Annotated in this window: 37 protein-coding genes and 1 pseudogene (1 of these 38 running past the window's edge); 35 read left to right on the forward strand and 3 right to left on the reverse strand. The window is 52.3% G+C overall.

The genetic code is table 11. The features are described from left to right. The 6 genes from VF399_11650 to VF399_11675 form a co-directional block, all read left to right on the forward strand. On the forward strand, positions 1–1,092 hold the 3' portion of the coding sequence (locus tag VF399_11650; protein HEX7320993.1) for a sensor domain-containing diguanylate cyclase. It extends 81 nt beyond the left edge of the window; 1,092 of the gene's 1,173 nt are visible here — the last part of the coding sequence; its start codon lies off the left edge, out of view; it ends in the stop codon at positions 1,090–1,092. A gap of 85 nt (positions 1,093–1,177) precedes the next feature. After that, entirely contained in the window at positions 1,178–2,227 is a 1,050-nt protein-coding gene (gene hypD / locus VF399_11655) for a hydrogenase formation protein HypD (protein ID HEX7320994.1), read from the forward strand. A gap of 130 nt (positions 2,228–2,357) precedes the next feature. Then, complete coding sequence (locus VF399_11660; GenBank protein ID HEX7320995.1) at positions 2,358–3,233, forward strand: radical SAM protein; 876 nt, start codon at positions 2,358–2,360, stop codon at positions 3,231–3,233. Positions 3,234–3,350: 117 nt separating this feature from the next. Beyond that, positions 3,351–5,555 (forward strand): bifunctional alpha,alpha-trehalose-phosphate synthase (UDP-forming)/trehalose-phosphatase, encoded by a 2,205-nt coding sequence (locus VF399_11665; GenBank protein ID HEX7320996.1) that lies wholly within the window; start codon positions 3,351–3,353, stop codon positions 5,553–5,555. Further along, a complete protein-coding gene (locus tag VF399_11670) occupies positions 5,552–6,196 on the forward strand; it encodes a DUF5752 family protein (GenBank protein HEX7320997.1) in 645 nt (214 codons plus the stop codon). Before VF399_11665 ends, VF399_11670 begins: the two co-directional genes overlap by 4 nt. Then, positions 6,183–7,403, forward strand: a complete 1,221-nt coding sequence (locus VF399_11675; protein ID HEX7320998.1) for a glycosyltransferase — start codon at positions 6,183–6,185, stop codon at positions 7,401–7,403. Before VF399_11670 ends, VF399_11675 begins: the two co-directional genes overlap by 14 nt. On the opposite strand, the gene VF399_11680 is transcribed toward VF399_11675, so the two are convergent. Continuing rightward, entirely contained in the window at positions 7,390–8,277 is an 888-nt protein-coding gene (locus VF399_11680) for a patatin-like phospholipase family protein (protein ID HEX7320999.1), read from the reverse strand. The genes VF399_11675 and VF399_11680 overlap by 14 nt on opposite strands. Positions 8,278–8,370: 93 nt before the next feature. Between VF399_11680 and VF399_11685 the strand changes: the two genes are divergently transcribed. The 3 genes from VF399_11685 to sucD all read left to right on the forward strand — a co-directional run bounded on the left by VF399_11685 (position 8,371) and on the right by sucD (position 11,785). Continuing rightward, positions 8,371–9,705, forward strand: a complete 1,335-nt coding sequence (locus VF399_11685) for an SLC13 family permease (protein HEX7321000.1) — start codon at positions 8,371–8,373, stop codon at positions 9,703–9,705. A gap of 65 nt (positions 9,706–9,770) precedes the next feature. After that, positions 9,771–10,901 carry an ADP-forming succinate--CoA ligase subunit beta gene (gene sucC / locus VF399_11690; GenBank protein ID HEX7321001.1) on the forward strand — a complete coding sequence of 377 codons (1,131 nt, stop codon included), beginning with the start codon at positions 9,771–9,773 and terminating at the stop codon, positions 10,899–10,901. A gap of 14 nt (positions 10,902–10,915) precedes the next feature. Continuing rightward, positions 10,916–11,785, forward strand: coding sequence for a succinate--CoA ligase subunit alpha (gene sucD / locus VF399_11695; protein ID HEX7321002.1), 870 nt, complete (start codon positions 10,916–10,918; stop codon positions 11,783–11,785). 53 nt (positions 11,786–11,838) lie between these two features. Here sucD and VF399_11700 read toward each other — a convergent pair whose 3' ends face one another. Then, positions 11,839–12,429 (reverse strand): hypothetical protein, encoded by a 591-nt coding sequence (locus VF399_11700; GenBank protein ID HEX7321003.1) that lies wholly within the window; start codon positions 12,427–12,429, stop codon positions 11,839–11,841. A 189-nt stretch (positions 12,430–12,618) separates the two neighbouring features. On the opposite strand from VF399_11700, the gene VF399_11705 reads away from it, so the two are divergent. The 4 genes from VF399_11705 to VF399_11720 are packed head-to-tail and all read left to right on the forward strand — an operon-like array spanning position 12,619 to position 16,482. Next, the gene (locus VF399_11705) at positions 12,619–13,695 is read left to right on the forward strand and encodes a family 10 glycosylhydrolase (GenBank protein ID HEX7321004.1); all 1,077 of its coding nucleotides are present in this window, start codon (positions 12,619–12,621) and stop codon (positions 13,693–13,695) included. A gap of 29 nt (positions 13,696–13,724) precedes the next feature. Continuing rightward, on the forward strand, positions 13,725–13,958 hold the full coding sequence (locus tag VF399_11710) for a hypothetical protein (protein ID HEX7321005.1): 234 nt from the start codon (positions 13,725–13,727) through the stop codon (positions 13,956–13,958). A gap of 14 nt (positions 13,959–13,972) precedes the next feature. Next, a complete protein-coding gene (locus VF399_11715) occupies positions 13,973–15,172 on the forward strand; it encodes a hypothetical protein (protein ID HEX7321006.1) in 1,200 nt (399 codons plus the stop codon). Continuing rightward, complete coding sequence (locus VF399_11720; protein HEX7321007.1) at positions 15,169–16,482, forward strand: diguanylate cyclase; 1,314 nt, start codon at positions 15,169–15,171, stop codon at positions 16,480–16,482. The genes VF399_11715 and VF399_11720 overlap by 4 nt, the downstream gene beginning before the upstream one ends. 47 nt (positions 16,483–16,529) lie before the next feature. Here VF399_11720 and VF399_11725 read toward each other — a convergent pair whose 3' ends face one another. After that, on the reverse strand, positions 16,530–18,986 hold the full coding sequence (locus VF399_11725) for a TonB-dependent receptor (GenBank protein HEX7321008.1): 2,457 nt from the start codon (positions 18,984–18,986) through the stop codon (positions 16,530–16,532). Positions 18,987–19,245: 259 nt separating this feature from the next. Here VF399_11725 and VF399_11730 point away from each other — a divergent pair, with 259 nt between their 5' ends. The 22 genes and pseudogenes from VF399_11730 (at position 19,246) to VF399_11835 (ending at position 43,044) form a co-directional block, all read left to right on the forward strand. Then, complete coding sequence (locus VF399_11730; protein HEX7321009.1) at positions 19,246–19,740, forward strand: division/cell wall cluster transcriptional repressor MraZ; 495 nt, start codon at positions 19,246–19,248, stop codon at positions 19,738–19,740. Then, a complete protein-coding gene (locus VF399_11735; GenBank protein ID HEX7321010.1) occupies positions 19,706–20,047 on the forward strand; it encodes an STAS domain-containing protein in 342 nt (113 codons plus the stop codon). The genes VF399_11730 and VF399_11735 overlap by 35 nt, the downstream gene beginning before the upstream one ends. A gap of 14 nt (positions 20,048–20,061) precedes the next feature. Continuing rightward, the gene (gene rsmH / locus VF399_11740; GenBank protein HEX7321011.1) at positions 20,062–20,934 is read left to right on the forward strand and encodes a 16S rRNA (cytosine(1402)-N(4))-methyltransferase RsmH; all 873 of its coding nucleotides are present in this window, start codon (positions 20,062–20,064) and stop codon (positions 20,932–20,934) included. Continuing rightward, positions 20,922–21,173, forward strand: a complete 252-nt coding sequence (locus VF399_11745) for a hypothetical protein (protein ID HEX7321012.1) — start codon at positions 20,922–20,924, stop codon at positions 21,171–21,173. Before rsmH ends, VF399_11745 begins: the two co-directional genes overlap by 13 nt. Further along, entirely contained in the window at positions 21,170–22,795 is a 1,626-nt protein-coding gene (locus tag VF399_11750) for a penicillin-binding protein 2 (GenBank protein HEX7321013.1), read from the forward strand. The genes VF399_11745 and VF399_11750 overlap by 4 nt, the downstream gene beginning before the upstream one ends. Beyond that, positions 22,782–24,254 (forward strand): UDP-N-acetylmuramoyl-L-alanyl-D-glutamate--2,6-diaminopimelate ligase, encoded by a 1,473-nt coding sequence (locus tag VF399_11755; GenBank protein ID HEX7321014.1) that lies wholly within the window; start codon positions 22,782–22,784, stop codon positions 24,252–24,254. Before VF399_11750 ends, VF399_11755 begins: the two co-directional genes overlap by 14 nt. Beyond that, positions 24,242–25,519, forward strand: coding sequence for a UDP-N-acetylmuramoyl-tripeptide--D-alanyl-D-alanine ligase (murF, locus tag VF399_11760; GenBank protein HEX7321015.1), 1,278 nt, complete (start codon positions 24,242–24,244; stop codon positions 25,517–25,519). Before VF399_11755 ends, murF begins: the two co-directional genes overlap by 13 nt. Positions 25,520–25,522: 3 nt before the next feature. Further along, positions 25,523–26,608, forward strand: coding sequence for a phospho-N-acetylmuramoyl-pentapeptide-transferase (gene mraY / locus VF399_11765; GenBank protein ID HEX7321016.1), 1,086 nt, complete (start codon positions 25,523–25,525; stop codon positions 26,606–26,608). Positions 26,609–26,612: 4 nt separating this feature from the next. Next, a complete protein-coding gene (murD, locus tag VF399_11770) occupies positions 26,613–27,917 on the forward strand; it encodes a UDP-N-acetylmuramoyl-L-alanine--D-glutamate ligase (protein ID HEX7321017.1) in 1,305 nt (434 codons plus the stop codon). After that, the gene (locus VF399_11775) at positions 27,895–28,962 is read left to right on the forward strand and encodes an FtsW/RodA/SpoVE family cell cycle protein (protein ID HEX7321018.1); all 1,068 of its coding nucleotides are present in this window, start codon (positions 27,895–27,897) and stop codon (positions 28,960–28,962) included. Before murD ends, VF399_11775 begins: the two co-directional genes overlap by 23 nt. 67 nt (positions 28,963–29,029) lie before the next feature. Beyond that, positions 29,030–30,049, forward strand: coding sequence for a glycosyltransferase (locus tag VF399_11780; GenBank protein ID HEX7321019.1), 1,020 nt, complete (start codon positions 29,030–29,032; stop codon positions 30,047–30,049). After that, entirely contained in the window at positions 30,046–31,419 is a 1,374-nt protein-coding gene (gene murC / locus VF399_11785; GenBank protein ID HEX7321020.1) for a UDP-N-acetylmuramate--L-alanine ligase, read from the forward strand. The genes VF399_11780 and murC overlap by 4 nt, the downstream gene beginning before the upstream one ends. Continuing rightward, a complete protein-coding gene (murB, locus tag VF399_11790) occupies positions 31,416–32,306 on the forward strand; it encodes a UDP-N-acetylmuramate dehydrogenase (protein ID HEX7321021.1) in 891 nt (296 codons plus the stop codon). The genes murC and murB overlap by 4 nt, the downstream gene beginning before the upstream one ends. Then, complete coding sequence (locus VF399_11795) at positions 32,303–32,617, forward strand: hypothetical protein (protein ID HEX7321022.1); 315 nt, start codon at positions 32,303–32,305, stop codon at positions 32,615–32,617. Before murB ends, VF399_11795 begins: the two co-directional genes overlap by 4 nt. 10 nt (positions 32,618–32,627) lie before the next feature. Further along, positions 32,628–33,860, forward strand: a complete 1,233-nt coding sequence (gene ftsA / locus VF399_11800; GenBank protein ID HEX7321023.1) for a cell division protein FtsA — start codon at positions 32,628–32,630, stop codon at positions 33,858–33,860. Positions 33,861–33,965: 105 nt separating this feature from the next. Then, positions 33,966–35,081, forward strand: coding sequence for a cell division protein FtsZ (gene ftsZ, locus VF399_11805; protein HEX7321024.1), 1,116 nt, complete (start codon positions 33,966–33,968; stop codon positions 35,079–35,081). Positions 35,082–35,488: 407 nt separating this feature from the next. After that, complete coding sequence (locus VF399_11810) at positions 35,489–37,006, forward strand: hypothetical protein (protein ID HEX7321025.1); 1,518 nt, start codon at positions 35,489–35,491, stop codon at positions 37,004–37,006. Continuing rightward, complete coding sequence (locus VF399_11815) at positions 36,969–39,110, forward strand: hypothetical protein (GenBank protein HEX7321026.1); 2,142 nt, start codon at positions 36,969–36,971, stop codon at positions 39,108–39,110. Before VF399_11810 ends, VF399_11815 begins: the two co-directional genes overlap by 38 nt. Beyond that, entirely contained in the window at positions 39,019–40,767 is a 1,749-nt protein-coding gene (locus VF399_11820; protein ID HEX7321027.1) for an RHS repeat-associated core domain-containing protein, read from the forward strand. Before VF399_11815 ends, VF399_11820 begins: the two co-directional genes overlap by 92 nt. Positions 40,768–40,900: 133 nt before the next feature. Next, on the forward strand, positions 40,901–41,476 hold the full coding sequence (locus VF399_11825; GenBank protein HEX7321028.1) for a hypothetical protein: 576 nt from the start codon (positions 40,901–40,903) through the stop codon (positions 41,474–41,476). A gap of 166 nt (positions 41,477–41,642) precedes the next feature. Further along, positions 41,643–42,587, forward strand: a pseudogene (locus VF399_11830) (RHS repeat-associated core domain-containing protein). Between the two features lie 4 nt (positions 42,588–42,591). Continuing rightward, positions 42,592–43,044: a DUF2948 family protein gene (locus VF399_11835; GenBank protein HEX7321029.1), complete on the forward strand. Its 453-nt coding sequence runs from the start codon at positions 42,592–42,594 to the stop codon at positions 43,042–43,044. The last annotated feature ends 154 nt before the right edge of the window (positions 43,045–43,198 follow it).

Genomic DNA, 43,198 nt, shown 5'->3' on the forward strand with positions numbered 1-43,198 from the left:
TCCAAAACCAGCTTCTTAAACCAGATCGGCATCCTCACGGACGAACTGGACCGTCAAAAAAGAGAGAACATCGCGATACGTTCCGAGATCAAACGCATCAATTCGCAAGACAACCTGTTTTTCGCTTCGATGATCCGGGTGGCGTCCAAGCAGGATCCCGTCGAGATCGCGAGAGAAACCACAGCCCTTGTGGCGAACTTTCTTAACGCGCCCGAAGTCGCGATCTTCATGCGGGATGAGAAAGGGAAACGGCTGAATATCATGGCTCAGCACGGCTTGAACGAGAACTGGCTGCCGAAGCTTGTCTACGAAAAAGGCGAGGGCAAGGTCGGCACGACTCTGGAAAAGAGGATCCCGCTGAGCCCCCGGGAATTCGAAATGCTCAGGATCAAAGAACCTTTTCCGATCTTCGATCCCACATTTTGCCAGCCGATCGTGTATCAGCAAGATATCTATGGCGTGATCGCGATCGTGCGCAACAGCGAGTTCGAAGAAAGGGAGAGGAGCATGCTGGGCGTGGTCGCGTCCATCACCGGGATCGCGCTCAACAATACGCTGAGTTTCGCGTCCCTGCGCGATCTCGCTTCCATGGACCCGCTGACTAAGCTCTACAATATCGGACACTTCCGGGACCGTCTTGCCGAAGAATTGAACCGGGCGCGCCGCTTTCAGCATGATCTATCCATTTCGATCCTGGACCTTGATAATTTTAAATACTATAACGACACGTACGGACACCAGTCCGGCGACCAGCTGCTCATGCAGCTGGCACAGCAAATGACCAAACATTTCCGGGATACCGATGTCGTCGGGCGGTACGGCGGCGATGAATTCATCATCATGTTCCTGGAAACCAAGAAGCCGGAGGCGGCAAAAACCCTCAGTATCCTGCTGAATGAACTGTCTCTCCGTGATTTTGCGCGGGGGCAGGAAGAGCGCCGGATCACTTTTTCGGCCGGTGTCTCTTCATATCCCGAGGATGGCAGCAACCCCGGTGAACTGATAAAATGCGCGGACAAGGCGCTGTATGAGGCAAAGGGGGCGGGACGCAATACGGTCCGCATGCATTTCCATCAGTTGGAAAAGATTTAAGATCACGAATACTGCGAATTACAGCAAATACCACGAATGTTAAATAGATTTGGATTTAGAATTTTGATATTGTTTAGAATTTCCAATGAATAGTCCTGCTCAGTGCATAATCGCCGAGATTAAAAAGCTCTGTGACCGCCAGATAAACCTGATGGAGGTCTGCGGTACCCATACAATGGCGATCGCGGCTGCCGGCATCAGGAATATGATGCCCGGGAACCTGAAACTGCTATCAGGCCCGGGCTGCCCGGTTTGCGTCACGCCGCTGTCCGTTATTGATCACGCGATCGAACTCGCAAGGCAGTCGGACATGATCATCACGACCTTCGGCGACATGGTGCGCGTGCCTGGCTCACGGTCCAGCCTGGAGATATATCATCCGCGCATTGTCTATTCAGCCCGGGATGCCCTGGTGCTTGCCGAACAGAACCCCGGCCAGGAGATAATTTTTATCGGCATCGGGTTCGAGACGACTTCGCCTTCGATCGCCGCGACTATCATGGAAGCATCGAAAAAAAAGGTAAAGAATTTTTCGGTCCTGCCCGCCGTCAAATCGATCCCGCCCGCGCTTGATCTCATCGCCCGGTCCCGCCGGATCAATGTTCATGGTCTTATCCTGCCCGGCCACGTTTCGACCATCATCGGCACGCACCCCTATCAGTTCCTTGCCGGGGTCCATCATATACCGGGCTGCGTGACTGGATTTGAGCCGATCGACATCCTGCAGGGTATTCTTGACCTGGTGCGGCAGATCGTGAAAAATGAAGCGCGGATCGATAATGAATACGCGCGGGTCGTCAAGCCTGAGGGTAACCAGACCGCACTCACCATGCTGGCGCGTGTTTTTGTGCCGGCTGACAGCGAATGGCGCGGGATCGGTGTCATTCCCGGGTCCGGGCTAGCCATACGCGCCGAGTACCGGGATCATGACGCGAGCAGGAAATTCAAACTGAAGACACCGATAAGCGCGGAACCAAAAGGATGCATATGCGGCAAGGTTCTGCTGGGTTTGAAGACACCCGCTCAATGCGCGCTGTTCGGCAAGAAATGCACGCCGGCTTCGCCGGTCGGCGCTTGCATGGTCTCCAGCGAAGGTTCATGCGCGGCGTATTATAGATACGGCTTGAAAAAATAATGAAGTTGGGAAGGTGAGAGGTTAGGAAGATAAGAAGTTGGGAGAAAACAGAAAATTATAAAGGGGAGCAAAAGATACACGCTTAGGCTGTAAACACGCTTTGCTGAAAAAAGCGAAATTAAGAGATAAGATGAAAAAAATTACACAAGAATTAATCAGCGAACTATATGACCTGTTATCGCCCTGCCGGCTCTGCCCTAATGACTGCCGGGCGGAGCGTATAAAAGGGGAGACCGGGTCATGCCGCGCCGGGTCCGATCCGAAGGTTTCCTCCTATCACCAGCATTTCGGCGAAGAGCCACAGCTGATCGGCACCAGCGGCTCAGGCACGATATTTTTTGCGCATTGCAACATGCACTGCGTGTTCTGTCAGAACTACGATGTCAGCCAATCCGGTATCGGAAAGCAGATTGGCGTCAGGCGTTTGTGCGAGATGATGCTCGAACTTCAGGAACTGGGCAGCCACAACATCAACCTGGTAACGCCGACGCCCTGGGTACCGCAGATCGTGGATGCCCTGATGCTGGCGCAGGCCGGCGGTCTGACCATCCCCGTGGTCTATAACTGCGGCGGTTATGAATCGACTCGAACGCTGAAATTACTGGACGGCGTGATCGATATCTATATGCCGGACATTAAGTATAGTGATAATGCCTTGGCTTTCAAATATTCAGGGGTAAAAGACTACTGGGATACCGCGCGGCCGGCGCTTGTGGAAATGCATAGGCAGGTTGGGGATATGGTGACCGGCCAAGGAGGGATAGTGCAAAAGGGGCTATTGATCCGCCATCTGGTTTTACCCGGAGATCTGGCCGGTACTGCCGCCTGCCTGGAGTTTATCGGCATGAAGATCTCGCGCAAAGCAGCGGTGAACATCATGGCTCAGTACCATCCGGCGTTTCGGGCAAATGAGTTTCCGGAACTAAGCCGCCGGATCACGCCGGGGGAATACCAGAGGGCACTCAAGATCGCCGACGAATTCGGATTGGCCGATACACTTATTTGAACGCGCATGGTCTTCCATAAATAAAATATAAAATAAATGAACGATCATAATTCTCGCCGGCATTGACCATATGAAAGGCATGCTTGACTGAATGCTATTTTCTATTATAGTAATATAATGAAAATGATCATCGTGTCCAACCGACTGCCGGTCACTGTGGTCCAGGAGGGCGATGCCATGACGTTCAAAGAAAGCTCCGGTGGTTTGGTCTCAGGTCTGAGCGCTTATCTGGATTCGCTCAAGAGCTCGTCTTTTGCAAAGTCCGATTACACATGGCTGGGGTGGCCCGGTACTTCAATAGATAAAAAATTCAACAACAAGGTAAGGTCTGAACTGCTCGCTAAATTCCAGGCTTACCCGGTTTTTCTTACCGAGCAAGAGATGGATAAATTCTACCTGGGATTCTGCAATAAGACGATCTGGCCGCTTTTCCATTATTTTCCCTCCTATGTCACGTACGATGATGATTACTGGATCCGATACAGATCGGTCAACGAGATGTTCTGCAACGCCGTGTTGGAAATTACAAAACCCGATGACGTTATATGGGTGCACGATTATCATCTTATGTTGTTACCTGGGCTTTTACGGGATAAAATGCCGGGATTGTCGATCGGATATTTCCATCACATTCCGTTTCCGTCCTTCGAATTATTCCGGCAGCTGCCGGGAAAGTGCCGGTTTGAACTTCTCAACGGCCTGCTGGGTGCCGATTTGATAGGTTTCCATACCCAGGAATACACACAGTATTTTTTAAGATGCGTCTTGAGGATTTTGGGCTATGAACATGACATGGGTCTTATTAACATGACGAACCATGTCGCCAAGGCAGATACGTTTCCCATGGGCATAGACTACGCAAAATTCAACGAGGCCGGCACCGCGCCCGGCGTAAAAGAACAGGAAGAGGAACTCAAAAGCGAATTGGCCAAATACCGCGTTGTTCTTTCGATCGACCGTCTTGATTATACGAAGGGCGTGGTGAACCGGCTGCGCGGTTATGAACTTTTTCTCGAAAAAAATCCCGATTATCGAAAAAAAGTCGTGCTGGTTCTGATCCTCGTACCTTCCCGTATCGGCGTGGATAGTTATCAGAATATGAAAAAACAGATCGATGAATTGGTAGGGAAGATCAATGGCAAGTTCGGTGATATTGATTGGACGCCCATAATTTATCAGTATAAATTCCTGCCTTTCGAGCCACTGCTAGCTCTGTACAGGACTGGTGACATCTGCCTGGTGACGCCCTTGAGGGACGGCATGAACCTGGTGGCAAAAGAGTACGTCGCTTCTCGATCCGACCTTAAAGGCATACTTATCCTCAGCGAAATGGCCGGGGCGGCAAAGGAAATGGGTGAAGCGATCATAATCAACCCTAATAGCGTTGAGGAATTGACCGCGGCGCTGAAGCAGGCACTGGATATGACCGAGGAAGAGCAAACGCATCGGAACCAAGCGATGCAGAACCGGCTGCAGCGTTATGATGTCGTGCGGTGGGCCACCGATTTCATCGATGAACTTCGATCGATCAAAAAGATGCAGGCGGAAAGATTCTATGCTAAACTCATAAATCCTGAAATAAAAAATCACCTGCTCGACGATTTTAAAAAGGCGCAGAGGAAACTGATCTTCCTGGACTATGACGGCACTATCGTTCCATTCACCGTCGATCCGCGCAAGGCTAAACCTACCAATGAGATCCTGACGACCCTCGGGCAGATCTCATCCAAGGAGGACATAGATCTGATCATTGTGAGCGGCCGTGACCGGGCAACTCTCACCGATTGGCTTGGCAAATTGAATATCGGATTGGTGGCTGAACACGGCGTATGGATAAAAGAGCCGGAAAATGACTGGCAAATGATCAAGCCGATGCTGGGTGACTGGAAAGCGAAGATCCTGCCGATCCTCATAACGTATGCGGACCGTTTACCTGGATCCTTCGTCGAAGAAAAGGAATTTTCGGTCGTGTGGCACTATCGCGGGGCCGATCCTGAACTTGGCGCCCTGCGCGCCAAGGAGCTGATGGATGAACTCGTCGAGTACACGGCCAACATGGACGTACAGGTCCTTCAGGGCAGCAAGGTCATTGAGGTAAGAAATGCCGGAGTGAATAAGGGCGTCGCAGCGATGCATTTCTTAACGGCACGGGATCATGATTTCATCATGGCGATCGGGGACGACTGGACCGATGAGGAGCTCTTTAAAGCCTTGCCGCCGAGATCGTATACGATCAGGGTCGGAGTTGTGTCTTCATACGCGCTCTATAATCTTCGCGATTATATGGAAGTCCGCCGGCTGCTTGAACAATTGGCGCGATGAACGAACCCTTTATTTTCTACACGCGGTTCAACCTTGTGCGTCTGCTCGGTATCAAAGTCTGCAGCCCGGCCGAGCTGTTGGTGGGGATAAAGTCGGTCCCACTATCCTCCATATATTACCATACCCACCGGTTCTTGCAGCAGCATAACTGCCTGTCGCCCGAGCCGCCCAATGATTTCGCCTACTGGCTGACAAATACTGTAAACATGAAAGAGCTGGGCGAGGCATTTGCCAGCATTGACACGGTCTCTTACGACACCCTCGAGGGCATCAGGAGCGTATTTGTGAATACCCTGGAGAATTACCTGTCGAAAGGCCGGCAATCACCCCTTTGCGCGCCCGGCGAAGAATTTCATTTTATGAGCTGCACGACATTCGTCATATCTACCGGATCCGAAGCGGCCGGCCTGGCAGAATTGGCCGATAATATAAAGAAGATCAGCGTTGATTCTCTTTATTATCACATGTTCGAAGCCCGCCTGCGGCTGGGCAAGGGCGGAAATGATTTTGCCCGGTGGTGCGACAGTATTAATGAAAAAACCCTGGCAGCGCAGCTGCGAAAGCTGGATCCTTACACGTGCACGCTGGAGACTTTAAGGGCAAGAATTTTGTATTTGATATCAGAATATGCCGAACATTAACGATTATTCCTCGATCTGCGGTCAGAGCGTGGTCGATGAGTTGTTCCTGCTGGCTGAAAAAATCAGAGGCAGAGTGATCCAGAACATCAATTCCACGCCAGTCGGCGGCGGAGTCGCGGAGATCCTCACGAATATGATTCCGTTGCTTAAGCAGCTCGGTGTCGAGGCAAAATGGGACGTCATCAAGGGTAACGAGAGATTTTTCAGCATAACCAAGAATATCCATAATGCCTTACATGGCGTTGATGTCGAACTCTCTTCCGAGGACTTCGAGTATTTCCTGCACGTCAATCACGATAACGCCCGGGAGATGCCGCTCTACGGCGATGTGCTGTTCATCCATGATCCGCAGCCGATCGCGCTGGTGGACATGAAAAGGGAATCAGGAAAAAAATGGATATGGCGCTGCCACATCGATTTCACGGAACCGCGGCCGGCGGTCATGGATTTCTTAAAGACTTATATAGAAATGTATGACCGCGCGGTTTTTTCCGCTCCGGCCTTTGCTCGTAATATTACCATTCCACAGATCCTGATATCTCCTTCGATCGATCCTTTAAGCGATAAGAACAGGGATCTCACCCCTGAGATCATCGGCTCGGTGCTTGAGAAATACGGGATCGACGGGAAGCGGCCGATCGTGACCCAGATCTCCCGGTTCGATTATCTAAAGGATCCCCTGGGCGTGGTCGAAGTTTATAAAAAAGTAAAAAAACATGTTGACTGCCAGCTGATCCTGGCCGGCGGCGGGGCCACGGACGATCCGGAGGCCCAGCAGGTACTGAATGAAGTAAGGCGAGCCGCGGTTGGTGATCAGGATATCCATATTCTTTTCCTGCCGTCGGCCAGCGATATCGCGATCAATGCGCTGGTCAGGGCGTCCACGGTCATACTCCAGAAATCATTGAAAGAGGGCTTCGGTCTGACCGTGGCTGAAGCTTTATGGAAAGCCAAACCCGTTATCGCTTCGGCGGTCGGCGGCATTCCTTTGCAGATAACGCATAAATATTCAGGCATCCTCACCCGTTCCATCGATGGAACGATCCATTATCTGAAGCAGCTGCTGCACGAACCGGCGTACGCCCAAAAACTCGGCGTCAATGGACGGGAACACATCAGGAATAACTTCCTGATAACCAGGCACATCCGCGAGTACCTGTTGCTTTTTCTGTCGTTATATCACGAAGGCGATCTTATTTACTTGTAAAAAAACGCCGGCGCAGGAAGTACAACCAGGATCTCATTTTTTTCAGCTGCCCCAGACTGTTCAATGCCGCCACGCGGCCCCTTTCCACCAGGATATCAAAGGAAGAAAAATCTGCCCAGTGAAAGTCGTCAACATCGGGATTGATGGTAAGATCAGCCCGCTGCAGCAGGTTCTGGTCGAGATGGTATTTGATGAACGACTGCGTGCGCTGGCCTATACGGTATCCGGTATTCGGCTCGCCCGTGAACTTGGGCCGGTCACCCAGGTAAACCGCGATGACCGTCCGGGCACCCGATCCTTTGACGGCTTCGATGGGGATATTAGTCGTGAACCCTCCGTCGACCAGCAGCGCGTCGTCATGAACATACGGCGGAAAGATACCGGGTATGGCGCAGCTTGCCTGCACCGCAGTGCTCAGCGGCCCGGTCCTAAAGACGACCTCATTGCCGGTTTCAATATCCAGGGCACTGCACGAGAACTTAATGCGGCAATCGCCGAATGTTTTATCGCCGAAGATATTGTTAAAGAATTTGCGGGCAATTTCGTTATGCAGATGGGACTGCTTGAACAGGAGCGTGCCGAAATACAGTTTTTCAAACAATTCCTTTTTAAAACGCGCGAGAATATTGGTTTCCCTGGTATAGAATCGATCCAGCCCGAGTTCTTTGAATTCATCAGATCCAATGATCTTTTTGGCGGTCACCCTCAAATTTTCCGCGATTCCGTGAAGGCAATAGACCGCGCCAATGATACTGCCGATCGAAGTGCCCGCGATAGACGATGGTCTGATACCGTGTTCTTCAAGCACCTCCAGGACGCCGATATGAGCCAGACCTTTGGCGCCTCCGCCGCCCAGTGCGATTCCAAGTTTCATGCGTTCAATATCATATGGATTTGCGCGGGCAAGTCAAGGAAGTTTGCAGGTCCTTGATTTTGCGATAAACCTGGTTATAATGAAAAAAATATCATGAACCTTGACCAGATCCTTGCCGTCGCCATATTCCTGGCGATGTTTATCAGCATCATGTTCGATAAATGGCACCGCTACCTGTCGGCTCTGGGTGGCGCAGTACTCACCCTGGTTTTGGTTTTCCGCAATCTAAGCGGCATAAGCTGGGTGCTCAATTTCCAGGAGATCTTTAAGGGGTGTTTCTGGATCATCCGCGGCGCGAAATGCGAGGTATCGCATGGCGTCAACTGGCAGACGATCATCTTTATCGGCGGCATGATGATCATGATCGAGGGCCTGGAAATGGTCGGATTTTTCAGGTGGCTCTGCTTCCTGGTTGCCAAGATCGTCAAGTACAAGGTGCTTCCGGTTTTCGTCGCTTTTTTTCTTCTCTCCGGTTTCCTGGCGATGTTCATCGACAGCATCACGGTCCTGCTATTCCTGTCTTCGGTCACCATCGAACTGGCTCACCTGCTCAAATTCAATCCGATCCCCATGATCATCGCGGAGATCTTCGCCGCTAATACCGGCGGCAGCGCGACTATGTCGGGCGATCCGCCGAATATCATCATCGGCACTTCACTGAATTATTCTTTTTTTGATTTTCTTTTAAACACCGGCGCGATCGCCTGGATCTGTATGATCGTGGCGCTCGTGTACTTCTATCTGGTATTCCGCAAGAAGCTCAGGGCTGAACCGGTTGCCGGCATCAAACATCCTCAGCCCGCATCGGCGATCAAAAATAAACCGCTTTTCTTTGTTTATGCGTGCGTTTTCCTGACCGTGATCGCCCTGCTGGTTACTCATAATAAGACCGGCATCACAGTGGCGTCCATTGGATGCATCGCAGCTTTTTTAATTCTGATCATCGCCTTCAAGAAGAGCATGATAGTCCTGAAGCAATTTGACTGGCGGACGATCTTGTTCTTTGTCGGCCTGTTCATCTGTGTTGGCGGTCTTGAGCATACCGGCGTGCTGAAATTGCTGGCTGATTTCATCGGCCGGGTATCAGGCGAAAACGCCATCCTGGTGGTTTCCCTGATCCTGTGGGTATCGGCGTTCGCTTCATCGGTGGTCGACAATATCCCGTTCGCGGCAACCATGGTCCCGGTCATCGCCGGGCTTGCCAACAACGGCATGCCGCTCGGACCATTGGCCTGGTCCCTGGCCCTGGGTGCGGATATCGGGGGTAACGGCACGCCGATTGGCGCGTCCGCCAATGTCGTGGGTTTAGCACGGGCCGAAGAGGAAGGACACCGCATCGGTTGGCTTGAGTATTGCAAGTACGCAATGCCAGCAATGATACTGGTCGTATTGCTGTGCAACATTTACCTGATAATCAGGTATTTTTAAAAAAAATGCCGTTATCTTGACTTTTAGCCAAAACTGGGTATTATTCCTATCATTGGGAGGACACATTGAAAATACACGAATACCAGGCAAAAGAAATCTTTAAAAAATACGGAATTACGGTACCGAAAGAAAAAGTTTGCTTTTCGGTCGACGAGGTGGTCGCGGCTTCCAAGGAGATCGGCCTGCCCTGCGTGATTAAGGCACAGGTAATGGTAGGCGGCAGAGGCAAAGCCGGCGGCATCCAGGTCGCCAGGAACGATAATGAAGTAAAGGATTATGCGACCAGGATCCTGAGCATGCAGATCAAAGGGATCCCGGTTAAAAAGGTCCTGGTTTCCGAGGCCATCGGGATCGCGCACGAGTCGTACCTTGGGTTCGTTGTCGACCGCAGCGAGAAGAAGACCGTGGTCATGGCGTGCAAAGAAGGCGGCGTGGAGATCGAAGAGGTCGCCCGGCAAAAGCCGGAAGCGATCTACAAGGTCTATGCCGACCCGCTGGTGGGATTGCTCGAGCACAAAGCGCGCGAAGTCGGGTGGTTCCTGTACGATGATGTCAAGACCGCCATGGAATGCGCGGGCATTGTCCAGAAACTGTACCGGTTATTCATTGACCTCGACGCCTCGATCGCCGAGATCAATCCCCTGGTGGTCGATAAAACCGGGCGTCTGATCGCGCTCGACGCTAAGATCAATTTCGACGATAACGGGCTTTTCCGCCATCCTGATGTCGAGGCGATGCGCGACCGCGAAAGCGAGGATGAAAATGAATTGCTCGCGCGGGAACGCGACCTTACTTACATCCGGCTGAACGGATCGATCGGATGCGTGGTCAACGGCGCGGGACTGGCCATGGCGACCATGGACCTGGTGAAACACGTGGGCGGAGAACCGGCGAATTTCCTCGATATCGGCGGTTCCTCATCCCCGGAAAAAGTAAAGAACGCGCTGGAGATCCTGATCAAGGACAAGAACGTAAAAGTGATATTCTTCAATATTTTCGGCGGGATCACTCGGTGCGATGATGTCGCCAATGGCATACTGCAGGCGAAAGAAGCTTTGAAGCTCAAGCAGCCGATCGTTGCCCGGCTGACCGGCACGAATGAAGACAAGGCGATGGAAATCCTCAAAACCGCGAATCTTGTTTTCGCACGGACCATGGAAGAGGGTGCGAAAAAAGCGATTGAGCTTTTAAAATAGGTAAGGGAGCGTTCATGAGCATTTTTATCAATAAGAAAACCAAACTCTGCGTCCAGGGAATCACCGGGCGGGACGGCACATTCCATACCCAGCAGATGATGAAATACGGCACGAACGTGGTCGCCGGAGTGACGCCGGGCAAGGGCGGTTCCAGCGTTGACGGGGTACCGGTCTACAACTCGGTCGCCGAAGCGGTCAATAAGACCGGCGCCAACACGTCGGTCATTTTCGTACCGGCAAAATTCGCCGCCGCCGCCATGTTCGAAGCGATCGATGCCGGAGTCGAACTGATCGTATGCATATCAGAAGGCGTCCCGACCATAGAAATGGTCAGGATCATGGCATATATTAAAGACAAAAAATGCCGCATCGTCGGACCAAATTCGCCGGGTCTCGTATCGGCCGGCGAGGCGAAGGTGGGCATTCTGCCCGGCAATATATTTAAGAAAGGCCCGGTCGGAGTGATATCCCGCAGCGGCACGTTGACCTATGAGATCGTTGATCATATCACTAAATCCGGTATTGGCCAGTCCACCTGCATCGGTATCGGCGGGGACCCCATCATCGGCACAAAGTTCATTGACTGCCTGGAACTTTTCGCCAAAGACAAAAAGACCGAAGCCGTGGTTGTGGTCGGCGAGATCGGCGGACGCGATGAACAAGATGCCGCCGCCTACGTCAAGGCGAACGTTAAGAAACCGGTGTTCGGTTTTATTGCGGGAAAGACCGCGCCCGCCGACAAACGGATGGGTCACGCCGGCGCGATCATTTCCGGGACTTCAGGCACGGCTGCGGAAAAAATAAAGATCTTTGAAGAATGCGGGATAAAGGTGGGAGAGACGCCGGCCGAGGTCGGTCAACTGGTACGCGGCGCTTTCAAATAGTCAACCGAAAGAAAAAAACATTTAGTTCCACCAATACCAACCGGTATGCGGTATCAGCTCTGCGCCGTTTCCTGCTGCCGGCTGTCTATTTTTTGCAGAGTTTCGGAGGTTATATCCAGCGCCTTGGCGATGCGATTAGAGATGCGCTGGAGCGCGTCGTAAACTTCGCGGTCTGACAATTCCTTGTTGTGGATCTTGTCCAGCACCGTCTCAAGATCGGTGAAGATCCGAGCCAGCTCTTTGTAGTCGTACGTGAGATTTCGTTCCAGCGAGTGGCTCAGCTCATTAAAAATCTCCGTAATGCCGTCGAGCGCATCGCCCTTGCGGAACTTGATCTCACCGGTTCTCTCGCCGCGGCACAAACGCTGGATGTAGTTTCCCAACCGGTGGACCGGACCATAGATGCGGTTCGACCATAGGATCATCATCCATAAGCTCAAGGCGTACAGGACCAGCGTGATCCCCGTGAAGATGATCACCGAGAAGGTCGGCGAGATCGTGCCGGCGAAATTGTTTTTCAGGATAACCAACGCGGCGATGGCGATGACCGTCGACACGATAATGAGCAGCGCCATCACGCCGATGATCAACCGGTACTGCACATGACTGACGAACAAGATGCGGCGACGATTGCTTTTCGGCATATGCAAACATACTACATAATAATGCCAGTATTGTCAAGATGATAACAAAAACACAATGGTTAAAAGGTTAAATAGTTAAAAGTCAAAAAGCTAAATAGTTGAATATTTAACCATTCACCAGTTACCATTTAACCAATAACTGCAAGTAACGGGATTGACTTTTTTATCGGCGTGAATAAAGTATGGTGCATGCTGTTCATTCTTCTCTTATCAGCTAATCTCGATTTCCGGGGCGTTTGGATCCCGCGCTGGTCATTGGGAGATCAGCAAAAGATCTTCAAAGTCCTGGATGGACGGTTCAACCATATTTTCCTGCAGATCTTCGCGAATGGCGAGGCTTACTATCCTTCGGTCTATACCCCGAGCAGGAACGTCTCGGGTTCGTGGTTGACCGATTTCATCGCGGCAGCTCACGAGCGGGATATCAAGGTCTCGGCGTGGGTCAATGTTTTCTATTCCTGGGGGTATGCGCCGCCGCCTTCGGACGCGAAGCACCCAATCGTGTCGCACCCGGAGTGGTATGTCGTTGACCGGGATAAAAATTCGATATTAGAACACAGCGCTGACGATCTGAGAGCCATGGTGCTGGAGGGATATTATATATCGCCAGCCAATCCCTCGGTAAGGAACTATCTTATATCCGTGATCATGGAGATCATCAATACCTATGATTTCGACGGCGTCCATCTTGATTATGTCCGGTATCCAAAGTCCACATACAAATATGACGATGCGCTGAGGACGAAGTTCATGCGCGAGTATTATATCGATCCGCTCTCGGTCGAGGGCGAGAGCAGCCCGCAGGAGCGGTTCGGCCTGTGGGGATGCAGCGACATCAGTGCGCTTTACGGTTCGTACATCCAGAATGACCTTACGCTGCTGATCAGAGACATAAGCAGCGCCATCAGGAATACCGGCAAGGGTGTGTACCTTTCAGCGGCGGTCAAACCTGATTACGCCGCGGCGCGCGACGAATATTATCAGGATTGGCCCGCCTGGCTCAACGCGGGTTATCTGGATTTCGCGTGCCTGATGGCATATCAGCGGAATATTGATCCCCTTCTGGATAAAGTAAGAAATGCGGTGCAGGAACCTGAACGGGTCATGGTTGGCCTTGGTCTGTACAACCAGCCGCTGGAGGTCATCGACCGCCAGGTATCAACGGTGTCCCGGGACGATTTCGGGGGCGTGGTTTTCTTCTCTTACGAAGAGCTTAAAAAAAACAGAGCATTCTTAAGCACGCTGCACCGGTCCTTGTCGCCTTGACAGCCGGTGTGTTATGAATATAATTGTCGATGGTTGAAGGACTGATAACAGTACTGGTGCTTTCTTTCGTCGCGCTGGTCATCGCCTTGATCGCCAAGGCGGGTTGGTTCGTGGTCATCCCTCAGTTGCTCAGCGCGCTGGTCGTTGTGTACCTGTTGATACGGGTAAGGGTCAAGATCGCAAAGGCTGAGAAAGAAAAGCTGAAATCCAAGATCGACGAGCTTGTACAGAAGATAGAAAGCCTGGCTAAAAAGGAAAACTAATAACGGCGGCCCGCATGAATATAGGGCTGCAACTCCGGACCCGGGTGACAACGCTGGCTGTTGTCTGCTGGGTCCTGTCGTTTCTGCATGACCGATCCCCGTTTTTGCATGCTGAGCAAACAGAAATACCGAATATCAACGGCGTCTTTACGTTATCGTACCAGCAGGTGTCACCACGGGCACTCGCGGTCTGGGATTCGGTTTTTTCCTGTCGGCACGTCGACCGCAATCCGATCGGCATGCTGCTGTTGATCATCGCCCACTTTTCCAGGTTTGACCGGTTGGCGCCGGAACAGCTTTTATCGCTGGAAGAAATTATCGCCCACGAAAAAACCAATAAGCTCAGCAGCACCGCGGCCACGGCAGCTTTGATGCAAAGACTGGGGTGGGATGTGCAGGTCTTTTGCAATAGTGACGAGTGTTATCTGGGGTTGTGTCTCAGCGACGACTGGTGGGTGCGCAAAGGCACCTGGATCGAAAAAGACGGCCGCAGGTATTATCTTAAAGAATTCGATGATAAAACACCGGTCGGAGAGCTGGTATCCGATGATCCCCGCTCCACGTACGCGAGCCCGCAAAGCAGGGGCGCCAACCTGCAGCCGTTCCCGGTCTGCGAAGACCTGCCCCGGTTCGGCGGCGGGAAAATCAGGAAACTCCGGCTGGCATGGGACTGCGAAGGCACTGCTTATGCGATAACCGCGCTGATCCCGGATGAGCTGCTGGAATGGACGCGCAACCTGCCACCGAGCCTTTACGGTGCGGCCCGCTGCGGCGTGCAAGAGCTGGCCGCGATCGGCATCGCAGACACGCTGAAGGCGCTGACGCGGGATCTGGGCGAGTATGACCGCGTCAATTTCCTGTACAAATTCTGCCAGTCGAAACAGATCTTTACGTATGACAGCGGCCTGCCCATTCGCAGCATTGCCAGGCAGTTCATGGACAAAAAAAATGACTGCGACGGCCGCAGCGTGTTACTTTACAGCCTGCTAAAGGCAGTTCTTGGATATGCCGATGAAGATATCGTCTTCGTGAGCTGGCCGAACCATCTAGCCCTGGCCTTAAGACCCAAGACCGACGAGGCCCGCAAGATATTAAGTACGGATGGATCTCTCGTGAGCGGAGGTTACTACATCCTGGATGCCGCCTATGCCGGGAATACGCATTGGGGAGATCGAATGATGAACCTCCCGGATGCCTGCGGGATCATCGATTGAGTGAAAAAAGCGCCATGGGCAATAATAACGCAAATTTCTTAGCGGCGCACACGGATATCCAGAACTTGATCCTGAACAGCATGCGTGATGCGGTGACGATCATCGATGTCAATAGTTTTACCATCGTCGGTTTCAATCAGGCGTTTCTCGATCAAGTCGGGCTCACCGCCGAACAGGTGCAGGGTAAACACTGCTACGAGATCACGCACCAGCGCGATTCAGCCTGTAATGAATTTGATCACTCCTGTCCCCTTCTTGGTTCACTTAAGGACCACAAGCAAGCGACCTTTGACCATGTCCACTTTTGCCGGGACGGCAGGAAGCTGGTCGTTGAAGTTTCAGCCACGCCCCTGACCGGTGAAAACGGCAGGGTCACTTACATGGTCCATGTTTCGCGCGATGTCACCGAGCGCCGGAAAGCGGAGGACGATCTGATAAAAATGAAAAAAGCGGTTGAAGCGTCCGGTGAGATTATGTTCCTGACCGACCGGCAGGGGATGATCACGTTCATCAATCCTGAATTCACCAGGATCTACGGCTATACGGTTAATGAAGTTGTCGGCAAGACGACACCGCGGATCCTCAAGAGCATGATGATGAAGAAGGAGGATTACGAACAGTTCTGGAAAACGCTGTTGAGCAAGCAGATCGTGCGCGGGACGATCGTCAACAAGACAAAAAGCGAAAGGCTCGTCCATATGGAAAGTTCAGCGAATCCCATCATTGATAAGGATGGCAACATCATTGGGTTCCTGGCGATCCAGCGGGATATAACGGATCGCCTAAAAGCCGAGGAGCGGCTGAACTATCTGGCATACCATGATGCCCTGACCGGTCTGCCCAACCGGCAGTTGTTCAATGATCGCGTGAATGTCATGCTGGGCCGGGCCAGCCGGTTCCGGCTGCTGATCGCGATCATGATGCTCGATGTTGACAATTTCAAGGATGTCAATGATACCCTTGGTCATGATGCGGGTGACCAGTTGCTGCAACTGATCGCCCGGCGGATGGCCAGCGTCGTGCGGGAGATCGACACGGTAGCCCGCATGGGTGGAGACGAATTCATTTTCATGGCGCCGGACCTGGGCAACATCGGCGATGCGGAAAAGCTTACGCAGAGGATCCTGGATGCCTTTAAAAAGCCCTTTGAGATAAACGGCAACCCTATATCAACAACCGCGAGTATCGGCATCAGCCTGTACCCGTCGGACGGAGATGATGTGCAGAACCTCATGAAAACAGCTGATATCGCAATGTATCGCGCAAAAGCCGCCGGCAGGAATTCCTACCGCTTTTACAGTCAGAAATAAACCCTGTTAGTGACAAAATTACACTAGAGCGGGATGAATCCCGTTGTTTAATTCTGAAAATTATCTTCCGTTTCGATGTCTTCCTGATTTTCCTCGGGCTGCACACGGTCCGGTTTATAGTTGTTGAAGCTGTAGTTCAACGCGAGCATGAAGACCGGCGACCGGCGCGACATTTCATTGTGAGAGTAAAAGTTATCGCCCTGGCTCGTGAACTCAAAATGACCCGTATTGAAGATATCGCGCACCTGGACCGTGGCCGTCAGCAGTTTACGGAACACGTCTATCTTGAGCGCGCTGTTGGTCATGATAAAACCGCGCCGTTCGCCCTGCGCGGTCACGGTCGGGCTGTTGTAGAAACCGGTGACCTGAATGCGTGCCCGGCTGCTTATCTTTAAAGTCGAATTCAGGCGGGCAGACCAGTTATTGCTTTCCTGCGATATGGAATCTCCTTCGAGCACGCCGTCGAGATGGTACTGGTACAAGTTGCCGGTCAGGTTTAAGTTGAACCACGGAAAGAGGTCATAATCCATCATAAGTTCGGCGCCGTAAGCACGGTCAGAGCCGACATTGTCGACCGAATTGAGCATGACATCGGCGCTGTATACGCTCGAAACATGGTCGATCTTGTTCAGCGTTTGACGGTAATATGTGTCGAGGGACAGGGTATTCCGGCCGATGCGTTTCTGGTATCCAAGTTCGTATGAATTGATGTATTCCGGCAGGAGCGCGGGGTTGCCCTGGCGTACCGTATAGGCATCCATCCAGGTCAGGAAGGGCTCAAGGTCCCAATCATGGGGGCGGTGGATGCGGCGCGTGTAACTGGCCATCGCCTGCTGATCTGCCGGCAGTTTGTATGAAAGATGGGCAGTGGGGAAAACGTCCCACCGGTCAATAAGAAACCGATCTGACGGGTCTATGAGCCTCATGTCGCGATGGGAATATTCGCTCCGCAGCCCGGTCTGGTATCCGATGCTGCCGTATTCGCCTGAGTAGGTGGCGTAAGCCGACTGGAGGTAATGGGCGTAATTCGCTGAATGGCTGTAATCCGCTTGATAAACAAAATCATTGCTGGTCGTGTCGTATTGATAAGTTTCTGTAGTTGTTTCCGATCTATTGATGTTCAATTGATAGCCGCTTTCAAGTTTATCCGCGATCCTGACCGGCATTGAGTACTCAACATTCAGACGCGCCCGGCTGGACGGGCCTTTCTCGATAGAACGCTGTCCATAAGTGATACTGCGGTCGGGCAAGAGAAGCCGGCTGACAGCCTGCTCGTCGCCGTTGTTCTGGCTGTATATCCCCCGCAAAGCCAATCTATGGTCATTGTTATTGAACGTATGATTATAGTCGGTATTTATCGAATATCCATAACCGCCGTGCTTCGAGCTGTCTTCGCTTATATAACTGGTCGTATCCCCCGGTACTGTCCATTCGTCATAATTTAAAACCGATGAATGGATCATATTGCGGCCACGCCATTCGAATTCCACGGCCGCGATGTCATTGGGCGTGGCATTGACGTCAATGCCGCCTTGAATGCCGTAGAATTTCCGGCCGAAGTCGGTTTCGCCTTCCGCGTCTCTATGGAAAGCGGTATCGTTAAGCGTCGTGACATTCTGCCGCCACGATGTTCCGCTGAAAACCGTGTTGTCATAGTTGACGCCGATATGGGTCTGTAATATTGACTTGCGGTAGTTCAGGCGGAAATCGCCGCCGTATTTGTTATCGAGTCCGAGATTCAGGTTCGCGGTGCCGTTGATGCCGGGAAGTTTTTTCTTCTTGGTCACCACGTTGATAATGCCGGCAACGCCTTCCGGGTCATACTTGGCCGACGGGTTGGTGATGATCTCGATGTTCTCGATGGAACTGGCCGGGATCTGCTGCAGCGCATCACTGGGCTCCAGCAGGGTAGGGCGGTTGTCGATCAGTACCGTGAAATTCGTGCTGCCCCGCAGGCTGACATTGCCCTCGATGTCGACGGATACCGACGGCGCGTTTTCCAGAACATCGACGGCGGTACCTGAGGCCGATGTGTAGGTCTTGCTGACGTTGATGACCTTTTTATCGATCTTGAATTCCATCTCCGGTTCATCACCAATTACCTGCACGCCTTCGACCCAGATCACGGAGCGTTCCAGGCGGACCGTTCCCATGTCAACCTTTGACTGTTCGGCGTCCACCACAAGGTCCTTGGTAGCGGCGTTGAACCCCATGTAAGAAAATTCGACCCGGTACATGCCAGGTTTTACACCGGTAATGAAAAAGCTCCCGTCCTTGTTCGTGGCGGCGCCCGAGATCTGTTTTTGCGCATCCGCAGCCAAGAGCATGACATTCGCATACTCCAGGGGATTATTTGATTTTGATTCCAGGACGCGGCCCGTTATGACCGCACCGGCCCGGCTGGCCATCCCCGGTTCGTTTTCTTGAGCGTACGCAAGCGAAAAAGTCATGCATAGACCGACAATCCCCAGAACCACACACAATAAAAAAGTTTTTTTCGTCATTTATGATTTCCTTTCATATGCGTTTTTTCTTGATAGCCCATAACTATATATAATATTAGACGGCAATCAAGGCGATAACGTTTACCCCGGGATCTCTCGTTTTCTATTTATTTTTGTTTATTATATATAAAATTGAGAAGAGGCAGTTAATCCAACACTAAAATATGCTGTAATTTCATAACGTTATTGAATATTTCATGTTCATTTTCCCTCTTGACAAAGTACTAATTATGTATAAAATGGGACTAAATGGGGAAAAATGGGGAATATTAGATTTAGAGGATTTTTTCAACATGCGGTCGACGACCGGAAACGTTTGGCTATTCCGAGCCAATTCCGCAACGTCTTGCTTCACGAATCAGAAGGGAAGCTCGTGCTGACCCCTGGATATGACGGCGAGATCTCCGTCTATGCGCTTAAAACATGGGAAGAGATCGAAGCCAGCGAATTAACGACGCTATCCATGGACAAAGCACAGGCGCGCCGGTACCGCCGTCATTTCACGTTCGGGATCAAGGAAGACCATCTTGATGCGCAGGGCCGGATCTTGTTGCCGGATTTCTTGCTGGAACACTCAGGGATAACCAAGGACGTGATCGTAGTCGGCGAGATCAATTATTTCACGCTGTGGTCACCGGAGAAATACGAGGTTTACAAGAAGAGCGTTGATATGCACTATCAGGATGATGCAGAAACCATCGAAGATTTAAGGAGGCATAATGAAGGTCCAAACCATCGAAGCAATAAAGAATAAGAAGGTCTCGTTCTTCCTGCCGAACGGTGAAATTAACGAAGATGAATTCGGCACCATCGAAGGGAAGATGAAGGGCATGATCGAGAACGGCGAATTCAACATCATCATTGACCTCTCGCGGGTAACCCACATGAACTACAAGGTGGTCGGCGGGTTTATCGACTACCAGAAAAAGTTCAAGGGTTTTGGCGGGGACATCAAGCTGGTGAACGTGTCGCCATACTTGCTAAACATCCTCCGGCTCTACGGATTCTATCCTTTTGAGATCTATCCCTCAAGAAGAGCCGCACTAAAAAGTTTCCAATAACCATTCATGGGCTGATGGAATTCCACCAGCCGGTACTGGAACCGGAAGTGTTGCACTGGATGAACCTCCAGGACAACGGTGTCTATTGCGACTGCACGGTCGGAGGGGGAGGTCATCTTTACGCAATGCTGCAGGCTACTGCAAATGCCCGGTTCATCGGCATCGATTGGGATCCTGAGGCGATCGCGACCGCGCGTGAACGGACCGCGGCATATGCCCAGCGCCTCAGCCTGCACCAGGCAAATTTTATCAATTTAGATTTAATTCTCGAAAGTCATAATATCCGCGCCGTCAACGGCATTCTTTTTGACTTTGGCGTATCGTACCATCAGGTTACGACCCCGGAACGCGGTTTCAGTTTTGAGCGCGAGGGCGGCTTGCTGATGCACATGGCGCCGGAAACGCCGGTCCTGGCACAAAAGCTCAAGGTCGCATCCAAGCATGACCTGGCGCGCGTTCTCAAGGATTATGGCGACGTGCGCAATGCGTGGCGGCTCGCGGAACTCATTTGGGCGAACCGGACCGACTTGCGCACGACCATGGACCTGAGGAACCTGGTGGCCGAGACCGTGCCGCGGCGCTTTTTGAAGAAGAACCTGCACCGGGTTTTCCAGGCGCTGCGGATCTGGGTAAACGACGAAATGACGAACGTGCGCGAGGGCGTGACGCGGGCGCTGAAAGTATTGGCGACCGGCGCGCGCCTGCTCGCGATCTCTTACCATTCGGGTGAGGACCGCATCGTTAAGGTCGTCCTGCGCGAGCAGGAAAACGCGGGCGCAATGGTGCGGCTCAATAAAAAGGTGATCAGACCATCCGTTCTTGAGGCGGCCGGCAATCCGTCGGCGCGTAGTGCTAAGCTGAGAGTGGGGGAGCGATGCGCGGTCTAGCCATCTTTCTGGCGATCGTCGCATACCTGTTCGCGCTCGTCTATATCGAAAGCCAGCTCGTGAAGATCGAGATCCGCAAAGAAGGACTGAAAAACCGTTTGAGCCAGCTTGAGGCGCAGAAAAAGGAATTGAAAGTAAAGCTCATGGAGCAAAGCAATCTGGCGCGGATCGAGACTGAGGCTAAAGCCCGCGGCTTTGTTTTCCCCGAAAAAGAAGATATCCTGGGGATCATCAAATGAAGCGTACCCGTTTTTTTAATTTCGCCCTTTTCGCGATCTCCGCGATCTTCTTCGGCTATCTTTTCTTCATGCAGTGCATAAAGTACCGGCACTACGCCGCCATCGCTAACAAAGAGCATCAGAAAAAGATAATTCTGTGCGGGACCCGCGGCAATATCTACGACCGGAACGGCCTGCCCCTGGCGACTTCGGAGGCCTGTTTTTCCATGTTCTGCACGCCCCGCTATTCGCCGGACAAGAAAAATCTCACGCGCGAGCTGTCGGTCCTGACACGAAAACCGCGCGACACTTTTGCACACCTCGTCGGCGAAGGGAAATTCTTCTGGGTCGAGAAGAAGGTCGACCTGGCGAAAAAGGAAAAATACCTGGCGCTGGATGACCCGAGCCTGGGATTTGCCCATGACCTGAACCGCGAGTACAGCATGCGGGTAATGTTCGAAAGCCTGATTGGCAGCTGCGGCGCCGATAACCAGGGGCTTGAGGGCCTGGAGCTCTATTTCAACGAGTACCTTGCCGGCAAGTCCGGGTTTGTCGTTTATCAAAAGGACCCGACGGGCGAGATCTTCCCCTACTACAATTACCCGGAGAAGAAACCGGAACCGGGCAGCGATATCTATTTGACGATCGACCTGCAGATGCAGACGATCCTGTACACGAACCTGAAGGAATACATGGCTCAGGAGGAAGCGCTGGGAGCCGCGGGATTGATAGTTCAGCCCCGCACGGGCGAGATCCTGGCGCTGGTGAATATCAGGCAGAACGGCAGCCCGCGCAATACCGTGATCTGCGACGAGTTTGAGCCGGGTTCGACCTTCAAACTGACGACCCTGACCTACGCCCTGCTGAAGGGCGCGAAAGAGAATGACGTGATCAACACCGACGGAGGCAAGATCGAGATCAACGGGCACAGGATCAACGACTTCAAGAATTACGGCGTGGTCTCGCTGCGGCAGGCGATCGCTCATTCCAGCAATGTTGCCATGGTAAAGACCGCCAGAGGCTTCGACCGGCGGGATTTTTTCATGCTCATCCAGGATTTCGGATTCACCCAGCCGACCGGACTGGAGTTCCCCGGTGAGATAAAGGGGCGCCTGGCTGACCCGGAAAACATGAGGGACATCGAGTATGCGACGCTGTCCTTTGGCCAGGGCGTCACGTGCAACCTGTTGCAGCTCGCTTTTGCTTATCAGGCGATCGCCAACGGCGGCGTCCTTCAGAAACCATTGATCGTGCGGGAGATCAAGCAGGACAAGCGGAGCCGGTACAGCTCGCGACCGCTGCGCATAAGGCGCGTGGTGGACGAAGACATCGCGTCGCGCATCACAAACATCCTCTGCAGCGTTGTTGATGAAGGCAGCGGTGCGGAAGCGCGGATCGACGGCGTGAAGATCGCCGGAAAAACCGGTACGGCCCAGAAAGTCATCGACGGTATCTATTCCAATAGTCAGATCATAACGACATTCGTTGGTTTTTTCCCGGCCGATGAGCCGGAATACCTGATCGCGGTGATGCTGGATGAGCCGAAAAAAGGCATGTGGGCAAGCACGATCGCGGCACCCATTTTCAAGCGGGTCGCCCAGAGCCTGTGCCAGATGAACGGGGTGGATTATGCGGCTCGCTGAACTTATCAACGGCATCAAGGCTCAGCCGGTCAATTTCCAGGACGTTGAAGTGAAGGCGATGGAATTCGATTCCCGTAAAGTCAAACCGGGTACGCTCTTCATCGCACTCACCGGTATTCATGCCGACGGACATGATTTCGTCGCCAACGCCAAGGCATCGGGTGCCTGCGCAGTGTTGACCCAGCGGAGGGTGGATATTGATCTGCCCCAGGTGATCGTTGAGGACAGCCGGGCGGCAATGGGCGGGCTGGCAAAGAAATATTTCCGTACCGATGAACGGGTGAACTACATCGGCATCACCGGCACCAACGGCAAGACGACCACCGCATTTCTGGTCCATTCGGTCCTGGCCGCCTGCGGCCGACCGGCCGGTCTTATCGGTACGATCTTCTACATGGGCAAGACCGCGGTCAAGGCCGGGCGCACGACACCGGAAAGCCTTGATATCTTCAGGCTCGTTGACCAGTTCTACCGCGAAGGTTCGCGCGACATCGTCATGGAGGTCTCATCTCACGCCCTGAGCTTGCAGCGGGTCGATCAGGTGGTCTTTGACCTTGCCCTATTCACCAACCTTTCTCAGGACCATCTTGATTATCACCGGACGATGGATAACTACAAGCAGGCAAAGCTTCGCCTATTTCAATTGCTCGGCCCGGACGGGTACGCGGTGTACAATGCCGACGATGCCGTCAGCGCCGATATCGCACAGCTTGGTGTGCCCAGATCGCTTACGTTCGGCATGGAGCATGGCGCCGACATGAAAGGCGAACTGGTTGGGCACAGTATCGAGGGTGTCGACGTGAAGGTGACTGATCGGGAGAAAGATCATCTTATTCACTCCCCGCTGATCGGAGTATACAACTGCTATAATATCATTGCTGCGTATGCCGCAGGATGCGCGATGGGACTGCCCGGGGATAGTATTGTCAGGGGACTGGGATCGCTCCAGTCCATCCGGGGCCGCATGGAAAAGGCGGCCGAGAACGTGTTCGTGGATTTTGCCCATACACCAAAGGCGCTTGAGAACGTCCTCAGAACGCTGCGGCCATACACACGGGGAAGGCTCATTGCCGTTTTTGGCTGCGGCGGGGACAGGGATAAGGGCAAAAGACCCCAAATGGGCAAGATCGCCGGACAATATGCTGACCACAGCATTATTACGTCAGATAATCCGCGCAGTGAGGACCCGCGGGCGATCATGAGCGATATTGAGCAGGGGATGAAAAAGGGCAGTTATCAGGCGGTCGCGGACCGGCGGGAGGCGATCGCCCTTGCGCTGAACCAGCAAAAGCCCGGCGATGTCGTGGTCATTGCGGGCAAGGGTCATGAAGAATACCAGACCCTGAAGGATACGACGATCGATTTTGACGATGTGAAGGTGGTAAAGGAGATCCTGGCAGGGACCAGCCGCATGGATTCAAGCCGGGGCAGACAGGGGAAGGACGCATGTACCGGGTAATGACCGTTGACGCGGCAGCAAGGATCATGGACGGCCGGACCCGGCAGGGGAACCTGGAACTGGTGCGCGATATCTGCATTGATTCCCGTTCGGCAAAACCCGGCGATCTTTTCTTCGCCCTGAAAGGTCTTCGGACCGACGGGCACTTGTTTACAAAGGATGCCATCGGCAGGGGTGCCGTAACGGCAGTCGTGGAAAAGGAAAGCGGCAGCATGGCAGAAATAATCGTCCGGGATACACTGGCCGCGCTCGGCGAGCTCGCGCGTTGCTACCGCGGACAGTTCAAGGCACCGCTTATCGGTATCACCGGCACCAACGGCAAGACTACGGTCAAGAACCTGACGACCGCGATACTGGCAAAAAGATGCCGGACCACGAGCACCCGGGGTAACCAGAATTCGCTGATCGGACTACCACTCACGCTGTTCGCCATGAGTGAAAGCACGGAATTCGTCGTGGCTGAAATGGGGACGAGCAGCCCCGGAGAGATCGGGCGCCTGTGCGCGATCAGCCAGCCCCAGTATGGGTTGGTCACCAATATTGGTCCCGGGCACCTGACCGGCCTTGGCACTTGCGAACAGGTCGAGCGCGAGAAAATGACGTTGATCCGCGCGCTCCCGGCTAATGGCTTTGGCGTGGTCGGTGAAACGATCCGCGGACCGGAAAACGGGGTAACGATCCACCGGTTTTCCGAGCGTATGCTGAGCGACGTCGTACTGACCGAGCATGGCTCCGCGTTCACGTTCGAAGGCAGCCGGTTCAACACGCCGCTGCTGGGGGCGGGGAATGTCAGCAACTGCCTGGCCGCGCTCGTGCTGACATCCCGGCTGGACATCGAAGCGGAATATCAGCAGTCGGCGCTTCAGGAAGCCAGGCCCGAACCCGGACGCATGGAGTCCCTATTGAACAATGGCCTATTGATCATCAATGACACTTATAATGCCAATCCCGTTTCCATGCGCATGGCCATCGATTTTGCGAGCCTGATCTCCCGGCGCCGGGTCTTTGTCCTGGGCGACATGCTGGAACTGGGTAACGACACCGAAAAATATCACCGGGAGATCGGTGATCACGCCCGGAAGCACTGCGACTTACTATTGACCTGTGGCCGCGTGGCGCGGCATTTCGGAGGCAGACATTTTACCGACATGATGAACCTGGTCGACTACTTGCTGGAGCGGCTGCAGGGTGATGAGCTGATCCTGGTCAAGGCCTCTCGTGCGCTGAAGTTCGAAGAGATCGTTTCCGAACTGGTAAGGAGTTGAGGAATGCTATACTTATTGTTCTATCCCTTGAAGGATGTATTCGGACCTTTCCGCTTGTTCGGCTATATCACGTTCCGCAGCGCCTACGCGATCATCGTGGCGATCCTGATCGTGATGCTTTTCGGCAACTGGTTCATTTCTTTCCTCAAGTCCCGGTCCATCGTCCAGAGGATCCGGGCCGAGGTGCCGGAGAAACACCGGGTAAAAGAAGGAACACCCTCAATGGGCGGACTGATCGTGCTGATCTCGCTGCTGGTTGCGGTCCTGCTGTTCGCGGACCTGACGAATCATAATATCGTGATCCTGATATGCGCCACGATCTGGTTCGGCATGCTCGGTTTCTGGGATGACTATATAAAAATATTCAAAAAACGCCCGCGGGGGCTGTCGATCAAGGTGAAGCTGCTCTGCCAGGTTATCTTTGGCCTTGGTTTGGGTGCATTCCTGTACTGGTTCGGACCCCAGGATTATGCGACCAAGACCAACTTGATCTTTTTGAAGAATTACGTGATAAGCTTCGGCGTCGTGTACCCGCTGTTCGTCGGGCTGGTCGTGGTCGGCGCTTCCAACGGGGTTAACCTGACTGACGGTCTTGACGGCCTGGCGATCGGGCTGATCGCGATCGGTGCCTTTGCTTATGCCGTGCTTTCCTATGCGGCCGGGCACATGGGGATAAGCAGTTATCTAAATGTCATATTCATCAAGGATGCGGGGGAGATCACCGTTTTCTGCACGGCTCTGCTGGGCGCGTCCATCGGCTTTTTATGGTTCAATTCGTATCCCGCCCAAGTGTTCATGGGCGATACCGGATCGCTGAGCCTGGGTGCGATCGTCGGTACCGTCGCGATCCTTATTAAACAGGAGATCTTGCTTGTGATCGTGGGCGGCGCCTTTGTCATTGAGGTGCTTTCCGTGATCCTGCAGATTTTTTATTTCCGCAGGACCGGTGGCAAACGGCTTTTCCGGATGGCGCCACTCCATCACCATTTTGAACTCAAGGGTCTGAGCGAGCCCAAGATCGTGGTCCGGTTCTGGATCGTGGGACTGATCTTCCTCATGCTGGCGTTGTCAACGCTAAAGGTCCGGTGAGAAGTTGAAGATCCTGCTGCTGGGACTGGGACGCGCCACTCTGGCCATAGCGCGCTATGCGATGCAGCGGGGCGATGAACTCTACCTCTATGAGGAGCACCCCGAGAACCTTTCCGACGCCGCGCGCGATCTGATCAGGACCGGCAAGATCGGGAATCATGAGAACCGCTCCTATGATCTGGTCATCGCTTCGCCCGGCTTCCCGGACTCTAAGCCGATCATCACGAACATGAGGGCAAGCGGCGCGAGGATAATCGATGAAATCGAGTTCACCTACGCTCACCTCGGCGATCCGAGCGTGATCGCTGTCACCGGGACCAATGGCAAGAGCACGACCGTTGCGCTCATCAGTTCCATTTTAAAGCAGGCCGGGATCAAAAATTTCCTGGGCGGCAACATCTCGCCGGGTACACCCTTTTCCCACGCGCTGTTCCAGGACCCTTACGATTACTATGTGCTTGAGGTCTCTTCGTTCCAGCTGATGCGCATAGAAAAATTCCATCCACGCATTGCCGTCCTTACCAATATCGGCATGGACCACCTGAACTGGCACCGGTCGATCGAAGAATATGCCGGGGCCAAGGCGCAGATCTTTAAAAATCAAACCCCGGCTGATTTTGCGGTCCTGTGCAGCGATGACCAGTCCACCAGGAAGTTCATCGGCCGGATCGCGGCCCGGGTCGTTTATTTCGGGAGAACCGCGACCGGCGGCGCGTGGCTGAACCACCGTTTCAATTTCCTGGATGAACCGCTGTTCCCGGCAGAGGATCTTCCCTTGCGTGGCGCTCACAACCGGCTGAACATCATGGCGGCGATCGCGGTCGCCAAGATCTTGAAGGTCGGCAACGATGCTATCGAGCGGGGTATAAGGACTTTCACGACCCTGCCGCACCGTCTGGAAGAAGTGGCCGCCGGCGGCACGGTAAAGTACATTAATAATTCGATGTGTACGAACGAAATGGCGGCGATCGCGTCGTTCAATGCCATGCCGGGTACAAAGATTGTCATCATCGGCGGCCGGACCAAGGGCGATCAAGCTCATGGGTACCTTGATCTCTTGGTGAGGGAGGCCAAGGCATGTGTTCTGCTGGGGGAGAATGCACCTGAGATCGCGCAGTACTTCAGGACCAAAGGCTACACAAGGTTTGCGATCGCGAAAGACATGGATGACGCCGTTATTAAGAGCCGGATGTTCGCCGCGCCCGATGATACCATAATGCTGAACCCTGGATTTGCTTCGTTCGGTCTGTTCCGGGATTTCGCCGACCGAGGGGAGGCCTTCAAAAATGCAGTCGGTAAGAATCGATAAAACGTTCCTGTTCGCGGTGTTTGTCCTGGTCGTTATCGGCGTTGTGTTCGTTTATTCTTCATCGTATTACCAGGCCATGCGCCGGGGCGTGGAGTCGACCTATTACCTGGTCGGGCACGTGCAACGGCTCCTGTTCGCGGTTTTGTTTTTCGTGCTGGGGCTCGTGATTCCGTATGAAAGGATCAAAAAACTTATCTTCCCGCTCTTCCTGTGCCTGACTGCATTGCTCATCATCACGCTGGTGATGGGCAAGTTGCAGTTCGGCGCCCGGCGCAGTCTGCCCCTGGCTTCATTCGGGCTACAGGTTTCCGAGTTTATCAGGATCTGGATCGTTTTCTTTTTCGCCAATTTTTTCGCTTCGCATCCCCGCATCGCATCCACCGGGCAGGGCGCGGTCATGACTATCCTGATCGGGTTGTTCATCATCTTTCTGGTCGCGGTTCAGCCGTCGATATCGGTCGCCCTGATATCGTTCCTGACGCTTGTGGCAATGCTGGTGTACGGCGGAGCCCGCTGGAAGATCCTGACCGGGATCATGGCCACCGGCATCGCCGTGTTCGCCGCCTGCGTCCTGTTCTTTCCCCATGCCCAGGCGCGCGTGGCAAGTTTTCTGTCGCACCCGACATACCAGGTCCAGCAGTCGCTTATCGCGATCGGTTCTGGCGGCTTTTTCGGCCGAGGGCCAGGCGCCGGGATCCAGAAATTTCTTTTCCTGCCCAAGATCCACAATGATTTCATTTTTGCGCATATCGCGGAGGAATTCGGCTTTGTGGGGAGCCTCGTGATATTCGTATTTTTCTGGGAATTATTCCTGCGGGGTGTGTCGATCGCCCAGGGCGTGCAGGATGAATTCCCGCGGCTTGTAGTCTATGGATTGAATGCCACGATCTTTATAATTTTCCTGGTCCATATCGGCGTCAGCCTGGGGTTGTTGCCGCCCACCGGCATTCCCATGCCGTTCATCTCGTACGGCGGCTGGTCTTTGGCGGCAAACCTGTACGCGGTCGGGTTGATCCTGCAGATTTCGAAAGAGAGTGACCGGTGATAAAGAGTCATAAAAGGTTAAAAGGTTAAAAGGTTCAATGGTGAATGGGAATAAAAAAATGAGTCAAATGAAGAAAAAGAAGGTTGTGGTGTGCGGGATTGGGACTGGCGGGCACTATTTCCCCGCGGTAGTCATTGCCTGTGAGCTCTTGAAACGGCAATATCCTGTTGCTTTCCTTGTGCGCACCGGATTTCACGAGGAAAAGATCGCGCGGGCGTACGGACTTGACACTTTCGCGATCAAGGCACGGCCATTTTTCGGGCGAACGATCGTTACCAAGCTTCACTTTTTCATATCCCTGGCATACTCGTCGTACCGTCTGATGCTTTTGACAAAGCACAACATCGGATTTTCCTGCGGCGGATTCGGTTCGTTGCCGCTCATCATTTCATGCATGATAAACCGCAGTCCCTTCTATGTTTTCGAACCCAATTCTGTGCCGGGCCGGGCGACCCGTTTCGTGGCGCGCTATGCGCGCCGGGTCTTCCTTGGCATCCCGATCCGGACAACGCTGCCAGGCAGGCTGCGGCTGACCGGCGTGCCGATCCGGTCCGAGTTCAAAACCTTGCTGCAGCCGGCGGCTAAGGAATGTCCGCGCATTCTTTTCATGGGAGGAAGCGGGGGAGCAAAGAGGATCAATGAATTGGCGCTGGAGCTGTCAAGGATCATGCCCGCCAACATCGAGATCACGATCATCAGCGGACAGCGGGATTACGAATGGGTGAAGAAACGCAGTGATACACGGACCCAGGTGATCCCATTCACCAATGAACCATGGACCGAGATCGGAGCGTCCGATATTATCGTCTCCCGCAGCGGCGCGCTGGCTGGTTACGAGATCATGGCGATGAAGAAAAAAGCGGTGTTCATCCCGTTCCCGTTCGCCATTGACGATCACCAGCATTACAACGGTCTATTCTTTGCCGCCGAAGGCGGCGGCATCGTCATCGAGGAAAAGGGGTTGACCGCAGAAAAACTACTGGACCGGATCAATGAATTGATGGGGCGGCGGATGAACAGCTCGCCCCACGCCCTCATCGACGCGGAGAAGTCGATCGTCGACGAGATCGAAAGGGAGTTTTCATGAAAAAGCTGCTGGGCAAGACGGAACGGCTTCATTTTATCGGCATCGGCGGTATCGGCATGAGCGGTCTTGCAGTCGTGCTCAAAAATTTAAAGTTCGAAGTGTCGGGGTCGGACATAAACCGCACGCATATCACCGAGGCGCTGGTGAAAAAGGGCATCCACGTGGTTTACCGGCATAAGAAGGAAAATGTCACCGGCGCGGACGTCGCGGTCTATTCGACCGCTATTCCGGAGAACAACCCCGAGATCAGCGAGGCAAAACGCCTGGGCATTCCTTTGATCCACCGGGGCGAGCTGCTGGCAGAACTGACCCGGCTGAAGATCTCCGTCTGCATCTCCGGCACGCACGGCAAGACGACCACGACCTCGATCGTCGGTGATGTGCTGCAAAAGGGCGGGCTTGAGCCGACGACGATCGTCGGCGGCATCGTCAAGGGTAAGAGCCAGGCGCACCTGGGGCGGGGCGATTATCTGGTATGCGAAGCGGATGAATCGGACAAGTCCTTTCTGCGCTTACTACCCGCGTACGCGGTCATCACCAATATCGAGGCCGAGCACCTTGACCATTACAAGAACCTGGATGAGATCAAGGACAGTTTCAGCCACTTTGCCAACCACGTGCCGTTCTGGGGATGTATTTTTCTGTGCGCGGACTCCCTGAGCGCCCTGCAGATCCGCAACAAGATATTCCGGAAAGTCATTTTCTACGGGCTTGGTGAATTCGCGCATCTGCGGTCCCGGACGATCGAGCGGACCGAACAGGGCACCACATTTTCCGTGTCGATGCATAACAAGCACGTCGGCAAGTTTATGATCAGGATCCCGGGCCGGCACAATATCACCAACGCGACCGCGGCCATCGGTGTGGGTATGGAATTGGGCATCAGGACCTCGTGTATCCGGGATTCACTGGCCGAATTCAAGGGCGTGCGCCGGCGCATCGAATATCTCGGTGAGGTCAATTCGATAAAGGTCTTTGACGACTACGGTCACCATCCCACCGAGATCGCGGTCACGCTCCAGACCCTGCGGGAGTATTATCCCAAGGAACGGATCATCGCTGTCTTCCAGCCGCACCGTTACAGCAGAACTTATCATCTTTTCGACCAGTTCGCGTTCGCGTTCCTGTACGCGAATATCGTGGTCGTCACCGACATCTACGCGGCCCATGAACTTCCGATCCCCGGCGTCACGGCCGACGCGCTGGCAAAAAGGATCAGCAAGGAACAGGACGGGGTGCATTACATAGCGGACTTTGACCGGATCGTCGATTTTCTCAAAGAAACGACCGCACCCAATGACATCGTGATCCTGCTGGGTGCCGGCAACATCAATGAAGTGAGCGGTCGTTTGTTAAAGGAACTGGCATGAAGAAAGCGTTTCGGATCAGTCCCGCAGCGGGTTTTGAGATCAGGCGTGGCGAACAGTTGGCCGGGCACACGTCGTTGGGGATCGGCGGCAAGGCCGATTATTTTATCCGCGTGCATTCCAGGAAAGGTCTCAGGCAGGTATTGGCGTTCGTTGCCCGGTACCGGCTGAGAGCTATGGTGATCGGCGCCGGCACGAACGTGCTCTTCAGCGACCGGGGATTCAAGGGTGTCGTGATCAAACTGTGCGGTTCTTTTTCGGAGATAAAAATGGGTGGAGAACAATGCGTATGCGGAGCTGGAGTTTATCTCAGGACGCTGGTGAAAAAAGCTCGCGACACTCAGCGCCGCGGCGCTGAGTTCCTTGCCGGTATCCCCGGAACGGTCGGCGGCGCCGTAAAAGGCAATGCTGGTGCCTGGGGACATGCGATCGCAGGGATCACGGAAAACGTAACGGTCATGACCAGGGACGGAAAGGTAAAGGTCCTCGAGGCGGAAGAGATCGGTTTCAAATACCGCAGTTCCAGGATCAGCGATCGTCACACGATCGTGTCGGTCACGCTGCGCCTGGGCAAGGGGCGCCGGTCGGTGATCTCCGGAACGATAAAGAAATATCTCGCCCAGCGGAATGCCCGCCAGCCCAGCGGCCGCAGCGCCGGCTCATTCTTCAAAAATCCGCCGGGGAACCCGGCCGGAAAGTTGATCGAGGAATGCGGCCTTAAGGGCAGCCGGGTGGGACAGGCGATGGTAAGTCTCAGGCACGGCAATTTCATCATGAATTGCGGTCGTGCTACGGCTGACGATGTGCTCGCGCTGGTCCGGAAGATCCAGAATGCTGTGCGCAGGAATAAAGGGATCAAGCTGCAGCCCGAGGTGAGGATAGTGCGATGATGCTGGTTGATGGCATCCAGCGCGCCGGTCTGTGGTTGGGTTTTTTCATCATGATCTTGGTGGTGTCATGCAATTTGCTGAGAAAAAAGGAAGAAAAGATCATTACGATCTATGACGTAATCCCGGAAGCCAAGGTTCTATCCGAAGTGGACGGGATCATCGAGTACCAGGGTGTCAGGTTTTATCTTGGCACCGGACGGCTGAACGAGAAAATGGCATATATTGATTCGCTGAAGCTCTATGAGCTTGGGGACCGGATGGAGGTCGATATGCGGTTCTCAAGGCAGATCATTATCAGAACAAGGCAATAGGAGGAGCTCTATGGCAAAAAAAGAGAAGATCGTGGGCATTGATCTGGGAACGACCAAAGTCGCGGCGATCATAGCGGAGGTTGACAACGGCGAGTTGAAGATCGTTGGTGTGGGTTCAACGCCGTCGTACGGTTTGAAACGGGGAGTGATCGTCAACCTCGAAAAATCGATCGGATCGATCAAGAAAGCGGTCGATGAAGCCAGCCGGATGGCGGGCGTCAAGGTCGATACCTGCTATGCCGGCATTTCCGGATCCCACATTGAGAGCATTAATGCCCACGCGATGATCGCCACGGCCCGGACCGGCGGCGTCATCACCAAACGCGACATCGAACGGGTCATTGAACAGGCACAGGCGATCGCCCTGCCGCTTGACCGGGAGATAATCCATGCCATACCCATCGAGTACATCGTGGACAACGAAAAGGGTATCAAGGACCCGATCGGCATGAGCGGTGTCAAGCTGGAAGCCGAGGTGCATATCGTGACGGCGGCGATCACATCCGCCCAGAATATTTTTTCCGCGCTCCAGCGCGCGGGACTCCGGGTGAAAGACCTGGTGCTGCAACCCCTGGCGTCCTCGTATTCGGTCCTGCAGCCCGACGAGATGGACCTTGGCGTCTGCCTGCTGGACATGGGCGGCGGTACAACGGACCTCGCCATATTCTACGACGGCGCGATCCGTTATACCCAGGTGATCCCGCTGGGCGGCGAGTATATTACGAATGACATCGCGATCGGCATCAGGACGCCACATGTCCAGGCCGAAACGATCAAACGGAAGTACGCCACACTGATGCTCACGCCCGAGGAGAAAAAAGAGGAGATCAAGGTGCCCGGCATCGGCGGTCGCGAAGACCGATTCATCACCAAGGAGACCCTGTACAATATCGTGAGCCCGCGGGTCGAAGAGATCATGATGATCGTCAACAAGGAGATCAAGAAGAGCGGGTTCTTTGACGTGCTGGGTGCCGGCGTGGTGATCACGGGCGGTACGGCCCGGCTTCAGGGCATGGACCGTTTTGCCGAGGAAATATTCAACCTGCCGGTCAAGATCGGAATCCCCAAGAAGATCGGCGGGCTGACCGATATCATCCTCGATCCGATCTACGCGACGGGCGTCGGCCTGATCATCTACGGGTTTGACAAAAAGAACGAATCGCTGATACCCCGGGCAAAGGGAGGCACCATCTTTGATGCGTTGAAAAAGCGGTTCGAGGATCTGTTCGGGAAATATTTTTAAAAACGAATGATGCGAATGAAAATAAACGAATGGTTCGAATTACAGCGACCGTGCATTCGTAAAATTCGCTATCATCCGGAATATTCGTAACTAAGGAGGTAACATATGCTGGAATTAGTGCAGGAGCCGAAATACTGTGCAAAGATAAAACTGATCGGAGTTGGCGGCGGCGGATGCAACACCATCAACTACGCTCAGTCATACGGGATTCAGGGCGTGGAGAGCATCGCGATCAATACCGACGCCCAGGTGCTGCAAATGAGCCAGGCGCCGGAAAAGGTGCAGATCGGTACGAACCTGACGGCCGGCCTGGGCGCGGGCGGCGATCCCGAGATCGGCCGCAAGGCCGCCGAGGAATCGCGTGAGCAGATCAGGGACCTCGTGAAGGACGCGGACATGGTCTTCATTACCTGCGGAGAAGGCGGCGGCACCGGAACCGGCGCGTCGCCCGTAATCGCCGAGGAAGCAAAGAACGCAGGCAGCCTGGTCGTGGCCGTTGTCACCAAGCCCTTTGACTTTGAGGGCGTCTGGCGGAACAAGAACGCCGAGACCGGGATCGACCACCTGAAGGAGATCGTGGATACACTTATCTGCATCCCGAATCAGCGCCTGGTAGCGATATCGCCGAAAGAACAATCGATCGTCGAAGCATTCAAGGTCGGCAATGTCGTGTTGTTCAACGCGATCAAGGGTATCGCCGAGATGATAACCAAGCCCGGACTCATTAACCTTGATTTTGCCGATATCCGGACTGTCATGATCGAGAAGGGTAAGGCCGTCATGGGCATGGGTATTGCTGAAGGCGAAAACCGCGCCGTGCAAGCGGCCCAGCTGGCGATTGCTTCGCCATTACTGGATGACGCGACCATCAAGGGCGCCCGGGGCGTGTTGATCAACGTGACCGGTGGATCCGATCTGACGATGACCGAGTTCAACGAAGCCGGCCTGATGATCCGTAACGAGGTCGGTGGCGACGCAAAGGTCATTGCCGGCGTAGTGATCGACGAGGAACTTGAGAATAAGGTGAAGGTCATGGTCGTTGCGACCGGTATCACGGACAAAGCACCCCAGACCGTGGTGGAATTCCCGGCGGTGAACACGCGGGACGACTTAGGACTGCCGACTTTCGTCCGGCAGAAGGAAAAAAAGGAATCAAAAGAGCGCCTTATCAACGAGAACGACCTGGAAGTACCGACGTTCCTGAGGAGGCAGATCGACTAGCCAGGGTTTATAGTAACTTATTTTACGCTGGTTTGACTTTATGCCTGTTATCCGCATGCGGTTGACTAAGTGGGCATATATAAGAATATTCTTGCGTGAATGACGATATTATGAGCGTGGATAAAATCATAAAATTCTTGAATCATGTAGAATATTTTTTATTTTATTGAGATAGTCACCCAACCATTGACAATTAACTGGAGTGCAGTATAATAAATTATGTGTAACGAGTTGACTCTTTCTTATGTAGGATTTTCAACAAGACAAGACAAGTTCTGTCGGTCTAACCGCGCAAAATCATCGTCATCGTCAATATCATTATTTTCAATCGGTTGGTGCGATCCATTTCCTGAATCTGCAACGGGCGCATATGACCTGAAAACAAGTAGCGTGCAAAGGAGGGAGCAATGCAGGTAAGTAAACATATGGGCAAGATTGTGTCTACATTGATAATAATCGGATATATTTTCCCCTGTAATCTCGAAGCCAACTGGACCACAACCGAATCCCGCCAGCGGCTGGGTTTTATCCAGGCCTGGAACGAAAACATGCAGGACGGCATCAGCCGGTTAAACATGGAGCCCCAGCAAGGCGGGGTCACGCCGGTCAACGGTGCCTTGCTGATCCCGGAAGCCGACCTGTCGTTACCCGGACGGAACGGCGCGGTCCCGATTCTACGGTATTACAATTCCAAGATCTGGGCAGCGGATAGCTCCATGGTTACGGTTGACAGCAACGCTTATTTGTTATCCCGCAATCTCTGGACCGGTACGGGCTGGAACTTCCATTTCGGCAAGGTCTGGGTGGCCGGCGACAGTGGCATGATCTATGAACAGCCCGGCGGTTTGCAGGTATATTTCAAGAAAAAATATCAGAGCGGCGATTATCTTTCGACCGACGGTGCGTTTCAACTCATGCATCTTTTTACCCGTCAGGACACGATTCTGGACAGCGTTGAGATCCGGACCGACAACGGTGGGATCATGAGGTTTGCCCGAAAATTCACCCAATACGACGTCCCGTTTTTCTATTTGACCCGGGTCACGGACAACAACGGCAATATAACCGGCTTTTATTACAGTATCTATTCATCCACGTACCTGCGGTTCGATTCCTTATTGACCTCGACCAAGCGCCGTTTGACCGCGCACTATCACCTGTCGCCTTATAGCGGCGGCGGAGATTATTCATATTATTTATTGGACAGCCTTAAATACAAGGGTTTTAACAATGTCAGTCTCAAGGTTGCTTATCACTACGATACAACGGCCTGGACCTACAACTCACCTTTTGGGTCATTGAACGGTGATGACCGGGGCGCATTATTATTAAAATCCATGGTCTATCCGGACGGCGATTCGGTCTATTACGAATACAACCAGTATTTTGAATTGACCGCGGTGCACACCCGCAATAATGGCGTGATCAACTACGAATACGAGACTTATAATTATTATAAGCCTGGGATCCCGGTCTATCTGCCCACCGATGAAGTGTATACGACCTGGATAAAATGGTATACCCGGGCAATCAAAAAGACCATCACCGACGATCCCTGGTCATCGCCCGATACGACGATCTATACCAGAGTTAACAGCAAGACCGGGAATCCGCCGAACGCATACGAGACCTCGATCACCAACCCGGACTCGGTCATGGTGCGCGATCCCGAGGGCAATTACCAGTGTTCGTTTTTCCGCGCCGGCTGGCGGGAATATGAGGCGCCATCATGGGGCGTGACCAAGGGCCTGGCGACCTACGGCATGCTCGATTCATCGGTAATATATAACCGGGGCGGCCGCAACCTGGGTACCACTATTGCTGGTCCAGCCGGGATCAAAAAAATCACGGCCGATAGTATATCCGTGTCAAAGCGCAGCCTGACCTATGGACCGGATTCGGTACTACGGGGTCAGGTACTATGACTACGACGATTACGGCAACCCCCGGCTGATCAAAAACATGGGTGATACATTAAATGCCAACGATGACTACTGGACCCGTCAGACCTATGCGTGCAGCGATGACAGTGCGACATTCTGGCTGAAAGTCACAGCGCATATCGATGAGCCGCCCATGACCTCGACCGTATCCTTTTACTCATTGCAGGGCGTCGATACTTTAATAATTAAGCGGCAATGGGGTAAATACAATGGTACTTGGCTGGTCACCGATGCGGACACCTTTGTTTACAATCCAGCTTATAAAAAGGCTGTGACTGTTTCCATTAGTTATCCCGACACCGATACCATCTGCATAGTTACGGCCACGGTCAAACAGATTGCCAGTCCTGACACCCTGCAGGTCTATGCCATCTATAACCTTTACAGTAGTAAAATCGTCGACAATGACAGCAGTTACAAAACCCGGGATGAGCATCTGACAAAACGGTTCTTCCGGCTGGTGACCAGCGAAACAATTACCTCAGACTCAGCCGGTACTAATGTCTTGGCTCAAACTTATTATTTCTACGACGACACGGTCAATATCGTAAAAATCTACACAAATCCGGTGCCGGTAAAATGGCAGATCCCCGCCGCGCCTTGCAATATCCGGGGCAACTTAACCCGGATCCAGCAGTGGAAAGGCGGTACCGACTATACCAAAAGTGAGCTGCGGTATGATCAGGTGGGCAATGCGGTCCACGCGATCTCCCATGCATCATCAAGCGCCGCTGAAACTACCTTTACCCATTATAACAAGCCTGATGATTCGTTGTATGCCTATTCTTGGCGTACGGTCAACCATATGGCCACCGCGATCTGCTCGTTGTATACCCGGACCGAATACGACTCGGCCACGGGTCTGGTCAAAAAGGCCTTTGACGTCAATAACGACAGCACGGTCATTGCCTATGACAGCCTAAATCGGATTCGCAAAATCTGGCAACCCAATGAAGATAATCCTTCGGTCATCAAAAGGTATTTCAAGGACGACATCGCCGCTTCCAAACCAGCCAACGTGATAGATTCGGTCAAGCTCGATACCCGGTGGCTGGTCGGTAAATCCTTCCTGGACGGTTTTTCCAGAATGATTCAGACCAAACAATACCGGACTGATACCACGGTCATCCAGAACATCACCTATAACGGCAACGGATTTAAAGATTCGGTCGGTAATCCCCATGAAGTGACCGGCACAATATCTTATGATTATTCGACACCGTCCTGGTCGGACATTACTTGTTTTGAGTATGACGGTGTCGGCCGGGATACCCTGATCACACATCCGGACGCCAAGAAGATCAAAATCAAATACCATGCTTATGCCGATACGATCTATGACGAGAAAAACAACAAGACAATATATTCCAAGAACGCTTTTGGTTTGATCGATACTCTGACCGATGCTAATAGCAATAAAACATATTACCAGTACGACAAACTCCATAACCTCACCCAGATCACGGACGCCGAATCCAGACTGACCAAATACTACTACGACAAGTTGAGCCGGCTCCGGGGTGCAGATGGTCCTGATGCGAGTTCATCCTGGACCTATGACGGCAATAGCGTTGATGTCTTATATGAATACGACGATCTTGGCAACCTCACGACTAAAAAAGACGCTCATGGCACGGTAAACTACGCATATGACGACCTGTACAGGCTGACTCGGATCCTGCATTCTCCGGATGGTTCCACCTGGCCCGATACGGTGAGATTGACCTATGATGTCGTAGTCGGCGCGCCTACTGGTTTAGATAATCCCAAAGGCCGATTATGGTCCCTGGTCACGGCCGGGATTGATTCGACCAAGTACTTCTACGACGACCAGGGTCGGCTCGGACTCAAGCGCGTCAACCTTACGGGCTGCACCGGCGAGAAAGCAATCACGTATAAATACAACGACGCGGACCTTTGCACTTTAATCAATATATCGCCGACTTATAAAACTATTTATCACTATAATGCACTGGGATATCTCAAGGACATCGGTGACCTTCAGATACAACCCGGCAGGCCAGATCACCAAACTGCAGTATCCCGCGACCCCCTCGGGCAGCGTGACCGATACCATCACCTATGATTCAAGGCTGCGGCCGATCCGGCTCAAATCCTATAAAAGCCGGGATACATACATCAACCTGACCTATCTTTACCAGGATAATTCCAATGTCGATTCGATCATCGACAGCATCGTCACGAATAACCGGCAGAAATATGACTATGACGCATTGAACCGGTTGACCACGGTTACCTGCCCTAACGGCAACCAGTCCTTCACCTACGATAAAGTGGGCAACCGAGCTTCTAAATCCGGCACGAATTACAGCTATTATTCCAGCACCAACAAACTTCAGCAGGATCATCGAGGCTACAAGTATTACTATGATAACAGCGGCAATATCCTGAGACACCGCCAGGGTAGTCCGGAAACGACGGTGGATTCCTTTGCTTATGACTGGAATAACCGGCTCATCTACTACAAGAAAATATCATCGGGTGTTTATTGCGATTTTGCCTATAATGCCTCTGGACTAAGAATAAAAAAGCATTATAATGATCCGGGGAGCGAAACTGAAACCACGACCTATTATATCTACGACGGCATCAACCCGATCGCCGAATACGGCCCGGACGGCACCATCCTTAGCCGCTATATTTATGCCAGCGGCATGCATGTCGCCAAAATATCGGGCACGGATACGACATGGTATCATGGGGATGCGCTGGGATCAACCAGAAAAATGACCAAGGAAGACGGGACGGGTTATGATTGGTCGGCAACGTATTATCCCTTCGGCGAGATGACGCAGACGGGAGCGGGAAATAACGCCCACGGATTCACGGGCAAAGAATACGACAGTGAAATGGGTTTGAATTACTTCTGCCTGCGCTACTACGATCCGCAGATCGGGCGGTTTATGACGCTAGATCCGGTAGATCAGAAAGGGATATCGCCGTATGCTTATTGTTTCAATAATCCATTAACATCAATCGATCCATCCGGATCGGGGCGAGAAGATTATATGACACCTATTCGAACGCAGCAAGTTCATGCCGGGGGTGGTGGAGGAGTACCCTTTGGCTGGGCACCGGTGCATCATACCGAGGAAGAGGATTTGTGGCATGATCAGGTAATGTTTTATTGGACGCACAAAGTATGGGGTACTGACTGGCTGTACGAATTAGCGATGTCGCATGCTGAACCCTTGGACCTTGAGTTTTTTGGACCAGGATGGGACTATGCATTAGATCCTAACAGAAAAATGAGTTCTGAAAAAAGGCAATTGCTTAAGGAAATTTTGTTTTATCTGTGTTCAGGTATAGTTGAGGTAGATGTGTTGACGACAAACGGATGGCAGCATATTAATGTCGGACTATGGATAATGGAACACGACGTTAATATTATTGATAAATTTTTACCTGGTTTAGCAGGTGAAACGTCGGCACTAGATCCATTGACGATGAATCTTGATCTCAATGCAATTGCGGGGCAGGCCAATGCAGTCATACCAGCGTACTTTGACCTTGCATCAATATTGCTTCATGAAGCTGTGCATCTGATTCAATTTTCCTATGGAATTGCGCCAACAGCTTACACGGACGCTGCCCGAGATGCAATATATAATAGCATGGAAAGGACGGCTCTCGGTATCGAAGCCCTGTATTTTTCTAATCAATGGAGCTCAGGAAGGCGCGCGGACTGGATAAAATATTGGCAAGAAGTCAACGAAAAGTAATAGAGAATGAGAATCCCTTGGTAAAATAAAGCATTTAATGAATAGACTTGTGATACGACTGGCACTGGGTTGGCTCTTTGTTATCATGAGCCTGGATCTAGGTTCATGCGCACTGAGGGTATCGCGGGGTCTTATGCATATTGATCTTGGCGTTGACACGATGCTTGTTAGCCGCGAGCTTGCTTATGTTGACGCGTCTTTTTCGGAAAACATTGAATTGGTCGGCGCTGCCTTCGGATTGAATACAGGTAGAAAAACTATTATTGTCATAAGTTCTTTCTTTCCGCAGACGAGTTATTTCAGGGCTGATGTATATTATGATGATTATGATTTGGTTCTACTCATGGATACAAACTTGATCATGGATACGATCCGATTGAATTCTGATTCGATCATCTATTTATTTTCAAGGAAGATGTTTCCGCCTCTTTTTGCCGAGGCATGCACCACATTGAATGGTTTCTATTTCCCGATATCAAGAAATGCGAAAGAGTTGACAGGACAAGTGATTTTTCAGGGGAAAACCTTTGAACTGCCTACGGTTGAATTCAATAAATACACTGGAAAAATTTATGGTCAGGTTAGCGGCAAGGTTGATTTCAAGGCAGTGAAACTGAACGCGAAAAAAATGTCGCAGTATCTCAATACTACAATGTTTCCCTATAAATTACGGCTACGCGGACTCCTGGAGCAACAAGAATTAAAATAAACGCGACACACTACTCGCACGGTACGTTTACGCCAATGGCATGCATGTTGCTAAAATATCGGGCGCGGATACGGTCTGGTATCATGGTGATGCTTTGGGATCGACCAGAAAGATAACCAAGGAAGACGGCACGGCGTATGACTAGGCAGCGACGTATTATCCTTTCGGGGAGATGACGCAGACAGGCAATGGCGCGAACACCCACGGCTTCACGGGTAAGGAAATTGACATGGAGATGGGCTTGAATTACTTCTGCCTGAGATACTACGATCCGCAGATCGGCAGGTTTATGACCCTGGATCCGGTGGATCAGAAAGGTATGTCGCCATACGCGTATTGTTTCAATAATCCATTAATATCTCTTGATCCAACCGGAGCAGCGCGTGAGGGTTATGTGACGCCTATTCGACCGCGGCAGGGTCATGCATCGGGCGGCGGGCGACTGCCCTACGGCTGGGCGCTAGTGCATCATACCGAGGAAGAGGATTTGTGGCATGATCAGGTGATGGAATATTGGAGTTACAAAGCATGGGAATTCACAGGGTGGGGTGACTGGCGCAATCGAGGATCAATGGAAAGTTACTTATGTGCTAACCCAGTTCTTTTCGCTGAACTGTGGGAAAAAGAGGATATTAGTCGAATACACTGGTATTTTATTAAGAATGACTATTTCAGAATAACAGAAACGAAACCCGGTGAACGAATTACCACAGAATATTTTTTCAATCCAATAACCATGGGCATTGGGATGAATGTAATTACCGAATTGTTGGGTTGGGAACTGGCCTTGAGTTTAGTGGATATTAGCATCGCCGATCAGATGGTTACCGATGCGAAAGCGGCGTTTGGGCCGCCTACCGTATTACGGGTAAGTTCTGCTTTGTATGCCGATATTGCTGATGAACCTGGATTGATTGTGGATGAGATTTTTTGGACGGTGGTAACTCTGGGGGTACAGACATCTGTATCAGGTGGATTCCCGATTGGATTAAAAGCTATGTATCATGGACCACATCACATTTTTGATGGACTCCCGATGAAACATTATCAATTACAGATTTGGTTAAGACATATAGGCGGAATAACCTACCGCTATCCGTTATGGCCATGAAAGTATGCGAATAAATATTGATTCAGGAGAGGCGCTAGGTAAAGCAGCAATATACTATCATGACGCCAAATTCTTACAACACGGTATGAAATACACAGAAGCAGAAAGAGTATTCAAACTCGAATTGACACGGGTTAAATATGAAGAGATGACGATCCTTTTGAATTTGGGATTTTTAAAACTGTGTATGGCACCAAGAACAACTTCTGTCATGGTTTTTTTGGGGGTAAATGGAGTGTCGTATGACAAAACGAGATTTACAGACGATGACCCTCCTGGCAATATACTAAACTTCGTTTCATTTTACCCTGATGAACACAGACTCGAACTAGCGTGTGATGGAAAAACCAAGATTAATCTAAATATTAAGAATATAAATGGTTATTTTGAGGATAATCAATTATTGGGTAAATTACATTACATTTCATTTTTCGGTGCTGAAATCGAAAGATCTTGACTAGATAGATATAGGGTCAGCCCTCGAAATTAGAAAGTAATTGACAAAATCAGGAAAAAGAATATAATGAGAGTATGGCGCGTCCCTATCGATTACGCAGTGAAAACTGTCTATACCATATCATGAGCCGGGGCGATGACCGTAAAAGAATTTA

Source organism: bacterium, from assembly GCA_036382775.1.
Taxonomy (GTDB): domain Bacteria; phylum Hydrothermota; class Tepidihabitantia; order SM23-42; family JAOAFX01; genus DASVHD01.

Excerpts from the sequence above, each read along its gene's own strand:
- hypD (HEX7320994.1), top strand. The coding sequence starts at position 1,178 with ATGAATAGTCCTGCTCAGTGCATAATCGCCGAGATTAAAAAGCTCTGT.
- VF399_11660 (HEX7320995.1), top strand. The coding sequence starts at position 2,358 with ATGAAAAAAATTACACAAGAATTAATCAGCGAACTATATGACCTGTTA.
- VF399_11665 (HEX7320996.1), top strand. The coding sequence starts at position 3,351 with ATGAAAATGATCATCGTGTCCAACCGACTGCCGGTCACTGTGGTCCAG.
- VF399_11670 (HEX7320997.1), top strand. The coding sequence starts at position 5,552 with ATGAACGAACCCTTTATTTTCTACACGCGGTTCAACCTTGTGCGTCTG.
- VF399_11675 (HEX7320998.1), top strand. The coding sequence starts at position 6,183 with ATGCCGAACATTAACGATTATTCCTCGATCTGCGGTCAGAGCGTGGTC.
- VF399_11680 (HEX7320999.1), bottom strand. The coding sequence starts at position 8,277 with ATGAAACTTGGAATCGCACTGGGCGGCGGAGGCGCCAAAGGTCTGGCT.
- VF399_11685 (HEX7321000.1), top strand. The coding sequence starts at position 8,371 with ATGAACCTTGACCAGATCCTTGCCGTCGCCATATTCCTGGCGATGTTT.
- sucD (HEX7321002.1), top strand. The coding sequence starts at position 10,916 with ATGAGCATTTTTATCAATAAGAAAACCAAACTCTGCGTCCAGGGAATC.
- VF399_11700 (HEX7321003.1), bottom strand. The coding sequence starts at position 12,429 with ATGCCGAAAAGCAATCGTCGCCGCATCTTGTTCGTCAGTCATGTGCAG.
- VF399_11705 (HEX7321004.1), top strand. The coding sequence starts at position 12,619 with ATGCTGTTCATTCTTCTCTTATCAGCTAATCTCGATTTCCGGGGCGTT.
- VF399_11710 (HEX7321005.1), top strand. The coding sequence starts at position 13,725 with ATGGTTGAAGGACTGATAACAGTACTGGTGCTTTCTTTCGTCGCGCTG.
- VF399_11715 (HEX7321006.1), top strand. The coding sequence starts at position 13,973 with ATGAATATAGGGCTGCAACTCCGGACCCGGGTGACAACGCTGGCTGTT.
- VF399_11725 (HEX7321008.1), bottom strand. The coding sequence starts at position 18,986 with ATGACGAAAAAAACTTTTTTATTGTGTGTGGTTCTGGGGATTGTCGGT.
- VF399_11730 (HEX7321009.1), top strand. The coding sequence starts at position 19,246 with ATGGGGAATATTAGATTTAGAGGATTTTTTCAACATGCGGTCGACGAC.
- VF399_11735 (HEX7321010.1), top strand. The coding sequence starts at position 19,706 with ATGAAGGTCCAAACCATCGAAGCAATAAAGAATAAGAAGGTCTCGTTC.
- rsmH (HEX7321011.1), top strand. The coding sequence starts at position 20,062 with ATGGAATTCCACCAGCCGGTACTGGAACCGGAAGTGTTGCACTGGATG.
- VF399_11745 (HEX7321012.1), top strand. The coding sequence starts at position 20,922 with ATGCGCGGTCTAGCCATCTTTCTGGCGATCGTCGCATACCTGTTCGCG.
- VF399_11750 (HEX7321013.1), top strand. The coding sequence starts at position 21,170 with ATGAAGCGTACCCGTTTTTTTAATTTCGCCCTTTTCGCGATCTCCGCG.
- VF399_11755 (HEX7321014.1), top strand. The coding sequence starts at position 22,782 with ATGCGGCTCGCTGAACTTATCAACGGCATCAAGGCTCAGCCGGTCAAT.
- murF (HEX7321015.1), top strand. The coding sequence starts at position 24,242 with ATGTACCGGGTAATGACCGTTGACGCGGCAGCAAGGATCATGGACGGC.
- mraY (HEX7321016.1), top strand. The coding sequence starts at position 25,523 with ATGCTATACTTATTGTTCTATCCCTTGAAGGATGTATTCGGACCTTTC.
- VF399_11775 (HEX7321018.1), top strand. The coding sequence starts at position 27,895 with ATGCAGTCGGTAAGAATCGATAAAACGTTCCTGTTCGCGGTGTTTGTC.
- VF399_11780 (HEX7321019.1), top strand. The coding sequence starts at position 29,030 with ATGAAGAAAAAGAAGGTTGTGGTGTGCGGGATTGGGACTGGCGGGCAC.
- murC (HEX7321020.1), top strand. The coding sequence starts at position 30,046 with ATGAAAAAGCTGCTGGGCAAGACGGAACGGCTTCATTTTATCGGCATC.
- murB (HEX7321021.1), top strand. The coding sequence starts at position 31,416 with ATGAAGAAAGCGTTTCGGATCAGTCCCGCAGCGGGTTTTGAGATCAGG.
- VF399_11795 (HEX7321022.1), top strand. The coding sequence starts at position 32,303 with ATGATGCTGGTTGATGGCATCCAGCGCGCCGGTCTGTGGTTGGGTTTT.
- ftsA (HEX7321023.1), top strand. The coding sequence starts at position 32,628 with ATGGCAAAAAAAGAGAAGATCGTGGGCATTGATCTGGGAACGACCAAA.
- ftsZ (HEX7321024.1), top strand. The coding sequence starts at position 33,966 with ATGCTGGAATTAGTGCAGGAGCCGAAATACTGTGCAAAGATAAAACTG.
- VF399_11810 (HEX7321025.1), top strand. The coding sequence starts at position 35,489 with ATGCAGGTAAGTAAACATATGGGCAAGATTGTGTCTACATTGATAATA.
- VF399_11815 (HEX7321026.1), top strand. The coding sequence starts at position 36,969 with ATGGACCGGATTCGGTACTACGGGGTCAGGTACTATGACTACGACGAT.
- VF399_11825 (HEX7321028.1), top strand. The coding sequence starts at position 40,901 with ATGCATATTGATCTTGGCGTTGACACGATGCTTGTTAGCCGCGAGCTT.
- VF399_11835 (HEX7321029.1), top strand. The coding sequence starts at position 42,592 with ATGCGAATAAATATTGATTCAGGAGAGGCGCTAGGTAAAGCAGCAATA.